This window comes from Paraburkholderia sp. AV2 (assembly GCF_054968425.1).
Genome location: NZ_JBANLK010000013.1, coordinates 56,602 through 113,000 on the forward strand (window position 1 = coordinate 56,602; position 56,399 = coordinate 113,000).

52 protein-coding genes and 2 pseudogenes (2 of these 54 only partly in view) are annotated in these 56,399 nt (G+C 65.0%); 22 read left to right on the plus strand and 32 right to left on the minus strand.

What is annotated here, in order from left to right; genetic code table 11:
- Window positions 1–4,909 carry the 5' portion of a two-partner secretion domain-containing protein gene (locus tag V8683_RS12085; protein WP_462880634.1) on the minus strand. The gene continues 2,867 nt to the left of window position 1, outside the view, so 4,909 of the gene's 7,776 nt are visible here — the first part of the coding sequence; it begins with the start codon at window positions 4,907–4,909; its stop codon lies off the left edge, out of view.
- 355 nt (window positions 4,910–5,264) lie between these two features.
- On the opposite strand from V8683_RS12085, the gene V8683_RS12090 reads away from it, so the two are divergent.
- Window positions 5,265–5,756, plus strand: coding sequence for a hypothetical protein (locus V8683_RS12090; RefSeq protein ID WP_411191228.1), 492 nt, complete (start codon window positions 5,265–5,267; stop codon window positions 5,754–5,756).
- Window positions 5,757–6,082: 326 nt separating this feature from the next.
- Here V8683_RS12090 and V8683_RS12095 read toward each other — a convergent pair whose 3' ends face one another.
- The 6 genes and pseudogenes from V8683_RS12095 to V8683_RS12120 all read right to left on the minus strand — a co-directional run.
- Window positions 6,083–6,838 carry a LamG domain-containing protein gene (locus V8683_RS12095; protein ID WP_411191229.1) on the minus strand — a complete coding sequence of 252 codons (756 nt, stop codon included), beginning with the start codon at window positions 6,836–6,838 and terminating at the stop codon, window positions 6,083–6,085.
- Window positions 6,839–6,862: 24 nt separating this feature from the next.
- On the minus strand, window positions 6,863–7,795 hold the full coding sequence (locus V8683_RS12100; protein ID WP_462880635.1) for a hypothetical protein: 933 nt from the start codon (window positions 7,793–7,795) through the stop codon (window positions 6,863–6,865).
- Window positions 7,785–7,991: a hypothetical protein gene (locus V8683_RS12105; RefSeq protein WP_411191231.1), complete on the minus strand. Its 207-nt coding sequence runs from the start codon at window positions 7,989–7,991 to the stop codon at window positions 7,785–7,787. Before V8683_RS12105 ends, V8683_RS12100 begins: the two co-directional genes overlap by 11 nt.
- A complete protein-coding gene (locus V8683_RS12110) occupies window positions 7,988–8,446 on the minus strand; it encodes an MCP four helix bundle domain-containing protein (protein WP_411191232.1) in 459 nt (152 codons plus the stop codon). The genes V8683_RS12105 and V8683_RS12110 overlap by 4 nt, the downstream gene beginning before the upstream one ends.
- A gap of 228 nt (window positions 8,447–8,674) precedes the next feature.
- Complete coding sequence (locus V8683_RS12115) at window positions 8,675–9,142, minus strand: hypothetical protein (protein ID WP_411192556.1); 468 nt, start codon at window positions 9,140–9,142, stop codon at window positions 8,675–8,677.
- A pseudogene (locus V8683_RS12120) lies at window positions 9,109–9,612 on the minus strand (fatty acid desaturase); the annotation flags it as partial. The gene V8683_RS12115 and the pseudogene V8683_RS12120, both read right to left, overlap by 34 nt.
- Before the next feature lie 210 nt (window positions 9,613–9,822).
- On the opposite strand from V8683_RS12120, the gene V8683_RS12125 reads away from it, so the two are divergent.
- From V8683_RS12125 to V8683_RS12145, 5 genes are all read left to right on the plus strand, one after another.
- On the plus strand, window positions 9,823–10,650 hold the full coding sequence (locus tag V8683_RS12125; RefSeq protein ID WP_411191234.1) for a phosphate/phosphite/phosphonate ABC transporter substrate-binding protein: 828 nt from the start codon (window positions 9,823–9,825) through the stop codon (window positions 10,648–10,650).
- 118 nt (window positions 10,651–10,768) lie between these two features.
- On the plus strand, window positions 10,769–10,978 hold the full coding sequence (locus V8683_RS12130) for a hypothetical protein (protein WP_411191235.1): 210 nt from the start codon (window positions 10,769–10,771) through the stop codon (window positions 10,976–10,978).
- Window positions 10,979–11,232: 254 nt separating this feature from the next.
- Window positions 11,233–11,658 carry an organic hydroperoxide resistance protein gene (locus V8683_RS12135; RefSeq protein ID WP_411191236.1) on the plus strand — a complete coding sequence of 142 codons (426 nt, stop codon included), beginning with the start codon at window positions 11,233–11,235 and terminating at the stop codon, window positions 11,656–11,658.
- Between the two features lie 30 nt (window positions 11,659–11,688).
- The gene (locus V8683_RS12140) at window positions 11,689–12,717 is read left to right on the plus strand and encodes an alpha/beta hydrolase (protein WP_411191237.1); all 1,029 of its coding nucleotides are present in this window, start codon (window positions 11,689–11,691) and stop codon (window positions 12,715–12,717) included.
- A 113-nt stretch (window positions 12,718–12,830) separates the two neighbouring features.
- The gene (locus tag V8683_RS12145; RefSeq protein ID WP_411191238.1) at window positions 12,831–12,974 is read left to right on the plus strand and encodes a hypothetical protein; all 144 of its coding nucleotides are present in this window, start codon (window positions 12,831–12,833) and stop codon (window positions 12,972–12,974) included.
- Here V8683_RS12145 and V8683_RS12150 read toward each other — a convergent pair.
- The 6 genes from V8683_RS12150 to V8683_RS12175 all read right to left on the minus strand — a co-directional run bounded on the left by V8683_RS12150 (window position 12,968) and on the right by V8683_RS12175 (window position 19,334).
- Window positions 12,968–13,579: a thioredoxin fold domain-containing protein gene (locus V8683_RS12150; RefSeq protein WP_411191239.1), complete on the minus strand. Its 612-nt coding sequence runs from the start codon at window positions 13,577–13,579 to the stop codon at window positions 12,968–12,970. The genes V8683_RS12145 and V8683_RS12150 overlap by 7 nt on opposite strands.
- Before the next feature lie 188 nt (window positions 13,580–13,767).
- The gene (locus V8683_RS12155) at window positions 13,768–14,508 is read right to left on the minus strand and encodes an acetoacetate decarboxylase (protein ID WP_411191240.1); all 741 of its coding nucleotides are present in this window, start codon (window positions 14,506–14,508) and stop codon (window positions 13,768–13,770) included.
- 166 nt (window positions 14,509–14,674) lie between these two features.
- Window positions 14,675–15,607 (minus strand): ribokinase, encoded by a 933-nt coding sequence (rbsK, locus tag V8683_RS12160; RefSeq protein ID WP_411191241.1) that lies wholly within the window; start codon window positions 15,605–15,607, stop codon window positions 14,675–14,677.
- A gap of 51 nt (window positions 15,608–15,658) precedes the next feature.
- Window positions 15,659–16,660: an ABC transporter permease gene (locus V8683_RS12165; protein WP_411191242.1), complete on the minus strand. Its 1,002-nt coding sequence runs from the start codon at window positions 16,658–16,660 to the stop codon at window positions 15,659–15,661.
- A gap of 2 nt (window positions 16,661–16,662) precedes the next feature.
- Entirely contained in the window at window positions 16,663–18,282 is a 1,620-nt protein-coding gene (locus V8683_RS12170; RefSeq protein ID WP_411191243.1) for a sugar ABC transporter ATP-binding protein, read from the minus strand.
- 86 nt (window positions 18,283–18,368) lie between these two features.
- Entirely contained in the window at window positions 18,369–19,334 is a 966-nt protein-coding gene (locus tag V8683_RS12175; protein WP_411191244.1) for a sugar ABC transporter substrate-binding protein, read from the minus strand.
- Window positions 19,335–19,565: 231 nt separating this feature from the next.
- On the opposite strand from V8683_RS12175, the gene V8683_RS12180 reads away from it, so the two are divergent.
- Window positions 19,566–20,438: a LysR family transcriptional regulator gene (locus V8683_RS12180; protein ID WP_411191245.1), complete on the plus strand. Its 873-nt coding sequence runs from the start codon at window positions 19,566–19,568 to the stop codon at window positions 20,436–20,438.
- Window positions 20,439–20,475: 37 nt separating this feature from the next.
- On the opposite strand, the gene V8683_RS12185 is transcribed toward V8683_RS12180, so the two are convergent.
- The 3 genes from V8683_RS12185 to V8683_RS12195 all read right to left on the minus strand — a co-directional run bounded on the left by V8683_RS12185 (window position 20,476) and on the right by V8683_RS12195 (window position 23,735).
- On the minus strand, window positions 20,476–21,858 hold the full coding sequence (locus V8683_RS12185; RefSeq protein ID WP_411191246.1) for a tripartite tricarboxylate transporter permease: 1,383 nt from the start codon (window positions 21,856–21,858) through the stop codon (window positions 20,476–20,478).
- Entirely contained in the window at window positions 21,855–22,373 is a 519-nt protein-coding gene (locus V8683_RS12190) for a hypothetical protein (RefSeq protein WP_411191247.1), read from the minus strand. The genes V8683_RS12185 and V8683_RS12190 overlap by 4 nt, the downstream gene beginning before the upstream one ends.
- Before the next feature lie 75 nt (window positions 22,374–22,448).
- Window positions 22,449–23,735, minus strand: a complete 1,287-nt coding sequence (locus V8683_RS12195; protein WP_411191248.1) for a hydroxymethylglutaryl-CoA reductase, degradative — start codon at window positions 23,733–23,735, stop codon at window positions 22,449–22,451.
- 181 nt (window positions 23,736–23,916) lie between these two features.
- Between V8683_RS12195 and V8683_RS12200 the strand changes: the two genes are divergently transcribed.
- Together V8683_RS12200 and V8683_RS12205 are read left to right on the plus strand one after the other, a co-directional pair.
- Window positions 23,917–25,305, plus strand: a complete 1,389-nt coding sequence (locus V8683_RS12200) for an aminotransferase-like domain-containing protein (protein WP_411191250.1) — start codon at window positions 23,917–23,919, stop codon at window positions 25,303–25,305.
- Window positions 25,306–25,544: 239 nt separating this feature from the next.
- Window positions 25,545–26,756: a hypothetical protein gene (locus V8683_RS12205; RefSeq protein ID WP_411191251.1), complete on the plus strand. Its 1,212-nt coding sequence runs from the start codon at window positions 25,545–25,547 to the stop codon at window positions 26,754–26,756.
- 216 nt (window positions 26,757–26,972) lie between these two features.
- Here the strand turns inward: V8683_RS12205 and dld are convergent, their stop codons facing one another.
- On the minus strand, window positions 26,973–28,736 hold the full coding sequence (gene dld, locus V8683_RS12210) for a D-lactate dehydrogenase (RefSeq protein ID WP_411191252.1): 1,764 nt from the start codon (window positions 28,734–28,736) through the stop codon (window positions 26,973–26,975).
- A gap of 153 nt (window positions 28,737–28,889) precedes the next feature.
- Here dld and V8683_RS12215 point away from each other — a divergent pair.
- Window positions 28,890–29,788 (plus strand): annotated as a pseudogene (locus tag V8683_RS12215) (LysR family transcriptional regulator).
- A gap of 271 nt (window positions 29,789–30,059) precedes the next feature.
- Here V8683_RS12215 and V8683_RS12220 read toward each other — a convergent pair.
- Window positions 30,060–31,196: a DUF1176 domain-containing protein gene (locus tag V8683_RS12220; RefSeq protein ID WP_411191253.1), complete on the minus strand. Its 1,137-nt coding sequence runs from the start codon at window positions 31,194–31,196 to the stop codon at window positions 30,060–30,062.
- A gap of 13 nt (window positions 31,197–31,209) precedes the next feature.
- On the minus strand, window positions 31,210–31,986 hold the full coding sequence (locus tag V8683_RS12225) for a substrate-binding domain-containing protein (RefSeq protein WP_411191254.1): 777 nt from the start codon (window positions 31,984–31,986) through the stop codon (window positions 31,210–31,212).
- Window positions 31,987–32,353: 367 nt separating this feature from the next.
- Between V8683_RS12225 and V8683_RS12230 the strand changes: the two genes are divergently transcribed.
- Genes V8683_RS12230 through V8683_RS12250 form a run of 5 tightly spaced genes read left to right on the plus strand, consistent with a single transcriptional unit; the run spans window position 32,354 to window position 37,368 of the window.
- Complete coding sequence (locus tag V8683_RS12230) at window positions 32,354–33,262, plus strand: NAD(P)-dependent oxidoreductase (RefSeq protein ID WP_411191255.1); 909 nt, start codon at window positions 32,354–32,356, stop codon at window positions 33,260–33,262.
- Window positions 33,259–34,626, plus strand: coding sequence for an MmgE/PrpD family protein (locus V8683_RS12235; protein WP_411191256.1), 1,368 nt, complete (start codon window positions 33,259–33,261; stop codon window positions 34,624–34,626). The genes V8683_RS12230 and V8683_RS12235 overlap by 4 nt, the downstream gene beginning before the upstream one ends.
- 49 nt (window positions 34,627–34,675) lie before the next feature.
- A complete protein-coding gene (locus V8683_RS12240; protein ID WP_411191257.1) occupies window positions 34,676–36,067 on the plus strand; it encodes an MFS transporter in 1,392 nt (463 codons plus the stop codon).
- Window positions 36,068–36,122: 55 nt separating this feature from the next.
- Entirely contained in the window at window positions 36,123–36,539 is a 417-nt protein-coding gene (locus V8683_RS12245; protein ID WP_411191258.1) for a carboxymuconolactone decarboxylase family protein, read from the plus strand.
- A gap of 31 nt (window positions 36,540–36,570) precedes the next feature.
- On the plus strand, window positions 36,571–37,368 hold the full coding sequence (locus V8683_RS12250) for an N-acyl homoserine lactonase family protein (RefSeq protein ID WP_411191259.1): 798 nt from the start codon (window positions 36,571–36,573) through the stop codon (window positions 37,366–37,368).
- Between the two features lie 2 nt (window positions 37,369–37,370).
- Here the strand turns inward: V8683_RS12250 and V8683_RS12255 are convergent, their stop codons facing one another.
- The 5 genes from V8683_RS12255 to V8683_RS12275 form a co-directional block, all read right to left on the minus strand.
- Window positions 37,371–38,297 carry a LysR family transcriptional regulator gene (locus tag V8683_RS12255; RefSeq protein ID WP_411191260.1) on the minus strand — a complete coding sequence of 309 codons (927 nt, stop codon included), beginning with the start codon at window positions 38,295–38,297 and terminating at the stop codon, window positions 37,371–37,373.
- A 49-nt stretch (window positions 38,298–38,346) separates the two neighbouring features.
- Window positions 38,347–38,748 carry a RidA family protein gene (locus tag V8683_RS12260; RefSeq protein WP_411191261.1) on the minus strand — a complete coding sequence of 134 codons (402 nt, stop codon included), beginning with the start codon at window positions 38,746–38,748 and terminating at the stop codon, window positions 38,347–38,349.
- Window positions 38,738–39,880: a DSD1 family PLP-dependent enzyme gene (locus V8683_RS12265; protein WP_411191262.1), complete on the minus strand. Its 1,143-nt coding sequence runs from the start codon at window positions 39,878–39,880 to the stop codon at window positions 38,738–38,740. Before V8683_RS12265 ends, V8683_RS12260 begins: the two co-directional genes overlap by 11 nt.
- A gap of 14 nt (window positions 39,881–39,894) precedes the next feature.
- Entirely contained in the window at window positions 39,895–40,566 is a 672-nt protein-coding gene (locus V8683_RS12270) for an HAD-IA family hydrolase (protein WP_411191264.1), read from the minus strand.
- A 168-nt stretch (window positions 40,567–40,734) separates the two neighbouring features.
- Window positions 40,735–41,640: a LysR family transcriptional regulator gene (locus V8683_RS12275; protein ID WP_411191265.1), complete on the minus strand. Its 906-nt coding sequence runs from the start codon at window positions 41,638–41,640 to the stop codon at window positions 40,735–40,737.
- Between the two features lie 326 nt (window positions 41,641–41,966).
- Here V8683_RS12275 and V8683_RS12280 point away from each other — a divergent pair, with 326 nt between their 5' ends.
- The gene (locus tag V8683_RS12280) at window positions 41,967–42,137 is read left to right on the plus strand and encodes a hypothetical protein (RefSeq protein ID WP_411191266.1); all 171 of its coding nucleotides are present in this window, start codon (window positions 41,967–41,969) and stop codon (window positions 42,135–42,137) included.
- Between the two features lie 73 nt (window positions 42,138–42,210).
- On the opposite strand, the gene V8683_RS12285 is transcribed toward V8683_RS12280, so the two are convergent.
- From V8683_RS12285 to V8683_RS12320, 8 genes are read right to left on the minus strand one after another with little or no spacing between them, the layout of a single operon-like run.
- Window positions 42,211–43,092 (minus strand): Pnap_2097 family protein, encoded by an 882-nt coding sequence (locus tag V8683_RS12285; RefSeq protein WP_411191267.1) that lies wholly within the window; start codon window positions 43,090–43,092, stop codon window positions 42,211–42,213.
- Window positions 43,076–44,344: an MSMEG_0569 family flavin-dependent oxidoreductase gene (locus V8683_RS12290; protein WP_411191268.1), complete on the minus strand. Its 1,269-nt coding sequence runs from the start codon at window positions 44,342–44,344 to the stop codon at window positions 43,076–43,078. The genes V8683_RS12285 and V8683_RS12290 overlap by 17 nt, the downstream gene beginning before the upstream one ends.
- Before the next feature lie 53 nt (window positions 44,345–44,397).
- Entirely contained in the window at window positions 44,398–44,679 is a 282-nt protein-coding gene (locus V8683_RS12295) for an MSMEG_0570 family nitrogen starvation response protein (protein WP_411191269.1), read from the minus strand.
- Window positions 44,680–44,695: 16 nt separating this feature from the next.
- The gene (locus V8683_RS12300) at window positions 44,696–45,706 is read right to left on the minus strand and encodes a sll0787 family AIR synthase-like protein (RefSeq protein WP_411191270.1); all 1,011 of its coding nucleotides are present in this window, start codon (window positions 45,704–45,706) and stop codon (window positions 44,696–44,698) included.
- Complete coding sequence (locus tag V8683_RS12305; protein WP_411191271.1) at window positions 45,703–46,251, minus strand: MSMEG_0567/Sll0786 family nitrogen starvation N-acetyltransferase; 549 nt, start codon at window positions 46,249–46,251, stop codon at window positions 45,703–45,705. Before V8683_RS12305 ends, V8683_RS12300 begins: the two co-directional genes overlap by 4 nt.
- Window positions 46,248–47,369: an MSMEG_0568 family radical SAM protein gene (locus V8683_RS12310; protein WP_411191272.1), complete on the minus strand. Its 1,122-nt coding sequence runs from the start codon at window positions 47,367–47,369 to the stop codon at window positions 46,248–46,250. Before V8683_RS12310 ends, V8683_RS12305 begins: the two co-directional genes overlap by 4 nt.
- Entirely contained in the window at window positions 47,320–48,345 is a 1,026-nt protein-coding gene (locus V8683_RS12315) for a Nit6803 family nitrilase (protein WP_411191273.1), read from the minus strand. Before V8683_RS12315 ends, V8683_RS12310 begins: the two co-directional genes overlap by 50 nt.
- A gap of 17 nt (window positions 48,346–48,362) precedes the next feature.
- Entirely contained in the window at window positions 48,363–48,845 is a 483-nt protein-coding gene (locus V8683_RS12320) for an MSMEG_0572/Sll0783 family nitrogen starvation response protein (RefSeq protein ID WP_322013731.1), read from the minus strand.
- A gap of 357 nt (window positions 48,846–49,202) precedes the next feature.
- On the opposite strand from V8683_RS12320, the gene V8683_RS12325 reads away from it, so the two are divergent.
- The 6 genes from V8683_RS12325 to V8683_RS12350 all read left to right on the plus strand — a co-directional run.
- Entirely contained in the window at window positions 49,203–50,594 is a 1,392-nt protein-coding gene (locus V8683_RS12325) for an aminotransferase-like domain-containing protein (RefSeq protein WP_411191274.1), read from the plus strand.
- Window positions 50,595–50,864: 270 nt separating this feature from the next.
- Window positions 50,865–53,009, plus strand: coding sequence for a hydantoinase/oxoprolinase family protein (locus V8683_RS12330; protein WP_411191275.1), 2,145 nt, complete (start codon window positions 50,865–50,867; stop codon window positions 53,007–53,009).
- A gap of 11 nt (window positions 53,010–53,020) precedes the next feature.
- Complete coding sequence (locus V8683_RS12335) at window positions 53,021–55,345, plus strand: hydantoinase B/oxoprolinase family protein (protein WP_411191276.1); 2,325 nt, start codon at window positions 53,021–53,023, stop codon at window positions 55,343–55,345.
- A 47-nt stretch (window positions 55,346–55,392) separates the two neighbouring features.
- A complete protein-coding gene (locus V8683_RS12340; protein WP_411191277.1) occupies window positions 55,393–55,899 on the plus strand; it encodes an acetone carboxylase subunit gamma in 507 nt (168 codons plus the stop codon).
- Between the two features lie 4 nt (window positions 55,900–55,903).
- The gene (locus V8683_RS12345; protein WP_411191278.1) at window positions 55,904–56,173 is read left to right on the plus strand and encodes a hypothetical protein; all 270 of its coding nucleotides are present in this window, start codon (window positions 55,904–55,906) and stop codon (window positions 56,171–56,173) included.
- A 108-nt stretch (window positions 56,174–56,281) separates the two neighbouring features.
- Window positions 56,282–56,399 carry the beginning of a sigma-54-dependent Fis family transcriptional regulator gene (locus tag V8683_RS12350; protein ID WP_411191279.1) on the plus strand. 1,916 nt of this gene lie beyond the right edge of the window, so the window shows 118 of its 2,034 coding nt (coding positions 1–118); it begins with the start codon at window positions 56,282–56,284; the stop codon falls past the right edge of the window.

Here is a 56,399-nt window from a genome sequence, read left to right on the forward strand (position 1 = left end):
CCGTATTCGCGGCAATGACAATGTCGTTGCCAGCGGTGACGTTCGCGTTGATCTGCTGGTAGCTGTAGGTCTGCGAGTTCGGATTCGTGGTATTGAGCGACGAGCAGCCCGCGCTGAAGCCCGCCGCGCAACCCGCGGTGGTCGTCATCGTCCCGGTGTTGGTGCCCTGGTTCGTGAAGCTGCTCGCGGTGATGTTGACGTCGTTGGCGGCGGCAATCGTACCCGCGTTCGTCAGGTTACCGCCCGAGAGGTTCACGTTGTGACCGGCCACGATCTGCCCGGCCTGCCCCTGCACGGTCACTGACGAGCTGACCGACGGCGCCGTCACCGTACCGGGCGCATCGACGGTCAGCGTTTCGGCCGGCGTATAGCCGCTGGACCATCCGTTGCTGGGAACAATGCTTCCCATGACCGATACGGCTCCCCCGAGCTTGAAGGAGGTCGCGCTGAATGCGGACAGGAAGGCATTGAGCGAAGCCGCATCCACCGTGTCCGTCACGGTGGAGCTGTACGTCGAGCCGCCGTTGGCGAGCGACTGCACGTTGATGTTCGCGTCGTTGCCGGCGCTAATCGTACTCCCCGTGTTGTCGAGGCTCGTGGCCTGCAGCGACAGGTTGTTACCCGCGGCAATGACGGAGGGCACCGTGCTGCCCCCGGTCGTTGTGGTCGTCTCGGTGACGCTCGGCAGCGCCACCGTCATGGTCGCGTACGCACCGGTACTGCCTGACGTCGGAACCGCCCCGTCCTGCACGTACCAGTCATTCTGCGTCACGGGAATGCCCATGGCGTTCCAGGACGTGACCGTCGGAACGTCGACGAACTCCACGGTACCCGAGGTGGCGACCGGTGCCGTCTGGCTGTCAACAGGAACCTCCAGCTGGGCGGGCTGGAAGCGTTGTGGCCAGCTGGTATCCGGAACACCATCGTCATACCAGACCGTACCCGCGTCCGGTACAGTGCCGCTTGCGGAGAGCAGGCCGCCAAGCGTCAATGGAACGGTTGCGTTGACCCCGCTCCCGAGAACCCCCGTGGGGCCGTCATAATTCGCATAGACCGCTTCGGTGCCGATTACCATCGACATCAGCAACGCGCTGTTATCGACCGTGGTCGTCGTAGTCGTCGTGGTGCCCGCGGCGCTTGCACCCGTATTGACGACACTGTTTGCCGTGATCGAGAGATCGTTAGTGGCAGTGATCGTGCCGCCGGCATTGGTAAGGTCTCCCGACAGGTTGATCGCCATGTTGCCGGCACCGGTCGTGGCGTTGCCCGCCTGGGTGACACCATTCGAGTTGTCGTAGCTCGATCCTGAAATGTTCAGCGCGTTCTGTGCCTCCACCGTCCCCGCGTTCGTACCGGAGCCATTCAGTGTGAAGGCGTCGTTGGCCTGCACGGTCGCGCCCGCCTGGTTGGCGAGGCTGCCGTTGATCGTCAGATCCTGCGCGGCCACGGTGCCCGAGTTGGTCACATCGCCATTGAGCGCGAGCGAGCCCGACGCCTGGCTGATCGTGCCAGCGTTGCTGATGCCCTGGCTGGCCGTCACGTTCACGGTCGTGTCCGGCAGCACCCATGCGCCGGTATTGTTGATCGACTGCACCGACAGGTTGAACGCGTTGCCGCCATTGAGCGTGCCCATCGTGGCGCTGGAGGGATCGATCGCCTGGTTCGGCAGGTTCAGCGTCAGGCTGTTCTGCCCGAGGATCTGACCGCTGGTGTTGTTGAACGAACCGTTGCCGCCGGTGACGTTCACCGTCACGTCGCCCGTCGCCGCGTTCGGGTTGTTCACGTCGCCCGCAAAGATCAACCCATTGGTGTTGTTAAGGCTGCTGGCCGAAATCGTGAGCGCGTTCGTCGCGAGCAGCGCCCCGGAGTTCGTGAGGCTGTCTGCGACGTTGATGTTCGCCGTCGAACCGTAGATCGAGCCGCTGTTGCCCAGGTCCGTGGCGTTGACGCTGGCCGTCTGCAGCGACGAGAGCAGCCCCTGGTTGCTGATCTCGCCCCCTGACACGTTCAGGTTGCCGGCGGCCATCTGCGTGCCGACGTTGGTCATTGAAGCGCCGCTGAGCGAGGCATCGCCCATGTACGCAGCGGTGCCGCCCGTGGTGAGCGTCTGCGAGGCCGTCGCGGTGTACGTGCCGCCGATCACCGCATTGGCGGTCGTGACATTCGCGCCCGAGAGCGTCGCGTTGCCGTTCACGCTCAGCGTCGGCGCGTTGGCATCGTAAGCGGCGTTCAGCTGTCCGGCCGAGGTGTCGAGGCTGTTCGTCGCGGTGGCCGCGAGGTTGCCGCCGACCGCGAGACCCTGCGTAGTGATGTTCGTGCCAGTCAGCACCGCATCCTGCGCGACCGTCGTCTGGCCGTTCAGCGTCAGGTTCTGGCCAGCATTCAGCGTCGCGTTGCCCGCGCTCGAAACCGGGCCTGACGCCGTGACGCTGCCACCCTGCGCATTGACATTCAGGTTGCCCAGCGTCTGCACGCTGCCCTGCGCGTTAATGTCGGTACCAGCGGTGATGCTCATGTCGCCGCCCGAGAGCGCGCTGTCGGTCAGCGTGACACTGCCGCCCGTGGCGGCAAGCGTTTCGCTGCCCACCGCCGTGGTCGCCGCGACCGACAGGTTCTGCGCGGCGGTTGCATCGAGATTGTTGCCGGTCTGGATCGCGCCCGAAACCGCGAGATTGCGCCCGGCGACCAGGCTCGTGTCGCTAGCGACGTTAAGGGTGCCCACGCCGTTGAGATCACGCCCGGCGTTCACATTCAGGTTGCCCGAACCATCCACCTCCACGCCGCCATCCAGACTGACGTCCCGGCCGGCGCTCACGCTCGTGTCGCCACCGGTGTGCACCGTGCCCGTGATGATCGCGTCCTGACCTGCGCTCACGCTTGCCGCCCCCGGGCCCGACAACGTGCCGGCCACCGTCACGCTACCTGCGGACGAACTGATCGCGGCGTTGCCCTGGCTGTAAACGCTGCCGCCCAGGCTGACACCCTGCGCCCCGCCCGCAGTCAATGCGCCGAGGCTCACGACGTCTCCGGTCGCGGACAGCACACCCGCCGTTGCCGTCAGCACCATGTCGCCGACCGAGCTCGCCGTCCCGTTGATGGACGCGTTGCCGCCTGCCTGGACCGTCAGCGTCGAACCGGCTGTCGCCGCGCCGTCGAGCGTCGCGTCCTGACCGGCCGTGATGGCCACCGCGCCCGGCGCGGTCACGGTACCGCCCAGCGTCGCGTTGCGGCCCGCGCTGGCCGTCACCGTGGTACCGCCCTGCAGGTTGCCGGTGGTCGCGATATCCTGCCCGGCCTGCAGGGTCACGGCGCCGTTCGACGAGGCGACATCGCCCTGGCTGCTGACCGAGCCGTTCGTCGCGGTAATCGAGACGGCCCCCTGCGCCTGGGTCGTGCCGCCCAGCGTGGCGTTCTGCGCGGCCGTAACGGTGAGCGCCCCGTTGGTTTGCACGTCGCCCGCGACCGACACCGAACCGGTCTGCGCCGTGATGCCCGTGTCCCCGACGCTGCTGACGGTGCCGTTCACCGTCGCATTGCGCGCACCGGTCAGCGTCACCGTGCTGCCCCCCTGCACCGCCCCGTTGATCGTCAGGTCACGACCGGCTGCCGCCGTCACCGTACCCGGCGCGGTGAGCGCCGAATTGATCGTCAGGTCGCCCGCCGTCGTCTGCAGCGCGATGTTCTGCGCGCTGAGCGAACCGAGCGTCATCGCGTTGCCCGCGACGAGGCTTGCCGTACCATTGGCCGCGACCGACGCGGCGTTCAGGTTGCCGCCAGCGGTCAACGAGACGTCCTGTCCGGCCGATACGGCCCCTGACGCATCGATGTCGCCTGCCGCGCTGACCGTGTAGTTCTGGTTCGCCAGGCCCGCGTCCGTCATCGAGGTATTGCCGGCGCTGGTGAGGTTGACGTTCTGGCTCGCGAAGGTCTGCCCGACGGTGATGTCGCCACTGGAATTCACGACGGCGTTGCCCGCCGTCGCCGAGAGTGCGCCGAGCTGGTTCACCCCCATGCCGGCGGCGGTCGAGACGATATACACCTGCCCCGAGGTCACCGAGCCGAACTGGCTCGCGTCGATGGCAATGCCGCCGTTACCGATGGCGGCGGCCGTGTTGGCCGTACCGTTGGATGAAGTCCCGTACGTGGTCCCCGCGGCGCCGGCGGCGGTGGGCGTGACGAGCTGGTTGCCCGAGATGAGGTTGACGCGGCTGTCGGCCTGGATGGGCGCGTCGACCGTGAGGGTCTGGCCGATGAGATCGATGTTGCCTACGGTCCCGGCGATGCCAGGGCCTGGCGTGCCATCGTTACCCGGCGCTCCGTTAATGGCAATGTTGCCGGAGCTCACGCTGTACGCGAGCGCGCTGGCATTGGCATAGCTGGTCGCCGTCCCACCCGCTGCCGTGATGAACTGCGGCGTGCCGGTCGTGAGCGTGAGGTTCGAGATATTGGTGAGCGACGTGCCGCCCGGGATAGAAATGCCGTTCGGGTTGGCAATGATGAGCGCGGCGGTATTGCCAAAAACCTCAAGCGGCCCGGCAATCACGGACGCGTACTGGCTGCCCGTGGAGCTCACCTGCGCCAGGATCGTCGATGCCGTGCGCCCGGCAAGATTCGGGTTGGCGCCGACCTGGCCACCGGTGAGCGAGGTGCCTGCGACCAGGCTGTTGTCGAAGATCAGGCCTTCAGCACCCACCGACAGGCTCTGGAACTGCGAGACGGACAGACCGTTCGCGTTCGGCGCGGGAATGTTGACCACCGGCGTGCCGGCCGAACCCTGCGTCATCGTCGGCTGGAACGGGACAGGCGCACGCGGATCGACGATCGGCGCGGCGTGGGCGGTCTGGTCGGCAAGCAGCACGGCGGGCGCGAAGTACATCACGACCGTCATAAATGCGGCGGTGAGCCGCATCCACAGCGGCCGAACGCGCGGCACATAAACACGCGCGCAAGCGAAGCGCTGTCTCTCAAGCGCAACGTTTCGTTCTGCCAACTGCCTGATCGACCGCTGATCCATCATGCTCCTCGTTGCCATTATTGTTCTTGCGCGGAGCGTGGCGCCTGGATGCATCACGACCCGGGAGCGGATTCTAGGAGCGGATCACCGGGACAACTGTCAAATATCGTCATGGATTGCGCCGTGCACGCCGGTCACGTGATGGCGATCAATTTCTCAATGAAATTGATGTTGCATTCACATCCATTCCGATCTGTCCGTCGTGCGGGATGACATGCTATCCGCATACCTTTTAACAAGGAGGGAGACGATGCGGGTACTGGTGTGGGGGAAGAGTACGTACCGGAATGCGGTGATGGTGTTTCATGCGCTCGACGCCTTCCGGGCGCGTCGCGGTATCTCAACGGTGGTACATCGCGGATCGGGAAGAATCGGACAGGATGCCGAAGCGTGGGCGAACGTGGCGGAGGTGGACAGTGAGGCGTGGCTGGCTGGACCGGGCACGGGTGGGCGCCGGCAGCGTGACCTGTCGGTCATCGAAACGGGACGCCTCGATGCAGTGCTGGTGTTCGGCGAGACGGGACAGAAGACACCCCTGCTGAAACACGCGCACCGGCAGGAGATCAGTCTGGTGAAGGTGGAGGGCGAACGGCCCGCGATGATGAAACTGGTGCCGTTCGTACCGGTTGAAGCGCCGTCGGCGACAGGAACGTCGGGTGGCGCACGAAAGCTCCGGGCTGATCGTGCGAGGAAAACGGCCCGTTGGCCGGGGCGCGCGAAAACGCAAAGCCTGGCGGGATGACGGGATTCGCGATGAAGTCGAGCGCGAGCGTCGGCGCCGGGATCGCAGGCGCGCCCTGGCACCGCCGCGCCGACGCCAGCCACAGTCCGCTCATCCGTGCACCCCGCAATCAGTGCGCCCCGCGCAGGCGCTGGAGGGGTCCGGCTGGAGCGGATGCCGGTGCAGGCTGTGCCTGCGGCAGCGTGATGCCACCGCCGTGACCACCGGTATCGGACACCGAGTTGTGGTCGCCCTCGACATAGACAAACGTCCAGGCGCCGAGGACAAGCACAATCCCGCCGGCCAGGCGCGCGGCGTATCGCAGGCAGTAGGGCATGATGGAAAAGTCAGTCGTGCTGGTTCGCGGGCGTCGCACCCATGCCCGCGTTGTAGTGCCTGAGGATCTGACCGGCAGTCAGTGCGTAGTCATAGACCGCGAATTCGCCGATGAGGCCGTCGAGTGTGCCAGCCCCGAGTGCCGCAGCACCGATATACAGGCCGGCTTCAATCAGCGGCGGCAGTGCATCGCCGCCGTACTGCGTTCCGGTGAACTGTCCGTCCAGATACGCCGACAGCGTCTGGTTTTCGCCCGTATAAACGGCGGCAAAGTGCGCGAGCGTGAGCGGCAGCGTGCAGTGCACGCCGAGATTGACGAGATTGGCCGTGTAGTAGGTCATCACACCGCGCGGACTTTCCGATGCGCTGATCGTCCAGCCCGTCGTTCCGCCTGGCGCGGTCTGTGAAGACATGAGCGCACAGCCGTAGTTGTCGGGCAGGACGAGGAATGCGAGAACGTTGATCCAGCATTCGAGGCTCCAGTCGGTGCCGGCGCAAAACTGGTTAGCAGCGCTTACGTCAACATAGCCGCTCCCAGGACCCGACATGCTGACATAGCGCGCGGCGGGTAACGCGGGTAACAAGGTGTGTTCTGCGAGCGAGACCGGCGCAACATACGCGCCGTGGCGACGGTTGCCGCCCGAATCGGCCGCCACGGCGCCCGATACTTCGTCGAGCCGCCAGTACGCATACGGGCCATCGGCGAGCACGACCGGCCCATAGGCGTCACCCGATATCCCCAACAGGCGTCTGGCAAGCCGGCTCATTGATTGAGTCCCGCGACAAAGCCCTCATACGTCACACCACCGTCCTGGGTGTACAGAACGAACGTATCGAGTTTCCCCTCGATAGCCGTGAGCGTGGGCGCGGCGCCCTGCGGCCAGCGGGTCGACGAAGGCCACGTCATGGAGGAACTGACGGCGTTCGTTACGATCAGCACAAATTCCGCCAGCACCCCGGCCGGGGGGCGGGTTCGTAATGCTCAGAGCCGCATCGACGCTCGCCGCGGCGAGATTGAAAACGATTTCTGGCGCACCCTGCGCGAGCGGCGTCAGGTCGAGCACTACGTTCGCCGAGCCCGCGAGATTGACAATCGCGGACCCCTGCACGCCCAGCGTGCCATCGTCGGCAATGGTCGTACCGGCCCCCGCGATGATGCCGCCCAGCGTCGTCGGGGTGGCCGGCGGCAATGTATAGCCAGGCGGTATCGGCGGCGTGTCTTTCAGGTCGTTATAGCTGCCGCTCGTGGCGACTTTCGCGAGATCCGGGCGGTTGAGGATCGCACCGGGACCGCTTGCCGCATTCCAGTCGGGGCTCATTGACGCCCACCCCTGCGCGCTGCCGTCCGTCGCGTCGGGGTCGGTGACGTTGTTCTCGACGGTGCTGATCCAGAAGCCGGTGAGCGCCGCGTTGACGAGCACCGCCCCCTGCGGATAACCGCCGACATTCGGGTCGTTCGCGAATGCGGCGTCATACGCGAACGAGCCACCGGCCTGCACCCAGAGCAGTGTCTGCGCAAAGAGGAACAGCACGCCGTTCATATCCTTGCCGAATGGCGGAGTGCCACCCTGCAGCGGGTTCGTCATCGTTGCGGGCGGAAAGCCGTCGTTCAGCGACGCAGCTCCCGGCGTCACGTCAATCTGCGATGCTTCCAGGATAACGTTGCGCAACCCGTTCGTTGCGAACGGCAACGGCACCAGCGTCGGGGGCTGGTCAGCCTGCATTCAGGACCTCGCTGGAAAACACGCCCTGGTTGAACGGCTGGAAATCCTCCTGCGGGTTGGAGAACCCGAATACATCATCTGTTGCGACGACGAGATTGCACAGGACGCCCGTCGGTCGCGGCAGTACGCCCGATTGCGTGAGGAACGCGACTTCGAGGATTGTCAGGTCGAACTCGAAGGTGTACTGCATTGTCATGGCGCCGGTATCGAGTACATAGCAGCGCCCGCGTCCTGATCGTTCGCGAGCGCCCAGTTCACCGCTTCTTTTTCGACGAGCGGCAAGGTATCGGCCTCTTCCTGGCGTAGTGCGGCGTAAAGCCGCCGCTCCTCGTCGGTCGTGAGCGGCGAGTCGTCGAAGAGGCGGCCCAGCTCGCGATAGTTCCCGGCATAGGCCGCTTCCTGCGCGCCGATCGTCGCCTTTTCGGCGCTCACGTCGCCGTCGTTGGTCATCACCGCCATGTTGCGGATCGCGATGGCAATGCCGCTCACGGCGTCGCGCAGATTGGTGGCGCGCATCGTTTCGGCGTTGTGGACGTTGACGATTTCGTCGAGCTTGTCGCGAATCCGGGTCATGCCGCTCATGCCCACCACGGAGAGCGCCACGAGCATCGCGAGCACGATGCCGAAGCCTAGCGCGAGCCGGGTCGTCACGCGGGTTTGCGTTCTGGTGGTCTTCGGTGTCGCGAATGGCCTGCTTGCTGCGCCGGTTCTCATCATTGCCCCGAGGTCGAAGGCGGCACGTCCTGGCGATGCCGCACCTGTGATTGTGCGGGCTATGCTAGAGCAGGCACGACAGTGAAAACTACTGTTTTTTTCAAGTTTTCAGTCATTAAATCGGGTTTCCCAGTTTCCTTTAGTAGTCGAAAGGAACCGATGAGGTCAGCGGCGCGCGAGCATGGCCAGCGCGCGGCGCGTGGCGAGTTCGGTCTCGTAGCCGCGAAGCACGCCGTCGAGGCGGCGAGTGACGGCGGGCGTCGCGACCTCGCCGGAAACCGCTTGCGACTGTGCGGGCGCAGGGTTTGACCCGGCGAGGCAGTAGCCCGGCAGCTTGCGCGAATTCAAACACTCGCGCAGCACTCCCTTGCCGACGAGTTCCGCCAGCGCGTGCGCCACGGCGTCGGCCTCGACACGATGGATGCGCGTGAGATTCGCGCTCGTATAGACGCGTCCTCGACGCATGTTGGCCAGCAGTCGGGTAGATAAAGGAGTCATGGTTCGTCGGTAAGCGGGTGGAACGAAAGGATGCCCGGGCGCATCGGTCGGCCGCCACGCGTAACGCCGGAGCAGCGCGCCGTAGCCGCCGATCACGAAGCCGCCGCACTTGCGCCGGTAGGCTTCGCGGCGCATCCGATAAGCGTGCGTCCGATGAAGCTCTTGCGCGCATACCACAATGCACGCTGCCAGCCCGGCAAATCCTCCCACTGCCGAGGCAGGACATAGTTGGTCTCGGGATCGACGCCCGGCACGGTCAGGTCTTCGTCGCGGTGATGTTCGAGATGACTCTCGCGGTACAGCGTATAGGGATACCAGACGGCCAGCGGCGGCCAGCCCAGCAGTGTGTTCAGCCACGCGTGACGCGTGGGATGGCCGTGCAGCAGTTCGTGCTGCAGCGACATGTGCCATGCGCACAGCAAGACGAGGAGCGGCGTGGCGAGCGCAAGCGGCAGACGGCCCTTCCCTACCAGCGAAAGCACGGCGACCCATCCGCCATAGATCGCGACGATCACGAGCCAGGTCGGCCATTCGGTACGCGCGGTGAAACGCGCCGCTAGCGAGGCGATTTCGCGGACATGATCGACGTCGAAATACTCAGCCATGTTCCTGTTGGTGGATGGACGGACGGGCGCATAAAACGGAGGACCGGGAAAACGCAGGAATACTGCGGATCTACCACGCGCAACCTGGGCCACTCACCATAACCAAAACAGGCCACCCGGCCAAACAATGGATTTGCATTTGCTTATCGTGCTGATCGAACTGATTGCGCCCCCTTCCGACCCGCTTTCCCGCCGTCGTAGAATGGCCGCATGAGCCCATGGATCGCTGCCTTGCCGATGTACAACGTGACGCCGCGACACGCGCAGTCGTGGCGCGCGCTGCTGCGCGATGCGCTCGACGCGTTCGCGCGCACCGGCGGCGATGCGGCGAACGCGACGATCCTCGACGAACCTTTCGGTGACCTGATGGTGCTCTGGCGTCGCGACAACCTGCTGCTCTCGCAGACCTGCGGCTTTCCGTATCGCGTGCTCGGCCTCGCCGATGCGGTCCATCTGATCGCGACCCCCATGTTCGACGCAAAAGGCTGCGAAGGGCCGCGCTATTGCAGCGCCATCGTGGTCGCCGCCACGGCGCGGGCGCGCGGCGCGACGAGCCTCGCCGCCTGCCGTGGGCTGCGCGCCGCCTGCAATGGCGAGGACTCGCAGAGCGGCATGAATGCACTGCGTCACGCCGTGGCGCCGCACGCGCGCGAAGGCCGCTTCTTCGCTTCGGTTGCGTGGACCGGCTCGCACCTCGCTTCGCTGCGGGCAATCGCCAGCGGCCAGGCGGACGTCGCCGCCATCGACTGCGTCACGCTCGCACTGCTGCGCGATGCAAGCCCCGACTTGCTCGCCGAGGTCGAGGTCATCGGCATGACGACATCCGCTCCCGGCCTGCCGTTCATTGCATCGCGCACGCTCGACGAACGGCAGGCCGCTCTGCTGCGCGACGCGCTCGACGCGGCCCACGCGGCCGACCCCGAGCGCGCCCGCCTCCTGCGCTTGCGCGGCTTCGCGCGGCTCGCGCGCAACGACTACGACGACATCGAAGCAATGGCGAAGGCGGCCCTATCGCTCGGTTATCCCAGGTTAAATTAATGGGTCGCTCTAACGCCCCGCTGGCACGCCTGGCCCACGCTATAATCGCGTCCGCCGCAGAGCACCGGCCCCTGGCTGGACTGAATGATCAACGCTCCTGACCGAAGAGCCGAATTCGATGGATTCACACAAGCAGGCCTTTATCGCCGCCTATGAAGCCTGGATGCTCGCAGGAGAAAAGCTGAACCGCGAGGTGCAGCCGTTGCTTTTCGACATGCCGGACGACGGTCGGATCATGGCGTTGATCCGCGAGCACAACGACGCCCACCGCTGCTACATGGCGGCGCTGGCGCGATATCGCGTGCAAGGTGGCGAGGTGCTGAGCTAAGCGTTCGCTTCGTGCCGGCCGGGTCGGGTGGCGGTTCGGCGATCCTTCAAAAAAGTGCTTGACATTCTATCTACCGATAGATAAAGTTCGAGCCATGGAAACGAGCACCGAAGGCAAGTTTCCGGATCACAATCTATCTATTGATAGATAAATAAACCAAAGCCGGGCGAAAGCCCGTTTTTTAGGCCCGCAAATCTATCACTTAGTAGATAGATTTGCGTAACCAACCCAGTCACCGAAGAAGGAGCCTCATCATGTCGATCGAAAACGTTCTCTACCGCGCTCATGCCCGTGCCACCGGCGGTCGCGACGGCCGCGCCGTCGTGCCCGAGAGCAACCTGGACGTCAAGCTGACCACCCCGCGCGAGCTGGGCGGTGCGGGCGGCGCCGGCGCCAATCCCGAGCAGTTGTTTGCTGCCGGCTACAGCGCCTGCTTCATCGGCGCGATGAAGTTCGTCGCTGCGCGCGACAAGATCGCGCTTCCCGCCGACGTGTCGATCGACGGCAGCGTGGGAATCGGCGCGATTCCGAACGGCTTCGGCATCGAAGTCGAGCTGAAGATCGCGCTGCCCGGCATGGCGCGCGACGCCGCGCAGGCCTTGATCGACAAGGCGCATGTCGTCTGCCCGTACTCGAACGCTACGCGCGGCAACATCGATGTGACGCTCACGCTCGCCTGACACTACGGACTACTTATCGAGGAACCGATCATGAAATCGCTCAAGCCCTTCACCCTCGCCGCATTGCTCGCCGTGCACACCGCGTTCGCCACGGCCGCTGCGCCCGCCGCCCCCGCTACCCCCGACAAGGTCACCTCGGCCTTCCTGCACGCGCTGAACAGCGGCACCGGACCCGCAATCAATACGCTGCCGCCCGTCAAGGCGCGCCAGGTGCTGACCGACGCGCAGAACGGCGTCAAGGTCGATCTCTCGGGTATCGACGTCTCGAACCGCACCATCGAGCAGGACGGCATCAGTGTGCCGATCACCATCGTTCGCCCGCAGGGCGCGAGCGGCACGCTGCCCGTGTTCATGTTCTTCCATGGCGGCGGCTGGATACTCGGCGACTTCCCGACCCACGAGCGTCTCGTGCGCGACCTCGTCGTGCAATCGGGTGCTGTCGCCGTGTTCGTGAACTACACGCCCTCGCCCGAGGCGCATTATCCGGTGGCCATCAACCAGGCCTACGCCGCGACGAAATGGGTCGCGCAGCATGGTGGAGAAATTGGCGTGGACGGCAGCCGGCTCGCCGTGGTCGGCAACAGCGTGGGCGGCAACATGGCGGCCGTCGTCAGCCTGATGGCGAAGGACAAGCAAGGGCCGGACATCCGCTTCCAGGGCCTGATGTGGCCCGTCACGGACGCGAACTTCAACGACGGCTCCTACCTCGCCTACCAGAACGGCCACTTCCTCACGCGCGACATGATGAAGTGGTTCTGGGACGCCTATACGAAGGATCCGGCGCAGCGCAGCCAGATTTATGCATCGCCGCTGCGCGCGTCGCAGGAAGAGCTCAAAGGCTTGCCGCCCGCGTTGATCCAGGTCGCCGACTTCGACGTGCTGCGCGACGAGGGCGAAGCCTACGGCAGAAAGCTCGATGCAGCCGGCGACGAGGTCACGACGACGCGCTACAACGGCACGATCCACGACTTCGGCCTGCTCAACGCGCTGGCCGACGACGCACCGACGAAGACCGCAATCAAGCAGCTCGCCGACCAGTTGAAGGCGCGCCTGCAGTAAGTCCCGGCGGACACTACCTGCCGTGCGGTGCAGCGACAAGCATCACACGGCAGGAGTCCGCTTTGCAATCCTTATTTTTTTGCCAGCCCCTGGCAACCGACGGAGCTCCAATCATGAAATCGAGAGCCTTGCCCCCGCTGCTCATCCTCGGCGCCAACCTGTTTGCCGTGGCGCTGGTGGCGGCCACGGCCGCGCTCAGTGCACCGGCCGTCGCAAGCAGCAACGGTCCGGCCGCCTCATACCGCGCGCATCACTGATACTGCTTCAGCTCCGGGTCCGTAACGGGCTGAGCCGGCAGGTTCAGCATGCCGGGCAGCGTGGCGAGCTTGGGCATGCCGCCATAGTCCGCCCAGCGGCCGCCCGAGCCCTGATAGATGATCGTCGGCGTGCCCTGGAACCCGAGGTCCTGGAAGAGTTTGGCGTTGCCGTCGAGCTTCGCCTGGGTCGCGCCGGGAACGGTCGGCAGCGGGGCAATGCCGCCGGACTCGTCCTTCTCGTTGTAGCCGAGTTCGAGCTTCTTGAGCAGTGCGGCGCTGTCCGGCGCCTGCAGCAGCGCGGCGGCCTTGCCCGCCGAGTCGGGCTTGAGAAATGCCAGCGGAATCCAGTGCACCTGAAGTCCCGCCGCCTCGTACGGCCGCAGGGCTTTCCAGACGAGATGGCAATAAATGCAGTTCGGGTCCATGAAGACGTAAATCGTCGACTTGACGTCGTTGCCCTGCGCACCCTCGACGATCGCCGGGGCGCTCTCGAACCCGGTTGCCGCCGTGGCCGGCAGCCATGCCGGTTCGGGGTTATCTCCGCGGCTCGATGCCGAAAACGCAATCAGGCCCGCCGCAAGCAGGGCACCTGCAATCTTGTTCATGCTCCACCTTGAATTCATTCCGTTGTCGCGCGCCTGGCCGGTCCACCCACATGGCAGACTGCGGCGGCAAGCGGATTATCCTACGAGGGTCCGCCGGACGGACAAATGGCGCGAAACTGGCAGGATCGACAGGGGCTGCGGCCAACCCCCGCCCGCACGAAGCGAGCGGGGCGCGTGCCCGCCAACCGTTATTGGGCGAGGTAATCGTGAACCACTTCGCCGAGGCCAAGCGTGAGGTCGGCCATCAGGTGGCGCGCCTCCACGATCTCGAGCACCGGCAGATCGGCGACGGGAGCGAGCGCATGCGGCGCAAGCTGAAGCGAGGCCGGTCCGGTCCAGGCCCCCTTCATCGTGATGTCTTCGAGGTAGTAGCGCACGAGTTCGCAAACGCGCGCGGTGCCATCGACGTGCGGAATGATCTTCAGCAGAAAATTCGCGCCGGCCAGGCGCCTGGCCTGGTCGACGATGTCGAGTTCCTTGTGCTTGTAGCCCATCGTTCCCGTCGCAACGCGCACGGGACCGTAGTCGAGCGTGCCGAGCAGCGTGTCGATATGCGTTTCGAGCGTAGGCGTCGCGAGCTTCTTGGGGAAGCCCCACAGCTCGCGGCCGCCCGCGATAGGCGGGTGATCGTTCAGATACATGGCGAGCGTGTAGCCGCCCTTCTCGCCGTTGAATTCCACCGGGATCACCTGGCCGCTCTCGGTATAGTCGCCGAAGCCGGTCGAGTCCGGCATGCGGATGAACTCGTAATGCACGTAAGGATCGGTCACCTTGAGCGGCTCGGGCACGATCTCGCGCAACCGGTCGATATCGGTGCGATACGTGATGATGAGGAATTCGCGATTGACGAAGCGGTAGGGTCCCATGGGGAACGCCGGGCTCGTCAACGGCATGGCAAACGCTTTCGATCTGACTTCACTGGACTTCATCCGTATTCCCCTTTTGCCTGGGTTGCATGCGACGCGGTTACAAGGATCGCCGTGCCGGCATAACCGGTACGGCGATCTGCGTTGACTTTACCTCATCGATAAAGTTGCATGCCCGCAGCACGGCAATTGACGGATGCCAGGAACGAGGGGCATATCGCCAGCCCGCTCAGGAGAAGCTGTCGACCTCGTCGCGCGTTGGAATGGACGGCTGGGCACCCGCGCGCGTGACCGAAATCGCCGCCGCCCGTTGCGCGAGCCCGATCGCCGCGTCGAGCGGCTGACGCGCCGCCAGTTGCGAAGCAAACACGCCGATGAAGGTATCGCCCGCGGCCGTCGTGTCGACGGCGCGCACTTCCGGCGCGGCGAAGTGCGCGCCCTCGCCGCCCTCGCGCAGCAGATACGCGCCCTGCGCTCCGAGTGTGACGATTACGTTACGCGCGCCGGCGCGCTGCAGTTCCGCCGCCGCGCGCCGCGCCCCGCTTTCGGACTCCACCGGTAAGCCGGCCAGAATCGCGGCCTCCACCTCGTTCGGCACGAGATAGTCGATGAGCGGCATCCACTCGGCCGGCAAGGGTTCGGTCGCCGGCGCCGGGTTCAGCACCGTGGTCTTGCCCAGACGCCGCGCGAGCGCAAGCGTTGCGTACACGGCATCCCACGGCGATTCGAGCTGACACACCACCACGTCGGCCGCGCGCAGCATCGCCTCATGGCGCTGCACCTGCGCGGGCGTGAGCTCGCCATTGCTGCCCGCCACGACGACGATCGTGTTCTGCCCTTCGTCGGAAACCGTGATCAGCGCAACGCCGGTGGGCTGCGTCTGGCTCACCTCGACGCCGGCGCAGTCGATGCCTTCGACCTCCAGGTCGTGCAGCCGCTGGCCGCCGTTCGCGTCGCTGCCGATACACCCCACCATCGAAACCTGCGCGCCGATGCGCGCGGCCGCGACCGCCTGGTTGGCGCCCTTGCCGCCCGCCACTTGCGAAAATTCATGCCCGCCGATGGTCTCGCCGGGGCGCGGCAGATGCGGCGCGCGCGCGACGAGATCGGTGTTGATGCTGCCGACGACTACGACCCGGCCCGCTTTTTCTGCTTTAGACACAATGAGGCTCCTGTCGATCCGGAGTTAGCGCCTTCGCGCCACACGATCCGATTATGCGGCACGACGCCGGCTGCGATAGGTATCCACCACCACCGCGATCACGATCACGGCGCCGGTGATGATGCGCTTGGTCGGCTCGCTCGCACCGATCTGCGCGAGACCCGCGGCCAGCACGGAAATGATCAGCACGCCGAAGAAGGTGCTCGTGACCGAACCGCGTCCACCCATCAGGCTGGTGCCGCCGATCACCACGGCGGCGATCACCTGCAGTTCGAGACCGTCGCCCGCGTTCGGGTCGGCGGCTTCGAGGCGCGAGATCTGGAACAGCGCGGCCAGCCCCGAAAGGAGGCCCATCAGCGCGAACACCGCGATCTTGTACGGACGCGTATCGACACCCGCCAGCCGCACCGCTTCTTCGTTGGTGCCGATGCCCACGAGATAGCGGCCGAACACGGTGCGCGTGAGCACCCACTGCGCGACGAGCATCACGGCGATGGCGATCAGGAAAGCCGGCGAAATGCCGAACGCGATCGGGTTCGAGAGAAAGTCGAGCGAATCGCCGATATAGGCCGTGCGCGAGTTCGTCAACTGGTACGCAAGCCCGCGCGCCGCTTCGAGCACGCCGAGCGAGACGATGAACGACGGAATGCGCCAGCCCACCGTGATCGTGCCCGTCACGCAGCCCGTGAGCGTCGCGCCCGCCATGCCGAACAGCGCGGCCGGAATCGCGGGCCAATGCCACTGCAGGGAAGCGACGCTCGTCACGGCAGCGCCAAGCGCGAGCACCGAGCCGACCGAGAGATCGATGCCCGCGATGATCAGCACGAACGTCATGCCCACCGACATCACGACGAGGTCGGGAATCTGGTTCGCAATCGTGCTGAACGTGTCGTAGGTGAGGAAGTGCGAGCTCAGCAGCGAGAACAGGATGATCATGCCCACCAGCGCGCCGATCAGGCCGAGGTAGTTCGAAAAACCGCTGCGCTCGCGCGCCGGCTTCGTTTTGCCGGGGGGCTCCGGCTGCGCGGTCGGCAGGCTCGTTTGCGTTGTCATGCTCAATGCTCCGTCAGGTTCTCGTCGGACGCCGCCGCGTTGGCCGCGCCCGCTTGCGTCGGGGATTCGTTGCTCGCGTAGCCCGCGAAAGCCGCGGCGAGCAGCGAGTCCTGGGTCCAGCCGCCGCGCTCGAAGATGCCGGTCAATCGTCCCGCCGACATCACGCCGATGCGGTCGCAGATCGCCATCAGCTCCCGCAGGTCGCTCGACACGACCACGAGCGCGCGGCCCTCGCGCGCAAGCGCGCCCAGCAGCGTATAGATGTCGAAACGCGCGCCGACGTCGATGCCGCGCGTGGGCTCGTCGAACAGCAGCACCGTGCAGTCGCGCGCGAGCCAGCGGCCGATCACGACCTTCTGCTGGTTGCCGCCCGACAGTTCCGCCACGGTTTGCGCGGGGCCCGACGTGCGGATGCGCATGGCGTCGATCATCTTTTGCGCGAGCGCCGCCTCGCGGCCGCTGTCGATCACACCGCGCTTCGCCACGGCGCCCACGTTGCCGAGCGACACGTTGGCCGCAATCGACTGCGGCAGCAGCAGCCCTTCGCCCTTGCGGTCCTCGGTGATCAACGCGATGCCGTGCTTCACCGCATCGACCGGCGAATTCAGCGTGACCGGCGCGAGCGGCGCACCGCCGTGCGCGATCGACACGGTGCCTGCGTCCGCGCGGTCCGCGCCGAAGATAAGACGCAGGAGTTCGGTACGACCGGCGCCGATCAGGCCGCTGATGCCGAAAATCTCGCCGGCCCGCACCTCGAACGACACGTCGCGCACCGCGTGGCCGCGCGTCATGTGCTCGACCTTGAGCGCGGCGCCGCCGAGGCGCCGCTCGCCCAGGTCGATCTCTTCGCCCACGTCGCGCCCCACCATCAGCGTGACGAGACGCTCGCTCGTAAGATCGCGCATCGCGCCCACATGCACGAGCCGCCCGTCGCGCAGCACCGCCGCACGCTCCGCAATGCGCTGCAGTTCTTCGAGACGGTGCGAGATATAGACCATCGCCACGCCGCGCGCCTTCAACTGCGCGATCTGCGCGAACAGCAGGTCGACCTCGCGCGCGGTCAGCATGGCCGTGGGCTCGTCGAGGATCAGCACGCGGCAGTCGCCGATCAGGTTGCGCGCGATCTCGACCATCTGCTGATGGCCAATGCCGAGCTCGCCGACGAGCGTGTCCGGATGGATCGCATCGAGCCCGACCTGCGCCATCGCGCGGCGCGCGTCCTCGCGCAGCTTCACGCGGTCGATGCGGCCGCCGAGGGAGCCCAGCAGGCCGCGGCGCGGCAGGCGGTTCAGAAACAGGTTTTCGGCAATCGTCAGCGTGGGCAGCAGGTTCAGCTCCTGCATCACCATGCGCACGCCGAGCGCCTCCGCTTCGCTGCGGCTGGCCGGCGCGTAGGCCTCACCGCCCAGCGTCATGGCGCCTTCGGTGGGCGTCACGAGGCCGCCGACGATCTTCGAAAGCGTGCTCTTGCCGGCGCCGTTCTCGCCGGTCAGCGCGAGCACTTCGCCCGCATGGAGTTGCAGCGATACGCCGGCCAGCACCGGCGCGGCATAGGTCTTGCCGACACCCTGCACGTTCAGCACGGGCACGGCATCCTGGGAAGGCTGGAGAGGAAGGGACATCGCGTAACCGCCGCGCAAGCATCGCGCTCAGACAGGGTCCGGACGGCGGCCACGGCGTGGCGGCGCGGCCCGGACCCAGGGGGATCTTACTTCGTCACGAGATCGACCGGCGTTTCCACCACGCCGGCGAGCTCCGACTGCTTCTTGTGATCGGCCAGCGCCTTGAGCGCCGTATCGATGCCGAACACGGCCTGCTTCGCCGCGTACTGGTCGGCCGTGGCGAGCACGCGGCCGTCCTTGAGCATGGGCTTGATGGCGTCGATGTCGTCATAGCCCACCACGTACACCTTGCCCTGCTTGCCTGCCGCGCGCACCGCCGACACGGCGCCGATCGCCATGTTGTCGTTGCCGCACAGGAGCGCCTTGATGTTCGGATACTCGTTGAGCATGGCGGACGCCACCGCATTGCCCTTGTCGATTTCCCACTCGCCCGACTGCACCGAGTCGATCTTCGCGCCTACCTTCTGCATGGCCGCCTTGAAGCCGGCCGTGCGCTGCTGCGCGTTGGTGGTGGTCGACACGCCTTCGACGATGCCCACTTCGTCGCCGGCCTTGAGCTTCTGCGCCAGGTAGTCGCCCACCTTCTCGGCGCCCTTGGCGTTGTCCGGGCCCACGAACGGCACGTTCAGGTCCTTCGACTTGAGCACGTCGGGATCGAGCCGGTTGTCGATGTTCACGACGATGATGCCGGCGTCCACCGCCTTCTTCACCACCGGCACGAGCGCCTTCGAATCCGCCGGCGCCAGCACGATCGCGTCCACCTTCGAGACGATCATCTGCTCGACGATCTGGATCTGCGCGGCCGTATCGGTCTCGTTCTTGATGCCGTTCGTCACGAGGTCGAACTTGCCGCTGTTGTGCGCCTGGTAGTCCTTCGCGCCGGTTTCCATCGTCAGGAAGAACTCGTTGGCGAGCGACTTCATGACGAGCGCGACTTTGGGCTTGTGGGGCGTCTGTGCGAGAGCCGGGGCCGCCGGCAGGACCGCGCAGGCGACGAGCGTTGCGGTGGCCACGATGGCGCGGCGGCGTGAGGCTTTGAAGGGTTGAGTCATGGTTGTCTCCGTGTCGCCCGTACGTCTCTACCCGAGGGTAGCCGACGAGTCGTCTGGCGGTTTTCGGTTTGTTGGCATCTGTTTCCGTTCACGGGCTTATCGCCTGCTGCCGGTGCGCCAACCCGCTCGAAAGCACGTGCGGCGGCAACGGCAAGAGGGCGCCCCGGACTGAATCCTATCGCCGCGGATCGGGTTATGCTATGCCAAATTTCAAAACTTGCCGTTACAAAAATGGAACACATCGACTGGGACGATCTGCGGCTGCTGGTGGCAATCGCCCGCGAAGGCACGATGCGCGCCGCCGCCCAGGCCTGCGACCTGAGCGCGCCCACCCTCTCGCGCCGCCTCACCGAACTCGAGCGGCGCCTGGGGGAACCCCTGATCGACCGCGTGCCCTCAGGGTGTACCCCTACGGCCTTCGGCGCGAAGGTGCTGGCCGCGGCCGAGCAGATGGAAGACCTCGCGAACCAGATTGCGCGCGCGGGCGACGTGACGGGCCACGCCGGGCCGCGCGGGACGGTGCGCATCAACGCGTCCGAATGGCCGTCGTACATGCTGCTCAAGCTGCTGGGCTCATTCCAGGACCGCCTGCCCGGCCTCGCGATCGAGGTGCTGACCTCGCGCCGTCGCTACAGCCTCGCGCGGCGCGAAGCGGACATCGCGCTGTGGACGGAATGCCCCGACGAAGGCGACCTCTACGTGCGGCGCATCGGCCGGATCCGTTTCGGGCTCTATGCGTCGCGCGACTACTACCTGCGGCACAAGCAGGCGATCGCGCGGCGGGAATGGGACAAGCTCTCGTTCGTCGGGCCCGACGACCGCCAGTCCGACCACCCGGTCGCGCAATGGCTGGGCAGCCTGCCGGGGGCGAGCGCGCCGTCGCTGCGCACGAGCTACGGGATGGGCGTGCTGGACGGCGTGCTGGGCGGCTCCGGGCTCGGCGTGCTCGCGCAACTCGCGGGCAGCACGACGAACGATCTCGTCTGCGTGGAGAAGCACATCCGGACGCTCGACCAGGACGTGTGGCTCGTGCAGCACCCGGCGCTGCGCGACAGCGACCGGATGCGCACGGTGGCGAACCTGCTCGCGGAGATTTTCCGCTAGCGGCGGGAAACGCACCGCCGGGCCGTGGCGCCCAGGCTCAGGTAAAGAGCTTTGTGAGAGCCGGCACGCTCAGCACGGCCGTGTAATAGCCCATGAACTGCACGCCCGTATTGAGCCCGAAGGCCCGCGACAGCAGGCCGCCCACGAGCCCGACCGTCACCACGACGAGCAGCCCGGCCAGTTGACCCTCCCAGAAGCCGATCACGACGATCAGACCGACGAAGGTCGCGATGATGGCCTCGTGGCTCAGGCGCCGCGCGACGAACGAAGCGGCCCGATGCGCGAAGTTCATCGAGAGCGGATAGGCGATCACCGCCGCCAGCACGATCGCCAGCAGGCCATAGCCGAGGAACGCGCCCGGCGTGAGCAGCGTGTGGAGGTTGTGGATCTGCCCGTCCGCGCCGCTCACGGTGAAGCGCGGCGGCGCATTGAACAGCGGCGCCGCCGGGCCCGCCGCCACCGGGCTCAGCGGCAGACCGAAGGCAATGAGCGGAATCAGCGCTTCGGCGATATAGGTGGCTTCGGTCACGCCATTGCGCACCGCGATGACCGTCGTGAGCCGGTGGTAGGCCTGGTGAATGCGCGAGGCCACCGCTTCGCCCAGCACGACCGTCATGGCGACGGGACTGAAGACGAAGGTCGCGCTCGAAACCGCGGCGGCGCCTACGGTCAAGCGAGCCTGGCGCGGGTCGAGCACCTTCAGCGGATTCGGGAAGTACCCGCTCCAGCCTTTGATGTCCGGCGCGAGCGAGAACGTGCGCGGCCCGTCGCGCCGCATCGCCGGGCGGCTCATGGGCGAGAGCAGTGCGAACAGGTCGGCGACGAGCGGCCCCACCGCGATGCCGAGGAAGTAGCTCACGCCAAGCTTCACGTGATAGTGCGCCGTGACGGCCTGCAGCCCCATGATGACGAACACGAACGGCACGAGCGCCGCCACCGCGGCCCAGCGCCCCGCCGAGAGATATGCGATAGCGACGGCGGCGATCAGGAACACCCACGGCACGATGGGCGTGATCTTCGCGCCGAACGGCGCGAGCAGCCACGCGAACGCGACGGCGAGCGGCACGGCGACGAAGGCCGCGACGATCGCGCCCGAGACCATCTTGCGCAGCGCGATATGCGGCACGCCGAGATTGCGCAAGGCGATGGCCTCGTCCATCAGCGGCACGGCCATCGTGTCGCCGGGAATGCCGAGCAGCGCGGTCGGAATGGCATGGGTCATGTGCTTCGACACGGCGCCCGCCATGAAGAACGTGAAAACGCCGGCGGGCGGCACGCCCAGCAGCGCGACGAGCAGCGTGAGCGGCGCGATCGTGGTGGTCTCGTCCGTGCCGGAAACGAGGCCGATCGCCGCGAACACGATGGCGCCGGTCACGCCCATCGCCACGGCGACCCAGATGTCCTGAATGAGCGGCGTCATCGTGCCACCTCGCCGGCGCGATTGGGTGCGGCTTCACGGGAAACCTGCGGGGACGCCTGCGGCCAGGCCGCCGCGCGGCGCGCCTCGACGCCGGCAAAGAGATCGTAGAGGCCCACTTCCTTCATCTCGGCCACCACGTAGGACGGCAAGGTCTCGATGGCGCCCTGCGGGCCCGATTCGGCGACGAGCCTCTCGATCAGCTCCGCGCGCCGGCCTTCGTCCGAGACCTGCTCGACCACGATGCGCTTCGGCTTGAAGAGCTTCGCGCAGACCGCTCCGGCCACGAGGCAGCCGCCGAGACCCGCGAGCATCGCATACGCCCGCGCCATCGCCGCCTCGGCGACCACCGGCTGCAGCAGCCGCAGCGCCAGCTCGAAGGCCCCGAAGCTGATGACGATGCCCAGCACCACCGACCAGCCGAGCTGCGCCGCATCGACCGTATCGCCCCATACCTCCACATAGCGCGGGCGCGCGCCCGCGGCGGCCTCGTGGCCGCGATCCCTTGCTGCTGTCATGTCTCCTCCATCGAGGGCGTTATTGTCTTCCCGGCGCGGGCCGGGGGTACTTCCTGTGCTGCCTGTCTTTCCTTTTTACGCGTCGCGCTGCTCCGCGAGCAGCCGTGCCGCAAAGTCGACGCGCACGTCTTTCGCCTCGACCATCCGGCGCACGATCCAGTCGACATCGGCACCCGTGGCGCCCACGGCAAGCGCGATATTGCGCGCATGCAGCGCCATGTGGCCGCGCTGGATGCCCTCGGTCGCCAGTGCGCGCAAGGCGCCGAGATTCTGTGCGAGCCCGACCGCGACGGCGATTTCGGCGAGGTCCTGGGCCGACTTCACGTCCATGATCTTCAACGCCAGCCGCGCGAGCGGATGCGTCTTCGTCGCGCCGCCGACGAGCCCCACGGGCATTGGCATCTCGATGGTGCCGACGAGGTCGCCGTTGGCCGCCGTCTCCCACGTGGTCAGCGACGTATAGCGGCCGCCGCGGCTCGCATAGGCATGAGCGCCCGCTTCCACGGCGCGCCAGTCGTTGCCGGTCGCCACGATGATCGGATCGATGCCGTTCATGATGCCCTTGTTATGGGTCGCGGCCCGGTACGGATCGATCGCCGCGAGGAGGTACGCGTCCATCACCCCGGCAATCACCTCTGCGCCGGAGTACTCGGCCGTGGCCAGGGTCGCGGGCGCGTAGCGCACCTGCGCGCGGGCGAGGCGCAGATCGGCGAGATTCGACAGGATGCGCAGGCGAACCTTGCCGCGCGTGATCTGTTCGATGCGTCCCGCGAGGGATTCGGCCATCGTGTTGACGGTGTTCGCGCCCATCGCGTCGCGCACGTCGACGATCAGATGCGCGATCACCATCGCGCCGCGCGGCGTGTCCGGAAACACATGCACCTCGATGTCCCGGCAGCCGCCGCCCAGATCGATCAGCACCTTGTCGCGGCTGTTCGCGAGCTCGATCAGCTCCTGCCGGTGGGCGAGAATGGACAGGCGCACGCCGTAGGGGTCGCTCACGTCGACGATCTGGATCTGCGCGCGCATCAACGGCCCGGTGCTCGACGTGCGGAAGCCGCCGCTCACGCGGGCGAGCTTCGCCATGAACGATGCGGCCGCAACGATCGACGGCTCTTCCACGGCCATCGGCACCAGCACGTCGCGGCCGTTGACCTGGAAATAGCCCGCCACGGCAAGCGGCAGTTCGAACGTGCCGATCACGTTCTCGATCATGCCGTCCGCCGTCTCGGACGGCAGCGCACCGGGGCGGGACAAAAGCAACCGGTCCGCTTCGGACAAGCCGGAGATGCCGGCAATGTGCTGCAGTCGCTGCGCGGGGGTGAGCTTGCGGAAATTGGGTAGCTTCGAATCGATGCCCATCGGGATCCTCTGACTGGATTGGCCGTCACCCTCGCGGCAGCGCTGCCAAAGGCCGCTTGCGGATGACATTGGAATGGGCGAATAATAGGCCGACTGTACCCATACGAAAGGTACACTTTCGACAAACAGTCGGGCAGGTGTACCCAGGACACCTGCCCCTTTGCGTAGCGAGGACACAGACATGGCACGCTCGGGACCGAGCCTCGTGCATTCGATCGCGGACAATCTGGCCAGACAGATCGAAGACGGACTTCTGAAGCCCGGCGACAAGCTGCCCTCAATCAGGGAATACGCTGAGGGAAACGGTTGCTCGAAGAACACGGTCATCAGCGCGTTCGACCTGCTGACGGCGAACGGCCTGATCGAGCCGCGGCGCGGCGCCGGCTTCTTCGTCGCCCGCGCGGCGCGCCCGCAGGCCGAGGACGTCGAATCGTCGACGCTCGATCACGCCATGGACATCGTGTGGCTCATGCGCGAGCAGTTGCAGAGCAAGACCGAGTACCTGAATCTCGGCGAAGGCTTTCCGCCCATCAAGTGGCTGGAGGAAACGCGGCTGGACCAGTTCCACCAGCGCGTGGTGCGGACCGGCGTGGGGTCGCTGTTCCGCTACGGCAGCCGCTACGGCTACCTGCCGCTGCGCCAGCATCTGCAGCACAAGCTGGCGGGCTACGAAATCCACGCCACGCCGCAGCAGATCGTCCTCACGCACGGCGCGAACCAGGCGATGGACCTCGTGCTGCGCTACTTCGTGCGGCCCGGCGATACCGTGCTGGTGGACGATCCCGGTTATTACCCGCTGTTCGGCAAGCTGAAGCTGAGCGGCGCCGTCATGCTGGGCGTACCGCGCATGATGGACGGCCCCGACATCGACACGCTCGCGGCGCTCGTCAGGCAACATCGGCCGAAGCTCTTTTTCACGCAGTCGGTGGGACACAACCCCACCGCGACCGACACGAGCGCTGCCAAAGCCCACCGCATCCTGCAACTGGCCGAGGCGCACGACCTCATCATCGTCGAGAACGACGCGCTCGCCGACTTCAAGCCGCGCCCCATGACGCGCATCGCCACGCTGGACCAGTTGCGCCGCACGATCTACATCGGGAGCTTTTCGAAGTCCGTCTCCGCCGCGCTCAGGGTGGGCTTTCTCGCCTGCGACGCGGAACTGGCCAGCGACCTGGCCGACGTGAAGATGCTCACGCACGTCAGCAGTTCGGAGTACTGCGAACGCACGCTGGAGGTGATTCTCAGCGAAGGGCATTTCCTGCGGCACACCAACCGCATGCAGGAGAAGCTGCGCCGCGCCACGGCGGCCGGCATCAAGGCGCTAGAAGACGTGGGCGCGGCCATCTATCGGCCGACCGAGCAAAGCCTGTATCTATGGGCGCGGCTGCCGGGGCACGACGATTCGATCGAACTCGCGCGCGCGATGCTCGACCGCAGCGTCATCCTCGCGCCGGGCACCGTGTTCTCCCCGCAGAGCGATCACCCCTCGCCGTGGTTTCGATTCAACGTCGCGTATCTGAACGACCCGCGCTTTGCCGCTGCGCTGAGAGCGATCGAATCGGCTTGAGCGTGCCGGATGCATGCCATTGCCGCGCCCGGGCAGGCAAAAATTTCCGGACCGACAACGTCGGGACTGCCAGGGTTGTTGGGCCTGGCCTCTTTCGCCTGGGTTATACCCGGAAATACTATGCCAAGCCCTTCAGGACGTGCTAGAAATAGTCGATATCGCGGAAGCACGACTGAAAGTCCGATCCGGCGATTGGAGAATCCTGGGCGAACGGTCGCACGGAATCCCGAGGTGAAAGTATGGAAAAGAAAAGGCTCGTCGCGGTAATCGCCGTGCTGATGTCTTCTTTCGGCGCCCTGCATCTCGAATCCGTCCGTGCCGCCGATGCTGGAGACTCAGCCTATGAGGACTCGAGCGTGGACGCGTCTCTCGATCCCGGCGAAGAACGCATCTCCGCCGATGTCGACAATCAGGCGCGCCTGAAAGAGCTGCGCTACGCGTATTTCATCGGCTACAACGCCCGCGCCAGAGAAGACTCGAAGTCCTATGCAAACCTGGCTGACGAGGTGAAGCATCCGCAGAAGCAGCTTGCCGCGGCGCCCTTGCCGGTATCGCCAAAGCCGGTTGCCGCGCGGGCTGCGCCGGCAAAGCGGGTCGCCGTGCAAGCGGCTGCGCCGAGACAAGTTTCCGCGCCGGTCGCACCGCCGAAGCGGGTTGCCGCGGCGCGGGCCACGCCGTCGAGGCAAGTCCTGGCACGGGCCGAACCTGTGCCGCTGAAGCGCGTTTCCATGCAAGTCGAAGCTGTGCCACCGAAACACGTCCTGGCGCCGGTTGCGTCGTCGAAGCCGGCTTCACCGCCTAAGCGGGCCGAGGTGCAACCTGTGCCTCTGAAGCAGGCTTCGACGCGGGCCAGGCCGTCGAAGCTGTTTGCCCCCGAATCCGAGCCGCCGATACTGGTTCCGACACAAGCCGTGGCGGCATTGCCGGAGTCCAGATCCGACCAGGACGATGCGCAGGTGACGCAGAACCACGATTTGCAGAATGCTCAGCGGGAGGTGCCGCAGTATCGGCAGGCCGATGAGGCACCGCAATATGGAGCGGAGCAGGAAACTCAACCGGCTCCAGCGGCGCAGAGCGGGCAACTTCGGCAATATCAGAATCGGCAGCCCCAGCAATATGTGGGGGCGCCCGCCTACAACCCGACGTCGGCAGAGTCCCGGGAGTCGGCGGAGGAGTCGGGGCAGGAATACGCGCCGCCGCCTCGAACCGTTCAGGCCAACCAGGACGTACCTGCGCAGTATCCGCCCGCCCGGTACCAACCGGCTTACGCGCAGCCCGCCTACATACCCAGGCCGCCCACACAAGCCGTAGCTCAGCGGGTTGTCGTCGTGGGCCCTCCGCCTGCCTGGCAGGAATATAACCAGATGTACACGCCGCCTGAACTGCGGCGGCCGTACCCCGCCGGTTACGGTAATTCGGCGCCGCCGGCCGGGTATCAGGAATGGGAGTAGGTGTGCGATGACCATGCCGTGGATCCGGGATGGTTGACGGGATGATGTGGTCGGCCGTAGACCGTAGACGACCCACAGGAGACTCGTGACCCATTTCAAGGTGTGTCCCTTAACCGACCAGGAGCAGCCCCTGACAGCATGTGTGCATGTACCTTGTCAACACGTTACTGTTTTCGTTGCGGTGGACCACAGGACAGACGTGGGTCGCGGGGAACTCTACCCGCCGGCAATGGACGTCACCTGGACTACGGTTTCCCGATACTTCGCGAACTTCGACGTCTGTCCAATCCCCGGATTGAAGCAGTTGCAAGGATCGAGCTGCTGATAGAACGCTGCGAGCTGGGGCTTCGCATGGTACAGATGGCCGACGTTGTGTTCCGCCGGATATTCGGCGCCGCGGCGGTCCAGCAACTTCCACATCTTATGTTCGACTTCAAGACAGTCGTTACCCTTCTTGACGATGTAATCCTGGTGGAACACGTGGCATAGGAAGTGGCCGTAGTACAACGTGATAGCGATGGTTTCTCCGATGTCGGGCGGCAGCGTCTCGATCCAGTCGCGGTCGTTGCGTCGCAATGCGATGTCCAGCGCGACGATATTCTCCACTTCCCGAGTATGTACCGCGCGATAGCGAACGGCCGCGCCGGCGGCAGCGAAACGATGCAGGAATGCTTTCCTGCCTTCTTCGTCCGTACATTCAAAATAACCACCGGTCGCATGGTCGAAATAGCGTGAAAGGAAGGCACGCGTTTCTTCCACACTTTCGGCCGAGACCTTCAGCATCAGATGGTGCTCGTACTTATCACGGTACTGTTTCATTCGGGCCGGCAGATGGCTCGGGAACAGTCGGCTCGCAGCTTGCATGACACGGTCGGTAAGATGCGAGGGGAGAAAACCGAAACGGTCGAACAGCGCATCGAAACGGCTCTTTAGTCCGAACAGCGCGGGCAGCCGGGAGGTGCCAAGATAATTGATTGCAAGGAAAGTGTCCTTGCCGTACTCCTCAGCAATGTCGAAAGCGTCGCGATGCAGATATTCGCCGGAGATCGGCAGATGTTTGAAGTCATGCAGCGCGTGACGGCGGATTTCAGTAAGCTCGTCGGGGCGATTCGTGCCGATATAGAACACCTTTGCATTCTGCTCGATCGGAAACGTATCGAGCCGTACCGCGAACACCATTACCTTGCCAGCCGAACCTGACGCTTCATGCAAGCGCTGCGGGTCTGCGTTGAAACGCGCGGGCGTATCGGCATCGATCTCACGAACATGCGTCGCGTAGCCGTGATCGGATCCGGCACCCGCATTGAGGCGAATATCGGTATCGCTGAACTGCCGGCGCTCCAGCCGGCCGAGGATATCCTCAGGCGAGTCGCCGAGTTCGATTCCCAGATGGTTGACGAGGTTGAGTTTTCCCGCTGCATCCACCTGCCCGAATACCGCCATTTCCGTATAGGCCGGGCCGCGCTGCACCAGCGCACCGCCCGAGTTATTGCACACCCCGCCGAATACCGACGCGCCGATGCAACTCGAGCCGATCACCGAATGCGGCTCGCGGCCAAGCGGCTTCAACGTCTTTTCCAGTTGATCGAGTGTTGCGCCCGGAAGGCAAACGACCTGCTTGCCACCGTCGATCACGTAGACCTTCCTCATGCGGCTCGTGCTGACGATCACAATGTCGCGATCGTAGTCGTTACCGTCCGGCGTCGATCCGCCGGTGAGGCCGGTGTTCGATGCCTGCGTGATGACAATCACATTCGCTGCAATGCACGCCTGCAGCACTTTCCATTGTTCGACGATCGTGCCGGGGCAAACCACCGCGAGCGCCTTGCCGGCACCAAACCGGAAGCCGGTGCGATAGCGGCGGGTCGCGCCATCGTCAGTCATGGTGTACTTGTTGCCCACGATGTTGCGTAGTTCCGCAATCAACGCGGAGGCCTTGCTGTCCAGCCCTTCTGCCGACGGTGCGCGCGTCACTGACATCGAATTCTCCTGAAGAAACGTTGAGTTTGACGCGCATCGGCTTCAACCAACCGGTGGGGTGTGATCGTTGGGCGCGTCGGGTTGACACAAGGTTAAAATCAGGCCACCCATTAGTCCAATATCTCGAAGTCACTTTTTGGAGACGAAAAAGATATGGAATTTCGTCAGTTACGCTACTTCCTCGCGGTGGCCGAGCATCTGCATTTCACGGACGCTGCGACGCACCTGGGCATCGCCCAGCCGCCCTTAAGCCAGCAGATCCTCAAGCTCGAGCGGGAAATCGGCACGCCCTTGTTCGTCCGGCATCCGCGCCGCGTCGAATTGACCGAAGCAGGACGGCTCTTTCGCGAGAGCGCGCGACGCATCGTCGAGGACGCGCAACAGGCTTTCGTCGAAGTACGGAACGCGGGACGTGGGGAGACAGGCCGGCTTTCGCTGGGTTTTGCAGGTTCGACGGTGTTTCATCCGATGGTGGCGACGACGATGCAGCAGTACCGGCATGCGTATGAGCGCGTGTCGATCAGTTGCGAGGAGAGCAACAGTTCGGCGCTGCTGGACAAGGTCGCGGAGCGCCAGCTCGATGCGGCGCTGGTGCGCATGCCGCTAAATTGCAGGGATCTGATCGTCGAGCCGCTCGTCGACGAAAGCATGTTGGCGGTGCTGCCGGCAAACCATCGCCTGAGCCGGCGACGACGAATCGATCTGGCAGATCTTGAGGACGATCCGTTCATCCTCTTTCCGCGGCCGATCGGCCCGGATCTGCATGATTCGATCATCGCCGCGTGCCGCGAGGCCGGCTTCGCACCCTCGATCGGCATGAATCGCCGCAGATCTCGTCGGCGGCGAACCTCGTAGCGGCCGGATTCGGCGTCGCGATGGTTCCGGCATCGATCCGGCAGGTTCAGGTCGAAAGCGTGTCTTATCACGAACTGAAGGGTAGCCCACTTTCGACAGGCATCGCGCTAGTCCATCGGCAACGCGAAAAATCGCCTACTGTGCTGAATTTTGTACGGATTTTGCGGCTGCAGCGAGGCGCCGCCCGTTCGGCATGATGTTTCGTGAGTTAGCCATGACGAAGTGGGTCCAGGCGTCGGCTGTCAACACGGACCTGTGATTTTTTGGCCTGGCACTGCCCTGCGGGATCGAAGATCGCCAGTTGGCTATGGCGTGTCTGGATCCCGTTGCGACCGTGGTCTGTCGCAAACGAACGGCAGCAATAGACCGGGTACCAGCCGTTCTGCGCAACCATATGGACGTCTGCAATTGGCTAAACTCCGCCCACGCATTCAAACTGCATGCGAACGCAAGCAGCAATCGGCAGCCTCACTGCCTCTTTGTGCGATACACCCACGGCCAGTCATCCATCAGAAGACCAACACACGCGCCCTCGAAGCGGTCTCCCGCCAGCACGAAATTCGCGCCGTCGAAAACCCATGTCATCGAATCGCCGCAATCGCCCACGCTGCGAGCCCGATCGAAGCTGATGAGGCCGCCCTCGTCCGTGTTGTAGAACGCGCCCGTCAACTGGTTTCGCGGCACGGAATCGCCGTCGTCGCCGGTCCCTGTGTTGCCGGGCAAGGCCAGCGGCTTCACGGCAAACGGCGCCGTGCGGTGCACGCGGTACCAGAGGCTCGCATTGTTATAGGCCGAGCCGTCCCCGCAGGCGAGCGAGACCAGGGCTTCGTTCGCCGAAAGGGCGACGGCACGGCTGCCATCATGGGGGCCCTTCGTGTCGTCCGTTGCGCCGTTGTCCGCGTCGCACTGCTCGACCTCGGCATGCACGCTCGCGAACGTGACATCGATCAGCCGGCGTTGCTCGGCCGCGGAGAGATCCGGCACGGGCGGCGCCCCCTTGACGACGGGCAGCGGCTTCGCGGCCGGCACCGACGAAGCGGGCGCAGCACCCGCGCGACGCCACGCGGTCACGGTCCCCACACGGCCTTGCATGTCATCGACGGCCAGCAGCGCCGCGCTCAAGCCGGCCAGCGAAATGCCCGGCGTGACCGACGCAGCCGGATCGCCAAAGCTCATCGTGTGCGCGTCGCGAGCCGCCTCGATCCAGGCCGAGACGGTGGCAGTGTCTTCCGTGGCGAACCGGTAGGCATACGTCTGAGCCGTCTTGTCCTGCCATGCCTTCGTTTTCGACGCGTCGATACGGAATGCGCGACCGTCGAAGCGCAGTTGATCCGCACGCAGCGGCTTGTCGGCCGCGAGCTGCAGTTTCATCGCCCCATCCGGGCCCGCATCGCGCCACAGCCACACGACAAGACTGGGGTTGTCCTCATCGGCCCCCACGGCCGCACAGCGTTTCACGTTGTCGCAAACAACCTCCCAGCCCTTGAAATCGCGGACGGATGCAGTGCTTTTAGCGGTGGTGGCGGCAGCCGCCGCCGTTGTCGCCAAGGCACACGATGCCCCTGCCAACACGATAAGAACGAGCCACCGGCGAAAGACGCTCATGTCGGCGCCCCGGTTAATGGACGACAGGGTCGAGGCCCGTCGACTTGACCACGGTCTGGGCGTCAGCCGAAGAAAGAAAGTCGAGCAGCTTTTTGGCCTCGGCCGGATGCGGCGCGTTGACGGGAATGCCCGCCGCGAAGCGCGTCACCGACTGTACCGACTCGGGAATCCGTCCGACGAAGGTCACGCCGGGAATGGGCAGCAACTCGCTCACCTGTTGCAGACCCAACTGATACTCTCCTTTCGCAACCACGCTGGCGACGGGAATCCGCGGGATCATCGTGGCCTTCCCTTTCATCTGGTCTGCAATGCCGAGCTTGCTGAAAAGCTGCTGCTGGACGTAGACGCCGCTCGCGCTGTCCGAATACGCAACGGATTGCGCGTCGAGCAACACCTTCTTGAGGCCCTCGACCGTACTGATGTCGGGCACGGGCGCCCCGCTCTTGACCACCATTCCGATGCGCGAATCCGCCAGTTCCACGCGCGACGACGGAACGACCTTGCCGCGCTTGACGAGATCGTCGAGCGCATAGCCCACCATGATCACCACGTCGGCCGACTCGCCCCGGTCGAGCCGGTTCGGAATGGCCTGGGGCGTCTTGCCCATCGAGGGACCGCGGATCGTATCGAGCGTGTCGCCGGTGGCCGCCGTGAATTTCGGACCCAGCAGTTCGTAAGCCGCCGTGAAGCCGCCGGACGTCATGACGCGCAATTCCTCCGCATGAGCGGCATGAGACAGCAAAGCGGCAGCGTAGAGCAGCGCGGCAAAACTCTTTAGCAAAGTTTTCATGTTCGAGGCAAATGAAGAAATGGAAAGGCGGTTCCTGCAAGACGCTCCGCAAAGCCAACCGGATCACGTCTGTTTCGCGGCAATTCTAGCGCCAAGCCGGATCGACGGGTGCGGCATCCGCCCGGCCCGAGCTATGCCCTAACTGGCGAGTCTGATATGCCGAAAATGATCATCCTCGCGATGAGGGCGAAGACTATGATTGTTTCCGAACACCAGCTCGATGACCGTCGGGCCGATGCCCCCAGGAGACCGCGAGGTGCAACTCACGGAGTGCCGTCGCGACGGGCCGGTCATGGAGCGGTGAAGTGCGGAATCTGGAACCTCCGCTGTTTTTATGAAGCAATGCTAAGTAAAAAGGGATTACTCCATGAATGAGCAGACCCGGCCGTTGATCGGATTCATCGGACTCGGCGCCATGGGCTGGCCCATGGCCTCGTGCCTGATCAAAGCAGGCTACCAGGTGGTGCCGTACGACGTGCGCGCCCCGCATCGCGCGAAATTTCTCGACGAAGTCGGCGGCGTGGAGCTCGCGTCGCTCGCGCAGATCGGCGAACGTTGCGACGTCGTGATCGATATTCTGCCGAACAGCTCGGTCGTCGAGCAGGTGCTGTTCGCCGACGATGGCGTGGCCGCGACGATGCGGCCCGGCACGACGGTCATCGACATGACCTCGGGCCGTCCCGACGCGACGATCGCGTTCGCCAGGCGCCTTGCGGAAAACGACATCCGCCTTTTCGACGCGCCGGTGTCCGGCGGCGTGCCGCGCGCAACGAGCGGCGAGCTGACGATCATGGCCGGCGGCGAGCGCGCGGTGATCGACGACATGATGCCCATTCTCGGTGCGATGGGATCGGTGATGCGCACCGGGCCGATCGGCTCGGGCCATGCGATGAAGTCGCTGAACAATCTCGTTTCGGCGGGCGGCTTCCTGATCGGCATCGAGGCGCTGCTGATCGGCACGAAGTTCGGCATCGACCCGGAAAATATGGTCGATATCCTCAATGCCTCCACCGGCGTCAATAACAGCACGCAGAAGAAGTTCAAGCAGTACGTGATCTCGCGCGGCTTCAACTCCGGCTTCTCTATCGAGCTGATGGTGAAGGATCTCGTGATCGCGCTCGATATCGCGCAGCAGCGCGGCATCAACGTTCCGTTCGCTTCGCTGTGCCGCGAGCTGTGGGGCGGCGCGTCGTCGCTGCTGGGACCGCAGACCGATCATACGGCCGTTGCGTTGATGAGCGAGCGCCTGGGCGGCGTGGAGATCCGTCGATCATGAACGCGAGAACCCAACCTGCCGTCGCCAGCGACGTCACCGCGCAACTGGCGGCCTGCGTGGCGGAAAGTACGCCTGACGCGATTCCTGCTGCCACCGTCGCGGAAGCGAAGCGCGCCCTGCTCAACATCACCGGCTGCGCGCTGGGCGGCTGCACGCATCCGGCCATGGACATCGCCATCGGCGCTCTGGGCGCCTACGCGGGGGCCCCCACGGCCAGCGTGCTCGGCCGCACCGAACGCTTCGATCCGCTGTTCGCCTCCTTGCTGAACGGCATCAGCACGCATGTGCACGACTACGACGATACGACGCCGCGCAACTACATTCACAACAGCTCGCCGGTGGCGTCCGCGCTGTTCGCCTATGCGAGCGTCAACCCGGTGAGCGGGCGCGACTTTCTGCACGCGTTCATTCTCGGCTTCGAAGTCAGCTCGCGAATCGGCAACGCGACGTATCCGGCGCATTACGAGGCCGGCTGGCATAGCACAGGCTCGATCGGCGTGTTCGGCGCGGCAGTGGCGATCGGGCGTCTGCTCGGTCTATCGAAACAGCAGATGATCCATGCGATCGGCCTCGCGGCAACGCAATCCTCAGGACTGCGCGAGATGTTCGGCTCCATGGCGAAATCGTTTCATCCCGGGCGTGCGGCGCAGAGCGGCTATATGGCGGCGCTGCTCGCGCAGCGCGACTTCACGGCAGGCCTGCACGGGCTGGAAGGGCCGCGCGGTTTCGCGGCGGTCGAGGCCAGCGCGTACGATCTTGCCAAAGTGACAGACGGCTTCGGTACGGAGTTCGACCTGTCGTACAACGCATACAAGCCGTTTCCGTGCGGCATCGTGATCCATCCGACCATCGACGCGTGCATTCAGCTACATCGCGAGCATGCGCTGAAAGCAGACGACGTCGCCGCGATCCGGTTGCGCGTCGCCCCGCTCGTGAAGGATCTGTGCAACAAGCAGCACATCACCTGCGGGCTCGAAGGGAAGTTCTCGATCTATCACGCGGCCGCCATCGGTCTTGCGCGCGGCAAAGCGGGGCTCGACGAATTCACCGACGACGTCGCGACCGACCCGGTGCTCACGCGGCTGCGCAATCTGACCGAAGCCACCGCCGACGCGCGCGTGAGCGAGGACGCTGTGGAAGTCGAAGTGCAATTGACGGATGGCCGCGTGCTGCACAAGACGCTGGAGCAGTCGATCGGCAATCTGGCGCGCCCGATGAGCAACGCCGATCTCGAAGCCAAGTTCTACGACCAGACCCGCGTGATTCCTCGCGACGTCGCCAGCCGCGTGATCGAGCACTGCTGGCAGATCGACCGGCTGGCCGACGTGCGCGAGTTGATCCGGTTGACCGTGCCGCCGCATTGAATGCGCCGCCCGCCGGCGCCCGCATAACTATTCATATCAAGGAGACATCATGTACACGAGGCAACCTGGCGTCGGGCAGCGGCTGGACGCGCTCGCGATCGGACCTTTCCACCGGCATCTGCTGGCGCTGATCGCGGGCGGCATGTTCTTCGACGCATTCGACAACTATCTGTCCGGTGGCGTCCTGGGGGCGCTCGTCAACGCCGGCGTCTCGGACATCCATCTCAACGCGCTGTTCATTTCGATGGGCTTCGTCGGCCTGACGATCGGCGCATGGATGGCGGGCATACTCGGCGACCGCTTCGGCCGCCGGTTTTCCTACCAGTTCAACCTGATGGTGTTCGGCATCGGCTCGATTGCGGCGGCCCTTTCCCCTTCGATGGGCTGGCTCGTGTTCTTCCGCTTCGTGATGGGCCTCGGGCTGGGCGCCGAAATCGTGGTGGGCTACAGCACCCTGATCGAATTCATTCCCGCCCATTCGCGCGGGCGCTATGCGGCAATCCTGAATCTGATCACGAACCTCTCGCTGTTCCTCTCGGCCATGGCGAGCTACGTCGTGATCCCGCACTTCGGCTGGCGCTGGATGTTCGTGATCCCAGGCGTTGGCGCCCTCGTCGTCTGGTATCTGCGCAAGGCGCTGCCGGAGTCGCCGCGCTGGCTGGCGTCGGTCGGGCGCACCGAAGAGGCCGACGCGATCGTGCGCGACATCGAAAGCCGCAGCGCTCGCGCCGGCGACCCGGAGCTGATCGCGCAGGCCAGTCCCGACCGCGGCCAGCTCGGCGAGCTGTTCGCACGCGGCCAGTTGAGCCGCACGATCGTCGGCATTGCGGTCGTCGTGATCGGCTTTTCGGTGATGTACGCGTTCGTCTCGTGGGTGCCCACGCTGCTCGTGAAGCGCGGCTTCGACATCGCGCATTCGCTGCTGATGACGTCCGTGATGTTCGCCGGCGGTCCGGTCGGTTCGCTCATTTCGTTCGCCATCGCCGACCGGCTGGGCCGCAAATGGGGCCTCGTGCTGTTCTCCGTGCTCGGCGCGGTGTTCGGCATCGTGTATCCGTTCGCGACCAGCATGGCAACCATCGCTGCATTCGGCTTCGCCGTCACGGTCTGCATCTACGTGCTCTCGGCGCTCGGCCTCGCGACCTACACGCCCGAACTGTTTCCCACCCGGTTGCGCCTGCGCGGCATGGGGTTGTGCAACGCGCTCGGGCGGCTCGCCAACGTCGGCGTTCCGTATGCGGTGGTAACGGTCTTCTCGATAGCGGGCCTGTTCGGCGTGGTGTGCTTCATGGCCGGTATGTTCGTACTGCTGGCCGTCGTGCTGCTCGCGCTTGGCGTGGAAACGCGGCTGCGCTCGCTCGAAGAGGTGCATGCCGAAATGCCGGTATCCGGCGACGTGCCCGCGGAATCGATTCCTCCGGCGGTTCGGGCTACCCGCTAGTTCCGCCATCCCTGGTTTTACGAAACATTCACTCACTGTCCTGGAGCACACCAGCATGAACGCACGCAATACCCGCACCGAATTTTCCGGCGACGACGCCCTGTTCGAACGCGGCATGGAAATCCGCAAGGCGATTCTGGGCAACGCCTACGTCGAGAAGGCGATGAATTCCGCCGACGACTTCAACATGCCGATGCAGCGGCTGACCACGGAGTACTGCTGGGGCGGCGTATGGGGTCGCGACGACATTCCGCGCAAGGTACGCAGCCTGCTCAATCTCGCGATGATCAGCGCGCTGAACCGGCCGCACGAGCTGAAGATGCACATTGCGGGCGCGCTGCGCAACGGCGTCACGCGCGAAGAGATCCGCGAGGTGTTCCTGCAGGTGGCGATCTACTGCGGCGTGCCGGCCGGCGTCGATTCGTTCCGGCTTGCGCGCGAAGTGTTCGCGGAACAGGCGGCCAGCGCCTGAACCGGCTCGACCGCCACCGATGGAGCGCACGATGCCCCCTTCCCCTTATCGCGTCTATGCGATCCGGTATGCGTCGCTCGCGCGGCGCTCGCCGGACAACTTCATCGGCGGCGACGAGCACGACACCAATATGCCGCTCGCCTACTACGTGTGGGCGATCGTCGGCGGCGGGCGCACGATCGTCGTCGATACCGGGTTCGACCGCGAAGTCGGCGCGCGGCGAGGACGCGAGATGCTGCATCCGGTCGAAGCGGGACTGCTCGCGCTCGACATCGCGCCGGATACCGTGCGCGACGTGATCATCACGCACATGCACTACGACCACGCGGGCAATCACGCCCTGCTGCCGCAAGCGCGCTTCCATCTTCAGGATAGCGAAATGGCGTTCGCGACCGGGCGGTGCATGTGCCACCGCATGCTGCGCGGCGCGTACGAAGCCGACGACGTCGCCCGGATGGTCCAGCGCGTGTTTGCGGATCGCGTGCAGTTCCACGACGGAGCGGGCGAAGTCGCGCCCGGCGTCGAAGTGCATCATATCGGCGGGCATACGCGCGGGCTGCAGGTCGTGCGCGTCTTCACAGAACGCGGCTGGGTCGTGCTCGCCTCCGACGCGAGCCATTTCTACACGCACATGGACGAAGGGCGCGTGTTTCCGATCGTCTACCAGGTCGACGCATTGCTCGATGGCTACGCGACGCTACGCCGCCTCGCCAGTTCGCCGGCCCATATCGTGCCGGGCCACGATCCGCTGGTGCTTCAGCGCTACCCGGCCGCCCGGCCGGGCACCGAAGGCTGGATCGTGCGGCTCGACGTCGATCCGGCGAGCTGAATTCAGATTCCCGCCGGCGACCAATGACCGTCGTCGATCAGCCGCTCGATCTGCCGGTGCGCCATGCGCATCAGCATGCGCGCCACGCGCGTCACCGGCCGCTGCGTCGAAGTCGCCATCACGAGCGAGCGCGTCATCGTCGGCTGCACGATCCGCCAGCAGCGAATGCGCCCGTCCACCACGAGCTGATGCACGCACGAATACGAGAGAATCGTATAGCCAAACCCTGCCTCGACCAGATGCAGCGTGGAAGGCATCGCGTTGATTTCGAGCCTGGGGTTGGCCGCGAGGTCGGCTTTCGCGAGTACGCGGTCGAGCATCACGCGCAAACTATGCGGGCGGCTCGGCAGGATCATCGGCAGGTCGGCAAGACGCTTCGCGGCCACCGCGCCCTCGCCGACCCCGGCGGGATCCGACGCCGGGCCCAGCAGGAAGATTTCGTCGGTAAGCAGCGGATCGGTGGCTAGCGCGCGCAAGCGGGGTGCGTTGTACAGGATGGCCACATCGATCGCGCCGGTCATCAGCCAGTCGAGCACATGGCCGCTGAAGCCCTCGACGATGCCGAGCGCGGCGTCCGGCAGTTCGTGGCGGAACTGCTGGACGAGCGGCGTGGTCAGCACGGCCGCCACCGAAGGCGGCATGCCGATCACCACGCGCCCGGCAGGCGACACGCGCAGCATCCTGATCTCGACTTCCGTGTCGTGAAGCGTGTCGACGACACGGCGCGCCTGCTGCTCCAGAATGCGCCCGGCTTCGGTGAGCGTGACGCCGCGCCCGGTGCGATGAAGCAGTGGCGTCCCCATCTCCTCTTCGAGCGCCTTGATCTGCCGGGTCAGAACCGGCTGGCCGATCGCCAGCAGGATCGCCGCCCGCGACAGCGTGCCGGCTTCCGCGATCTTGAGGAAATACTGCAACTGCCGAAGCTCCATCGAAAAGGCTCCTGGGATGGGTGGGTCGTCGGGCATTGACGTACCGCATTTACAGAACCGCTACCGCCTCTACCTCGACCTTCAAACCGAAATGCAGCGGACCAGAAGGAACAACGGCTCGGGAAGGACGCGACTCACCGGCCCAACCTGTATAGATACGGTTGAATTCAGGCCAGTTGGCGATGTCGTCGACATAGACGCGAACCTGCACCAGACGGTCGATGGCGCTGCCCGCGGCCAGCAGCGCCTGTTCCACGTTGTCGAGTACCTGTTGAGCCTGCTCGGCGAAGGAACGGTCGGTCAGCCTGGTTCCGGTGGCGGTAACCGGCAGTTGGCCCGAAACGAAAACGAAGCCGTTTGCGACCGTCACATGGCTGTAGTGACCGCCAGGTGTTGCCAGACCCGGCGTAGCGGGATGAACGGGTTCCTGCGGACGATTTTCACCAGCCATGAAAGCGCCTCCATACGGTAAGTTCCCCGGTCGGTTCCAGGGCATGGTATTCGGGGAACTGCGCACCTGTGGCGCAAGCGTGATTCGGCAGGATGCGCAGTCGGGTGCCAACCGGAAAGCAGGCTTCGAGATCGCCTTCGTCAGGTGCATGATCGGCATGCACTCGCGCCAGAATACCGTGTTCCTGGTTGGCGCCAATCAGCAGGTAGCCGTCGAGCGGGGCGCCGTCCAGCGTGCAGGCCAACCCGTAGCCGAAATCGCGGGATTGTTTCGACGTGCCGCGATCACGACTCATGGCCATCCAGCCCGCGTCCACGATGATCCATCCCTTGTCCAGTTGATGGCCGATGACGGTGGTGACCACGCTGAGCGCGATGTCGTCGATCGCACATACGCCGACGTTGTGCATCACGAGATCGAAAAATGCGTAAACGCCGGCACGGACTTCGGTGACGCCATCCAGGCGGCTTGCGGCCAGCGCGGTCGGCGTCGAGCCGACGCTAACGGTCGCGCAAGGCATGCCGGCGGCGCGCAGGCGTTCTGCGGCGCGCACGCAGCCGGCGCGCTCCTGCTCGGCGAGCGCCGCCAGGGCCTCCTGCGTGTTCAGTTCGTAGCTCGAGCCGGCATGCGTCATGACGCCGCCGACCTCGACGCCGCCCGCCTGCAGAATGCGGCCGGTTTCCAGCAGCGCATCGTCTTCGGGCGCGATGCCGGAGCGATGCCCGTCGGTATCGACTTCGATCCACACTTCGAGCGGTGCATCCGTGTCGCGGTAGAACGCGACGATACCCGCGGCGGCGCTGGCATTGTCGACGATGATCTTCAGATCGCAGCCCTGTTTCCTGAGCGTCATGACTCGGGAAAGTTTGGAGGGAACGATGCTGACGGCGTAGAGAATGTCCACAATACCCGCCGCGAAGAAGATTTCCGCCTCCTTCAGGGTGGAAACCGTAATGCCTTGTGCGCCGGCGGATAGCTGCGCCTGGACGACGTCGAGGCATTTCGACGTCTTCACGTGCGGCCGGAACTTCACGCCCAGGGCGTTCGTTCGCGCCTGCATCGAGGCGATGTTCTTGCTCATCCGGCGGACGTCGATGACGGCCGCGGGGGTATCGAGTGAATCGAGCGTCATGATGTGATCGGGTGTCAGGGTTGAGTCGCCGGCCCAAAGTGGCTGGCCCACGGGACGAGTGCATCGAGTGCCGGCGACTCGATCTCCGGCGCCCGCGCGCCGGGTACGAGCGGCAAGCCAATCCGGTTGTGCCAGTACGTCCGCAGTCCGACGACAGCCGTACCGAACATGTCGTAACTGGAGCCGGCGACGAACGCCGCTTCGTGGGGCGCGACGTTGAGCTTGTCGAGCGCAAGCCGATAAGGACGGGGATCGGGTTTGTAGGTGCCGGCTTCTTCCGCCGTCACCACCGCATCCCATCGCACGGGCAGAATCGCCGCGGCTCGCCGACCGAGCCGATAGGAGCAATTCGTCACGACGGCAAGCTTGCAGCGAGGCCGCAGTTGCTGCAACGCCGCCACGGCCCCCTGCCATGGAGCCAGTTCGAGCCAGTTATCCTCGAGCGCTTGCGGCGCGGATGCGGAAAGGCCCACGTGTTGCGCCGCCTGTCTGACCAGCGCTTCATATTCGACGTATTGCCCGCAGCCGTAGGTGAGGCGCAGGTACTCGGCACGCCAGGCCCGGCCCGCCTGTTCCGATCCGGCGGAACGATTCCAGAGTGTCCAGGAATCGAGCAATGCGGTTAGAAGGTCGAACAGGACGGCTTTCGGATAGCGGGGATGAAGCGAGGCGTCTTCCACGGACATAGCCCTTGATAATCGGAATCCCGAAGTGAGTCCAATTATAGGTTTCGACGTCCCGTTGAGAGTTAAGTTGAATTAACTCAATGGTTCATATGTATTGAATGGCCAGCAGGTCGTCCAGAGGCAAATCGCCCGCGGCCGAAGCGGGATCCGCGGCAAGGAGTGGCGTTTTCAAACCCGCCATGGCGGCAGCGGCCTGAAGCGTGCCTGCAGATATTGCATGAAATCCCGGGTTCTTCTCGGCAAGCCGGACCGGTTGTGTGTCAGGGCAGTGACGTTGGCATCCGGCGCCTTCCACGCGGGCAGCAGCCTCACCAGCCTTCCTTGCCGGATATCGTCCGCGACGTCCCATTCGGACCGCAGGATGATGCCTCGCCCCTCGCAGGCCCAGCGGCGAATCACGTCGCCATCGTTACAGCTCAGTTTCGATGCGACCCTGACGCTGCGGCTGGTTTTGCCTTTGCTGAAATGCCATAGCGAGACGTCCTCGTTGTTCTCGCGAAGGACGATGCACAGCAATCGCGCGAGATCGTCAGGCGCGTCCGGATTGCCAAACCGTTTGAGGAAGGCAGCGGAGGCGCAAACCCATCTCGCGTTGGGCGCAATGGCATGGCCAACAAGATTGGAGGCGCGCAGTTCGCCGATGTGCACCACGACATCGAAACGGTCGGCCGCTTCGGTCAATGGCTGGTCGGATAGCGTCAATGCCACGTCGACGTCGGGATTGGCTTGCTGGAAGTCGGCGATGACGGGAGCGAGATACCGGCGGCCGAAGCCGAGCGGTGCGTTGACCTTCAATGTTCCGACCAATCCCCCCTGGCGAATGCGCAGATCTTCCAGCAGCGTATCGAATTGCTGGATCAATTCCGATCCGCGCTGGCACAGCAGCGCGCCCTCCTCGGTGAAGATCAGCTTGCGCGCGGTTCTGTCGATCAGCCTCGCGCCGAGTTTCTTTTCGAGTTGCTGCAGGCGCTGAGTAACCGCGGAAGGCGTGAGCCCAAGCTTTCGCGCAGTAGCAATCAGGCTCCCGTTCTGCTGGATCGCAAGGAGGAAACGGATATCGGCAGAATCGGTCATGTGAGTGCCGCCAGGTTCACGAATTGAGGAATTGAACGGCCCCGTTGGTGCAACCAGGGACCTTCGCGACATCCTGGAGACTATACAGACATTCGCCCGTTTTTCTCGCTTACACAGTCTTTCAATGCACGGCATCCCCCCGGTGGCCGCGCACCGCCGTGAGTTGTATCGGCGGTCACAACACGTTACACGTGTAATCGTGTGCGAAACCCAATACCGGTGTTCGCACACTAAACTTCAGTCGTCTTGTTGAATAGCGGTCCGGTGTCTTTCGTGTGACAACCACGGCCGTCTTCTCCTACCCCACGCCACGCGGACACCAGTCGATGACCCGAACGCTCCTCATCCTCACCCTGATCAGCGGCCTGAGCGGTTGCATCGTCGCGCCGCCTTATGGCTACGCCCCCGCGCCGGGCTACTACTATGGGTATGCGCCGGGATACTATGCGGCACCGCCGGTTAGCGTGGGGATTGGCGGAGTCTTTCACATACATTGAGCAGCCGTCGCCGCTATCACGTCACCGGCGTTGTCGTCCGGCTCATTAAGACATGCGTGCCGCGCACGAGGCATCATTCGTGCGACCACCGTTTGTGCGTGACGACATCGGCAATACGCACGCCATCGGCGGCGCGCGTGATCGAACACCAATGCGAAAGGCCGTCGTGGCCCGCATGCCGCGCGCCGAACGACAGGATCAGGCGATCGCCCACGTTGGCGTTGCCGTAGAAGGCCATATCGCGTTCGACGAGACACGGCGGCGCGGAATGCGGCGCCGAGCGCCAGTGCCATTCGGCGCGCTCGACCATCGACTGAAAGCTCGCGAAGTAAAGCAGATGCGCGCCGTTGAAATCGAGCGACGGGCACGGCAGGTACTCCACGACGTGCCGTACCGCATGCGCAGTCCGATCGAGACGGCCGTGGCGCGTCCAGTCGTCGGCGCGCAGGCGCCTTGCCTGCGCGGCCAGTTCGACGGCCGCGGCGGGCATCGCACGAAGCGGCGCGCCGCCAAACATCGCGCGGCACACGGACCGGTTATCGCCGCTGCGCTCGCGGCGCACGAACGTCGACATCATCTCGACACCGGCAACGGCGCTCTCGGGCGTGAAAACGCGAAACCGGCCGAAGTGTCGTGCGCCCGCAATGCGCTGCACCTGAGCCTCGATCGCGAAGCGCTGGTGCTCGCCGACGTCCTCTAGCCTCGCCTCGCGCACGCGCACCGCCATAAATGCCGCATACGACTTCTGCCCTTCGTCGTCGTAGAAGTCCGGCGATGCGAGGCCCCTCTGTTCCGCGAGCGCGTTCCGGTGCAATTGCCCGCACGTGCGCAACAACCATTGCTCCGAGAGTCCCGCGAACGCCAGCTCGGGCATACCGGCAACGTATTGCGTGCGCGACGCAGTCTGCGCACGCGCTTTACCCTGGGCGGCCGATGCGTCACGCCGCGCGCGCATCGGGGCGTGCCTGCGCGACGATCCGGTCGGCAAGATACGCGGCATCGCGCGCAATGCCCGAAAAGCGCCCCGAGCCCCAGGTGTGCAGCCACGGCAGCCCCAGAAAATAGAGGCCTGCGTGGTTCGTGACGCCGCGCACGTGTCCCGGATATCCACGGCCGTTGAATACCGGCAGGTCGATCCAACTGAAATCCGGCCGAAATCCGATGCACCAGACAATGCTGCCGATCCCGCTCGCCGCAAGATCGAGCGCCGTGCGCTCTTCGGACGGCTCCCACACGGAACGATAGGGCCCGCCCGCGGGCGCCTCGATGCCTTTCTGCGCGATGAACCGGTCGATCGACGCGTTGATGCGGTTGTACGTTTCATCGGCGCTGTCGAGATTGGCGCGCAGGCTGCCCGCAAATCGCAGGGCGCCGTCCACGTAGTCTTCGAGCGCGCCGTAAAGCTCCATGCCTTCGCGCGCGAAACGGCGCAGGTCGATGTCGCGCCCGCCGTCGCGTCCCGTCACGTAGTGATTGGTGTTGTCGCGCACGCCCTCGCGCAACGGATGCTCCTCGACGGGCATGTCGTAGTACTTCATATCGGCAAGCCAGTCGACCACGTCGCGACCGCGATAGAACCGCGCGCAGCGCGGCGCCTCGCCGACGGCCAGAATCACCTTGCGGCCCGCCAGATGCAGATCCTCGGCAATCTGCGCGCCCGATTGTCCGGAGCCGACCACGAGCACGGCACCCTCAGGCAAAGCGGACGGATTGCGATACGCGGACGACTGAAGCTGCACGATATGCGCGGGCAGGCGCTCCGCCATGCGCGGCACGATCGGCGTGTGATAGCCACCCGAGGCAACCACGACCTGATCGGCGCTTAGCGCGCCGGCCGAAGTCTCGACAAGATAGCCGCCTTGCGGCCGGCGTGCAACGCGCGTTACGGACACGCCCTCGCGCACGGGCGCATCGACGTGACGCACGAAGCCATCGAGCCATTCGACGATCTCGTCTTTCTTCATGAAGCCATGCGGATCGTCGCCGCGATACGGATAGTCGGGCAGCGCGCATTGCCAGTTCGGCGTGACGAGACAGAACGCGTCCCAGCGCTGCTCGCGCCACGTGTGCGTGACGGTACGCTTCTCCAGCACGACGTGATCGATGCCGGATAGCTTGAGATACCAGCTCATCGAAAGACCCGCCTGGCCGCCGCCGATGACGACGACGCCGAAATGATCTTCTGGACTGCTTGCTTGTGTAGACATGGGAATCTCCTTATGCGACGCTCGCGGCGCCTCTACCGCCGCGACGCCATGATTCAATCGACGCTCACGACGGTCACGCGTGCCGTCGGCTGCGAATGGTATTGCCGGGCGGTACGCTCGATGACGTCCCACTGGTCGAGCGCCGACGAGCACGCATAGCCGAATTTTTCGCGCACGCGCTCGGACGCGGCGCGAAGCGCGTCATGGGCGGCGTCGAGAAAGTCGTCCAGCGGATAGTCGCCGGGGTGCAGATAGTCGCGCACGACAGTCGAAGGCGAATAGCAGCGTGCTTCGGTGCCATCCGGCCAGCGCACCACGAAATGGGTGACGGGCATGTCTTCTCTCCTTCGCTCAATCGGTATGACAAAGGGCGCCACGAGGCGCGAACGGGCGCGTCGCGCGGCGATCCGAAGGTACGATGAAAGCCTGTTCGTCGAGCCGCCAGACGCTGCGCGCTTCGCCTTGCCAGCGCAGGTCGATCGACGGCTCGCCCTGCATTTCACCGATCGCCGCGCAGGCGATGTCGCGTGCCTTGAAACGCGCAATCGCTTCGTCGACATGCTCTTCGCGCACGCTCAGCAGATAGCCGAAACTCGGGAATATCTGCAGCCAGCGCGCAAGCGGCACGTCGGCGGGCTTCGGCACGCATTCGAGATCGATCGCCACGCCCACGCGCGAGCATTCGGCGAGCATCATCGCAGTGCCGACGATGCCCGCCATGCTGATATCCTTCGCCGCCGCGCACAGGCCATCGTCGGCGAGTTGCGATAGCAATGCGAGGTCGCCGCGCAGGCGTTCGGCGGGCGCCTCGGTGGCCGCGTTCCAGTAGGGATAGGGCTCGACGAACGCACCGCGCAAATCGACCGCCATGAGCAGCTTGTCGCCGGCCTTCGCCTCGAAGCTCGACAACAGGCGCTTTGCGCGGCCGAGTATGGCCACCGCGAGCTGCGTGCGATCGCTGCGCGCATTGCTGTGGCCGCCGACCACGGGCACGCCCAGTTGACGCGACGCCGCCGCCATGCCTTCGAGCACCTGTGCCGCGGGCTCGACGCCCTGGCTCCAGATCACGTCGACCACGGCAATGGGACGTCCGCCCATCGCGCAGACGTCGCTCACGTTCACGAGGACCGAGCAATACCCTGCGAACCACGGCATCGCTTCGATCAGATCGCTCACCATCCCTTCGGCAGCGAAGAGCAGATAGCCGTCGCCATCGGGAATCGCGGCGCAATCGTCGCCGGCGGCCATCACCGCCGAGACCTCGTGCCCCGCGTCGAGCGCCGCAAGCATCGGCGCGATATCGGTCTTGTGCGCGACGCCGCGGCTCGCGCGCACCGCCGCGACGATTTCGTCGAGCGTCATGCCGCCCTCCGCTGATCGACGACGAAGCCGACATAAGGTGTCGCGCACGGCGGATAGTGGGCGAGATCGGCCCGCATGACGTGATGCAACCGGCCAAAGGTCATCACTTCGTCGAGCGTGTGCCAGTGCAGACGCTGAAACAGCGGCGCATTCTGCGCCTGCACCTGCGCAAGGAACGTCGAACAGCCGAGCGCATGGGCGCTGCTCACGGCCAGACGGATCAGTGTCGCGCCGATGTGGCGGTGGTGCCGGAATGCCTCGCTGACGGCGAGCCGCGAGCCGTACCACGTCGAAGCCTTCGCCGGGTCGCGATGAATACGCACGGTGCCGACCACGCACGGCTGCGCGCCGCCCGCGCCTTGCACCGCGACGAGCAGTTGCGCATGGCTGTCGATGTCATCGCGGTCGTCGCCTTCGAAAATACCCTGCTCTTCGCAGAACACCGCACGACGAATCGCAAAAGCCGCATCGCGCTCCCAGGGCTCGCTGGCCCAGCGCACGACGATTTCCTCGTCGTTGGCGCGTGGCAAACCGGTCGTGCTCATGCCGCCTCCTTTTCATATGAGGACAACGAAGAACATGCGCCGCACTTCCCGCAGCCCGCCTTGATGTCGGCGGCGCGCAGGCCTGCTTCGCGGACCATCGCACCGAGCGGCGCGAGTATCGCCTGCATGAATTCGGGCGCGGGCGGCGCGAGGTCTTCGAGCGGTGTGCCCGAGATCGGCACGAACGGCACGACGAACGGATAGACGCCGATCGCAAGCAGCCGCTGCGCCATGTCGAGGATCGTCTGCGGCGTATCGCCGAGGCCCGCGAGGATATACGTGCTCACCTGGCCGCGCCCGAACACGCGCACCGCCGCTTCGAACGCCTCCATGTAGCGGCTCACGGGCACCGTTGCCTTGCCCGGCATGATGCGCGCCCGCTCGCTTTCGCCCACCACTTCCAGATGCATGCCGAGCGTATCGATGCCGGCCTCGCGCATGCGCGCGAACCAGCCATCGTCGTCGGGCGGTTCGCACTGGGCCTGGATCGGCAGGTCGACGGCGCGGCGAATCGCACGCGCGCTGTCGCAGAGGATGGCGGCACCGCGGTCGGGCGTGGCCGGCGTGCCCGTGGTGAGCACCATGTGCTTCACCTTGTCCAGCAGGACCGCTGCGCGTGCTACTTCCGCGAGTTGCTCCGGCGTCTTGCGCGCAATCGTGCGTCCCGCCGCGAGCGACTGTCCGATCGCGCAGAACTTGCATGCCTTCTTGCGGCTTTCGTAGCGTATGCAGGTTTGCAGCACCGTCGTCGCGAGAACGTCGGTCCCGTGCAAGGTCGCGATATGCGAATACGGCACGCCATCGAGCGTCTGCAATGCATAGAAGCGCGGCGTTTTCGCAAACGCGATCTGCGCGACGGGAATGGTGCCGCGCTTGAGCGTGCTGACACCCGACCCATCCGGTGTCCCCGCAACAAACGCCGACCGATGCGCGCCGTGCGTGTGGACCGGCACCATCAGCGTGACGCCGTCGATCACCACGGCCTGGTGGTCCGAAGGCCCCGCACCGCCGCGACGCGACAGGCCCGGCAACTGGGGCTCGGCGAGCCGCAAACCGCTCGACTGAAGCTCAGTCAAGAGTTGCAGATTCGATTCCGGCAGGTTGAGGCTGGCATTCATCGTGAGCACTCCAGGTGGGAACGACGGGGGCGTCGTCGAGGGAAAACACGGGCGTGGCCGGCCGCTCGTTGATCGCGAGGCTCAGCAATTCGGGGCGCGCGTAATGGCCGACCGAATCCATCATGCGCTTGCGTTTGGTAATGAGCGCCATGTCGAGGTCGGCGATCACCATGCCCTCGCCTTCGCGCAGCGGCTCGGCGAGATGCTGGCCTTCGGGCGAAACGATCGCGGCGTTGCAGCCGCCGCGCAGCGCCTTCTGCAGCTTCGGATCGCTCGTGACCGAGGCGATCTGCGCCTCGCTGAGCCAGCCCGTTGCATTGACAACGAAGCAGCCCGATTCGAGCGCGTGATGGCGGATCGTCACTTCGATCTGCTCGGCGAAGATGGGGCCCACGAGCGAGCCCGGAAACTGGCTGCAATGGATCTCTTCGTGCTGCGTCATGAGCGCGTAGCGGGCAAGCGGGTTGTAGTGCTCCCAGCATGCGAGCGCGCCCACGCGCCCCGCCGCCGTTTCTACGACCTTCAGGCCGGCCGCGTCGCCTTGCCCCCAGATCATGCGTTCGTGGAACGTCGGCGTGATCTTGCGGCGCTTCAGCTTCATCGCGCCGTCCGCGTCGAAAATCAGTTGCGTGTTGTAAAGGCTGCCGTGATCGCGCTCGTTCACGCCGAGCACGACGACCATGCCGTGCTGGCGCGCGAGCGATGCGATCGTGTCCGTGACGGGACCGGGTATCGCCACCGCTTCTTCGTAGAGCCGCAGATGTTCCGCACCCGATTGCACCGGCGGCAGCACGAACGAGAAGTACGGGTAATACGGCAGGAAGGTTTCGGGAAACACGGCAAGCTGCACGCCTTCGCGCGCGGCGGCGACCATGGCGTCGGCCACGCGCGCAAGCGTCGCCGCGCACGATTCGAGATCCGGTGCGATCTGCACGGCCGCGGCGCGCACGACACGCTTTGTGGAGGAAGTTGACATAGCGATGCCCGCTCCGCTCAGACCGTCCAGGTGTCGATGACGAGCGCGTTCGACTTGCGATGCAGCAGCTTGAGATCGAGCACGTCGAGCGGATTGATCGGCCGCACGCCTTCGATCAGCGACGCCTCGCCGTGACCATAGAGTGCCTGCAGCGCGAAGCGGCACGCGTAGACCTTGCCGCCTTCGGCCATGAACTTCATGAGCTGGTTGTTGAAGTTCAAATGGCCCGGGAACGCTTCGGCGCCGAGCGTGGGAAAGCCGCGCTGCACGCCGAGCATTACGCCAGGACCATAGAGGAGGATCGATGTCTCGAAGCCCTTGCGCTGCAGGCGCGTAGCCTGCAGCATGTTGACGAAACCGATCGACCCTTCGAAGGCGACGGTATGGAACGTGACGAGCGCTTTCTCGCCCGGTTCCGCTTTGACGTCCTCGAACACCTTCTCTTCGTAGTCGACGAGGAAGTCGCCGGTCTTGTGGGCGGGCGTGGTAATGGCGGGCATTGCATGACTCCGTTCATGGATTGAGAACCGTGGCCGACCGGTAGCCGGCACCTCTCTTTTTGCAACGGCCATGCCATCAAGCGGCACAGGTCATGCGATCAAGTTCCAATCAAACTTCCGTGACGGGAATGATCACCCCCAAAATTTCTTGATCGCGGCGCGCGAGCATGGGCTGAGCGCCGGCATACGCCGACAATGCGAGTTGCGTCGCGCCCCTGCATAGGGCAAGCCGCAATCGCTTCGGTGCGCACATGCATCAATACGGATCATTCGGCGCAATCACACACGATCAATTGTTTATTTTCCAGCGGTCGCCCGCACTAGAATGAACTTCATCGCCTTCTGCCCGGTACGCCCATGTCGAACGTCGCCGCCCACTGGCTGAAGCGGCTCGCCGAGAGCGGCAAGCCCGTCTACCAGACCATTCCCGACCTGATCGAAGAGGACGTCGCGAGCGGACGCCTCAGGCCGCACGATCGCCTCCCCGCGCTGCGGGACCTGTCCGAGGCGCTCAAGGTGAACTACACCACGCTCGCGCGCGGCTATGCCGAAGCGCGCAAGCGCGGACTCATCGATTCGCGCGCGGGCAGCGGCTCGTATGTGCGCGGGCGTCCGCCTGCCGTGCCGCTACGTGCGGGCACCGCGCTCGAAATGACGATGAACATGCCGCCCGAGCCGCCGCAGATGCGCGAACGCATTGCGGAGTCGGCCGCGCGGATCGTCGGTGCGGCCGATCCGTGGTCGCTGCTGCGCTATCAGGACTTCGGCGGCACGCAGTTCGAGCGCACGATGGCGAGCCAATGGCTGCGCCACACCGTACCCGACCATCGCGCCGACGCGCTTCTCGTGTGTCCCGGCATTCACAATGCGCTCGTTGCGCTGCTGCTGCGGCTCGTGAAACCGGGCGAGGCGATCTGCGTCGACGCGCTTGCCTATCCGGGGCTGAAGGTCATCGCGAACCAGCTCGGCATGCCGCTAGCGCCGTTGCCGTACGATGACGATGGGCTCAACGCGACCGCGTTCGAAGCGCTCTGCAAGACCCGCAAGCCCGGCGTGCTCTACTGCAACGCAACGCTGCAGAATCCGACCACGCGCACGCTTTCGCTGAACCGGCGCGAGCACATCGCCGATATCGCACTGCGCTACGACGTGCCGATCATCGAAGACGACGCCTACGGCATGCTGAGCGAAAAACCGCCGGTCGCACTGGCCACGCTCGCGCCCGAGCTCACCTACTATGTGACGGGGATGTCGAAGTGCTTCGGCGCGGGGCTGCGCGTGGCCTTCGTGATTGCGCCGGGCACGCGCCACGCGCAGCGGCTGGCCGGCGCCATGCGTGCGACGACGGTCATGGCGAGTCCCTACATGTCGCATCTGGCCGCACGCTGGATCGAAAGCGGGGCCGCTCAGGAGATGCTCGAAGCGATTCGCGCCGAATGTGCGGTCCGCCAGCATATTGCTGCCCAGGTGTTCAGGGGACGCGAATTCGAGGCGTCGGAGGAATGCTTTCATCTGTGGCTCACCGTGCCGGCCAGTACTGGCTGGAGCGCGTCCGAACTCGCGTCGCATCTGCGGAGCAAACAGATCGGCGTGGTCTCGGGCGCGGCATTCAGCACCGACGGCAATCCGCCCAACGCGGTGCGCATCTGCCTCGGCGGCCCTTGCAGTCCGCTCGAAATGGAAGAGTCGTTTCAGCTCGTCGCCGACATGCTCGATCATCCCGACCATCTGCACTCGCCGATGCTCTGAGCGAGCCCCGGCGACGACCGACCGTCCGGCGATCGAACGCCGCGGCAGTCTGAAATCCGGCCGCAGCGCACCCACTTAGATCCGCCACTTCGTTCGCACATTCTTCGCGCCTGCCGCGCCAGCCAAGGCTGCGCGGGCAGGCGCCCGTTTTCTCCCGCCAATGGCATGACAGTTGCAATTTAGAAGGCGAGCCGCGGTTTCTGGCGCGGCGCGTTCGGACAAGTGCGCGCCTCGCGGCTCATGACTACTTCAACCATTGGAGACGAAACCATGGAAGGACTTTCGCAAGTCCAGGTGTTGGGCATCGATGCCGGCGGCACGATGACCGATACGTTCTTCGTGCGTGCCGACGGGCGATTCGTCGTGGGCAAGGCGCAGAGCAATCCCGACGACGAGTCGCTCGCGATCTTCAACTCGTCGCAGGACGCGCTCTCGCATTGGCAGCGGGGCGTCGACGACGTCTATCCCGAACTCGTGACCTGCGTGTATTCGGGCACGGCCATGCTCAACCGCGTCGTGCAGCGCAAGGGGCTCGACGTCGGGCTGCTCGTCAACAAGGGCTTCGAGCACGTGCACTCGATGGGCCGCGCGATTCAGAGCTACCTCGGCTACGCACTGGAAGAGCGGATCCACCTGAACACCCACCGTTACGATGAACCGCTCGTGCCGCTGTCGCGCACCCGAGGCGTCACCGAGCGCACCGACGTGCAGGGCGAAATCGTCATTCCGCTGCGCGAGAACGAAGTCCGGCAGGCAACGCGCGAACTGGCGGCGGCAGGCGCGAAGGCCATCGTGATCTGTTTCCTGCAGTCGCACAAGAACGCAACGAGCGAACGGCAGGCGCGCGACATCGTGCGCGATGAACTGAAGAAGACCGGCATGGACATCCCTGTGTTCGCCTCGGTCGACTACTATCCGCAGCGCAAGGAAAGCCACCGGATGAACACCACGGTGCTCGAAGCCTACGCGGCAGAACCGTCCCGCCAGACACTCAAGAAAGTCAGCGACCGCTTCCGCAAGCACGGGGCGAAGTTCGATCTGCGCGTGATGGCCACGCACGGAGGCACGATTAGCTGGAAAGCGAAGGAACTCGCGCGCACGATCGTTTCGGGGCCGATAGGCGGCGTGATCGGCTCGAAGCTTCTGGGCGAGACGCTCGGCTACGACAACATCGCGTGCTCCGACATCGGCGGCACGTCGTTCGACATGGCGCTCATCACGAAAGGCAACTTCGCGATCGCGTCGGACCCGAACATGGCGCGCCTCGTGCTGTCGCTGCCGCTCGTCACGATGGATTCGGTGGGCGCCGGCGCAGGTAGCTTCGTGCGCCTCGACCCCTATAGCGGCTCCATCAAGCTCGGGCCGGACAGCGCCGGCTATCGCGTGGGCACCTGCTGGCCGGACAGCGGGCTCACCACCGTCTCCGTGTCCGACTGCCACGTGGTGCTGGGCTACCTGAACCCCGACAACTTCCTGGGCGGCCAGATCAAGCTCGACGTGAACCGCGCGCGCGAGCACATCAAGGCGCAGATCGCCGACCCGCTCGGGCTTTCCGTCGAAGACGCGGCCGCCGGCGTGATCGAACTGCTCGACCTCCAGTTGCGCGAGTACCTGCGCTCGAACGTCAGCGCGAAAGGCTACAACCCCACCGAGTTCGTCTGCTTCTCGTATGGCGGCGCGGGGCCGGTCCACACCTATGGCTACACCGAAGGACTCGGCTTCAAGGACGTCGTCGTGCCCGCGTGGGCCGCCGGCTTCTCGGCATTCGGCTGCGCGTGCGCGGATTTCGAGTATCGCTACGACAAGAGCGTCGATCTGGCGCTCCCCCAACTCGCCACTGACGACGAAAAAGCACTTGCCGCACAAACCATCCAGAAAGCGTGGTCGGAGCTCGCCGCCAAGGTGGTCGAGGAATTCCGCATCAACGGCTTCGGCGAACGCGACGTGATCCTGCGCCCGGGTTTCCGCATGCAGTACATGGGACAACTCAACGATCTGGAGATCGAATCGCCGATCACGAGCGCTTCGGAAGCCGAAGACTGGAACCGCATCGTCACGGCATTCGAGGACACCTATGGCCGCGTCTACGCGAGTTCGGCGCGTTCGCCCGAACTCGGCTTCTCGGTGACGGGCGCCATCATGCGCGGCATGGTGATCACGCAAAAGCCCGTGCTTCCGGAAGATCCCGAAGGCGGCCCGACACCGCCGGACACGGCGCGCATCGGCGTTCGCAGGCTCTATCGCCACAAGCAATGGCACGACGCGGTCCTGTGGAGGATGGAGGCGCTCAAGCCCGGCAACGTAATTGCCGGACCGGCGATCATCGAGTCCGACGCGACCACCTTCGTGGTCCCGAAGGGCTTCGCCACCACGCTCGACAAGCACCGCCTCTTCCATCTCAGAGAAGTCAAGTAAGGAGACATGCGATGAACATGATATCCAGCCGCGAAGTCGGCTTTGCCGATCTGCTCAAGAACGGCCAGACCCTGAAGCAGTTCCGCGACGGCATCCTCGCGCGCACCGCGGAAAACGGCCACTACAACGGCCTCGAACGGCTCGACCTGCGAGAGAGCGATCCGATCCGTTACGAGAAGATGTTCTCGAAGCTGCGCGGCGGTCTCGTGCATGCGCGCGAGACCGCAAAAAAGATCGCCGCGAGCCCGATCGTCGAGCAGGAAGGCGAACTGTGCTTCACGCTCTACAACGCCGCGGGCGACTGCGTGCTCACTTCCACCGGCATCATCATCCACGTCGGCACGATGGGCGCGGCGATCAAGTACATGATCGAAAATAACTGGGAAGCCAACCCCGGCATCCATCCCGGCGACATGTTCACCAACAACGACTGCTCGATCGGCAACGTCCATCCTTGCGACATCGCGACGATCGTGCCGATCTTCTCGCAGGGCAAACTCGTGGGCTGGGTGGGCGGCGTCACGCACGTGATCGACACGGGGGCGGTGACGCCGGGCTCGATGTCGACGGGCCAGGTGCAGCGCTTCGGCGACGGCTACATGATCACGTGCCGCAAGACCGGCGTGAACGACACGCCGCTGCGCGACTGGCTGCACGAGAGCCAGCGCTCTGTTCGCACGCCGAAATACTGGATTCTCGACGAGCGCACGCGCATTGCCGGCTGCCACATGATTCGCAACCTGATCGAGGAGGTGATCGAAGAAGAAGGGCTCGACGCCTACGAGAAGTTCGCCTACGAGGTGATCGAGGAAGGACGCCGCGGCCTGCAGACCCGCATCAAGGCGATGACGCTGCCGGGCAAGTATCGCAAGGTCGCCTTCGTGGACGTGCCGTACAACCATCCCGACGTGCAGACCTCCTCTGCATTCGCGAAGCTCGACTCGATCATGCACTCGCCCGTGGAAATGGAGATCCGCAAGGACGGCACGTGGCGGCTCGATTTCGAAGGCGCGAGCCGCTGGGGCTGGCACTCGTACAACGCGCACCAGGTGGCGTTCACGAGCGGCATCTGGGTGATGATGACGCAAACGCTCGTGCCGACCCAGCGGATCAACGACGGTGCGTATTTCGGCACGGAATTCCACCTGCCCAAAGGCGCCTGGATGAATCCGGACGACCGCCGCACAGGGCACGCCTACGCATGGCACTTCCTCGTTTCGGGCTGGAGCGCGCTGTGGCGCGGTCTGTCGCAAGCCTACTTCAGCCGGGGCTATCTCGAGGAAGTCAACTCGGGTAACGCCAATACGTCGAACTGGCTGCAGGGTGGCGGCATCAACCAGGACGGCGACATCCACGCCGTCAACAGCTTCGAGGCATCGTCGTGCGGCACGGGCGCCTGCGCGATCAAGGACGGCCTCAGTCATGCCGCCGCCATCTGGAACCCCGAAGGCGACATGGGCGACATCGAGATCTGGGAGATGGCGGAGCCCCTGCTCTACCTCGGCCGCAACGTCAAGACGAACTCCGGCGGCTACGGCAAGTACCGCGGCGGTTGCGGCTTCGAAACGCTGCGGATGGTCTGGAAAGCACAGGACTGGACCATGTTCTTCATGGGCAACGGCTACATGAACAGCGACTGGGGGCTCATGGGCGGGTATCCGAGCGCGACGGGATACCGGTTCGAAGCGCACCGCACCGGCCTGAAGGAGCGCATCGCGCTGAGCGAAAGCCTGCCGCTCGGCGGCGACGCCAACCCGGATGTCCCCGACTACGAAAATCACCTGAACGCCGGGGCCGTCGTCAAACGCGACCACCAATGCATGACCACGGAGGACTGCTACAGCAACTATGACCTCTACCTCAACTATCTGCGCGGCGGCCCCGGCTTCGGCGATCCGCTCGATCGCGATCCCGACGCCATCGAACAGGACCTGAACAATGCCCTGCTGCTGCCCGAATACGCCCAGAAGGTGTACGGCGCCGTCGCGACAAAGAACGCCAACGGCATCTGGACGGTGGATGCGAAGGCGACCGCGCTGTCGCGCGTCGAGATCCGCAATCAGCGCCTCGCGCGTTCGCAGCCCACGCGGGAATGGATGAAGGGCGAGCGCGAGCGGATTCTGCTCAAGCACGCCGCGCCCCAGGTGCAGCACATGTTCGCGACGAGCTTCGGGCTGTCGACGAAGTTCGAGCAGCAGTTCCGCACGTTCTGGGAACTGCCGGATTCGTGGACGCTCACCGAAGACGAGCTCGACGTGCCCACCTACGGCTCGAAGTTCCGCATGGACCTCTCGAAAATGCCCGACGTCAACACCGTCGTGCTGGTCGAAGAGTAAGTCCGCCGGCATTCGCGCAACCCTCAGGAAATCAAGGAGCAAACGGAATGTCCACCTACACCAGGGAACAAATCCGCAATCTGGTCGACGGCAAGCTCGACTGGGACACGACGCTGCGCATGCTGTCGATGCCCAAGGACGGCGAGCGCTTCCAGATGTACATCGACGCGCTGCAGCAAAAGCTCGGCTGGAAGGAACGCATCGTGCTGCCGCTCGGGCCGCATCTGTACATCGTGCAGCAGCCGGCCACGAAGAAATGGGTCACGCAGTGCGACTGCGGCCACGTGTTCGGCGACTACCGGGAAAACTGGAAGCTGCACGCGAACATCTTCGTGCGCGATACGGAAGAGGCGATGGACGAGGTGTATCCGCGGCTGATGGCGCCCGACACGCAATGGCAGGTGTACCGCGAGTACTACTGTCCCACGTGCGGCACGATGCACGACGTGGAGGCCCCGACGCCGTGGTACCCCGTCGTGCACGACTTCGAGCCCGACATCGACGCGTTCTACTCGGAATGGGTCAAGCTGCCGGTGCCGGAACGGGTCGATTAGTCCGATGTTTGAAGCCGCCGGCGCGCTTCGCCGCCGGCAGCCGACTTTCGTAAAACGCGAAGCGGACCGTTCGAATTCCGGCCGTTCGATTTCCGGACGGCCGGCCTGTTTTCATGCGCGCTTTTCAGCGCTTTTCCAGGTGCTTTCCCTGATATTTCCAGGCCAGCGCTGCGGTGCAAAGCGGCGCGCTCTCTCGCGGGGCCGATTGGCGCGCGCATTGCTTGTCTTCTATCGATTTCGCACCGATGGCGGCATCGGATCGGAGTTACGATAGCCGGAAACGAGACCTGGTCGAGCCAGCCAGGCGAAACCGGACCTAAAAGAGGGGCCGCACCAGCCGGCCTCGCGGTTCACGGCAAGCGCGAGCCGACAGGAGACATGCATGCAACAGACAGGCACGCCTATGGACTGGTTTTCCAGTCCGCAACACGATGCCAGCATCATGGCGGCGTGGGAACATCTGGTGGGCGGCAGCGAATGGCACTCGGCCGAGGTGCGCG

What these genes read in the sequence shown, in the direction of transcription:
- V8683_RS12100 (WP_462880635.1), bottom strand. Translation starts at nt 7,795, where the DNA reads ATGCAGGCTGACCAGCCCCCGACGCTGGTGCCGTTGCCGTTCGCAACG.
- V8683_RS12265 (WP_411191262.1), bottom strand. Translation starts at nt 39,880, where the DNA reads ATGACGCTCGATTCACTCGATACCCCCGCGGCCGTCATCGACGTCCGC.
- V8683_RS12270 (WP_411191264.1), bottom strand. Translation starts at nt 40,566, where the DNA reads ATGTCCGTGGAAGACGCCTCGCTTCATCCCCGCTATCCGAAAGCCGTC.
- V8683_RS12330 (WP_411191275.1), top strand. Translation starts at nt 50,865, where the DNA reads ATGGAAGGACTTTCGCAAGTCCAGGTGTTGGGCATCGATGCCGGCGGC.
- V8683_RS12095 (WP_411191229.1), bottom strand. Translation starts at nt 6,838, where the DNA reads ATGAGCCGGCTTGCCAGACGCCTGTTGGGGATATCGGGTGACGCCTAT.
- V8683_RS12285 (WP_411191267.1), bottom strand. Translation starts at nt 43,092, where the DNA reads ATGCGCGCGCGGCGTGACGCATCGGCCGCCCAGGGTAAAGCGCGTGCG.
- V8683_RS12115 (WP_411192556.1), bottom strand. Translation starts at nt 9,142, where the DNA reads ATGCGCCGCGAAGCCTACCGGCGCAAGTGCGGCGGCTTCGTGATCGGC.
- V8683_RS12140 (WP_411191237.1), top strand. Translation starts at nt 11,689, where the DNA reads ATGAAATCGCTCAAGCCCTTCACCCTCGCCGCATTGCTCGCCGTGCAC.
- V8683_RS12260 (WP_411191261.1), bottom strand. Translation starts at nt 38,748, where the DNA reads ATGGCTGGTGAAAATCGTCCGCAGGAACCCGTTCATCCCGCTACGCCG.
- V8683_RS12235 (WP_411191256.1), top strand. Translation starts at nt 33,259, where the DNA reads ATGAACGCGAGAACCCAACCTGCCGTCGCCAGCGACGTCACCGCGCAA.
- V8683_RS12180 (WP_411191245.1), top strand. Translation starts at nt 19,566, where the DNA reads ATGGAACACATCGACTGGGACGATCTGCGGCTGCTGGTGGCAATCGCC.
- V8683_RS12250 (WP_411191259.1), top strand. Translation starts at nt 36,571, where the DNA reads ATGCCCCCTTCCCCTTATCGCGTCTATGCGATCCGGTATGCGTCGCTC.
- V8683_RS12335 (WP_411191276.1), top strand. Translation starts at nt 53,021, where the DNA reads ATGAACATGATATCCAGCCGCGAAGTCGGCTTTGCCGATCTGCTCAAG.
- V8683_RS12200 (WP_411191250.1), top strand. Translation starts at nt 23,917, where the DNA reads ATGGCACGCTCGGGACCGAGCCTCGTGCATTCGATCGCGGACAATCTG.
- V8683_RS12240 (WP_411191257.1), top strand. Translation starts at nt 34,676, where the DNA reads ATGTACACGAGGCAACCTGGCGTCGGGCAGCGGCTGGACGCGCTCGCG.
- V8683_RS12310 (WP_411191272.1), bottom strand. Translation starts at nt 47,369, where the DNA reads ATGAATGCCAGCCTCAACCTGCCGGAATCGAATCTGCAACTCTTGACT.
- V8683_RS12195 (WP_411191248.1), bottom strand. Translation starts at nt 23,735, where the DNA reads ATGGGCATCGATTCGAAGCTACCCAATTTCCGCAAGCTCACCCCCGCG.
- V8683_RS12340 (WP_411191277.1), top strand. Translation starts at nt 55,393, where the DNA reads ATGTCCACCTACACCAGGGAACAAATCCGCAATCTGGTCGACGGCAAG.
- dld (WP_411191252.1), bottom strand. Translation starts at nt 28,736, where the DNA reads ATGTCAGTGACGCGCGCACCGTCGGCAGAAGGGCTGGACAGCAAGGCC.
- V8683_RS12135 (WP_411191236.1), top strand. Translation starts at nt 11,233, where the DNA reads ATGTCGATCGAAAACGTTCTCTACCGCGCTCATGCCCGTGCCACCGGC.
- V8683_RS12165 (WP_411191242.1), bottom strand. Translation starts at nt 16,660, where the DNA reads ATGACAACGCAAACGAGCCTGCCGACCGCGCAGCCGGAGCCCCCCGGC.
- V8683_RS12170 (WP_411191243.1), bottom strand. Translation starts at nt 18,282, where the DNA reads ATGTCCCTTCCTCTCCAGCCTTCCCAGGATGCCGTGCCCGTGCTGAAC.
- V8683_RS12155 (WP_411191240.1), bottom strand. Translation starts at nt 14,508, where the DNA reads ATGAAGTCCAGTGAAGTCAGATCGAAAGCGTTTGCCATGCCGTTGACG.
- V8683_RS12205 (WP_411191251.1), top strand. Translation starts at nt 25,545, where the DNA reads ATGGAAAAGAAAAGGCTCGTCGCGGTAATCGCCGTGCTGATGTCTTCT.
- V8683_RS12225 (WP_411191254.1), bottom strand. Translation starts at nt 31,986, where the DNA reads ATGAAAACTTTGCTAAAGAGTTTTGCCGCGCTGCTCTACGCTGCCGCT.
- V8683_RS12280 (WP_411191266.1), top strand. Translation starts at nt 41,967, where the DNA reads ATGACCCGAACGCTCCTCATCCTCACCCTGATCAGCGGCCTGAGCGGT.
- V8683_RS12190 (WP_411191247.1), bottom strand. Translation starts at nt 22,373, where the DNA reads ATGACAGCAGCAAGGGATCGCGGCCACGAGGCCGCCGCGGGCGCGCGC.
- V8683_RS12150 (WP_411191239.1), bottom strand. Translation starts at nt 13,579, where the DNA reads ATGAACAAGATTGCAGGTGCCCTGCTTGCGGCGGGCCTGATTGCGTTT.
- V8683_RS12175 (WP_411191244.1), bottom strand. Translation starts at nt 19,334, where the DNA reads ATGACTCAACCCTTCAAAGCCTCACGCCGCCGCGCCATCGTGGCCACC.
- V8683_RS12325 (WP_411191274.1), top strand. Translation starts at nt 49,203, where the DNA reads ATGTCGAACGTCGCCGCCCACTGGCTGAAGCGGCTCGCCGAGAGCGGC.
- V8683_RS12275 (WP_411191265.1), bottom strand. Translation starts at nt 41,640, where the DNA reads ATGACCGATTCTGCCGATATCCGTTTCCTCCTTGCGATCCAGCAGAAC.
- V8683_RS12105 (WP_411191231.1), bottom strand. Translation starts at nt 7,991, where the DNA reads ATGACAATGCAGTACACCTTCGAGTTCGACCTGACAATCCTCGAAGTC.
- V8683_RS12290 (WP_411191268.1), bottom strand. Translation starts at nt 44,344, where the DNA reads ATGTCTACACAAGCAAGCAGTCCAGAAGATCATTTCGGCGTCGTCGTC.
- V8683_RS12345 (WP_411191278.1), top strand. Translation starts at nt 55,904, where the DNA reads ATGTTTGAAGCCGCCGGCGCGCTTCGCCGCCGGCAGCCGACTTTCGTA.
- V8683_RS12320 (WP_322013731.1), bottom strand. Translation starts at nt 48,845, where the DNA reads ATGCCCGCCATTACCACGCCCGCCCACAAGACCGGCGACTTCCTCGTC.
- V8683_RS12245 (WP_411191258.1), top strand. Translation starts at nt 36,123, where the DNA reads ATGAACGCACGCAATACCCGCACCGAATTTTCCGGCGACGACGCCCTG.
- V8683_RS12130 (WP_411191235.1), top strand. Translation starts at nt 10,769, where the DNA reads ATGGATTCACACAAGCAGGCCTTTATCGCCGCCTATGAAGCCTGGATG.
- V8683_RS12145 (WP_411191238.1), top strand. Translation starts at nt 12,831, where the DNA reads ATGAAATCGAGAGCCTTGCCCCCGCTGCTCATCCTCGGCGCCAACCTG.
- V8683_RS12315 (WP_411191273.1), bottom strand. Translation starts at nt 48,345, where the DNA reads ATGTCAACTTCCTCCACAAAGCGTGTCGTGCGCGCCGCGGCCGTGCAG.
- V8683_RS12295 (WP_411191269.1), bottom strand. Translation starts at nt 44,679, where the DNA reads ATGCCCGTCACCCATTTCGTGGTGCGCTGGCCGGATGGCACCGAAGCA.
- V8683_RS12185 (WP_411191246.1), bottom strand. Translation starts at nt 21,858, where the DNA reads ATGACGCCGCTCATTCAGGACATCTGGGTCGCCGTGGCGATGGGCGTG.
- V8683_RS12125 (WP_411191234.1), top strand. Translation starts at nt 9,823, where the DNA reads ATGAGCCCATGGATCGCTGCCTTGCCGATGTACAACGTGACGCCGCGA.
- V8683_RS12230 (WP_411191255.1), top strand. Translation starts at nt 32,354, where the DNA reads ATGAATGAGCAGACCCGGCCGTTGATCGGATTCATCGGACTCGGCGCC.
- V8683_RS12300 (WP_411191270.1), bottom strand. Translation starts at nt 45,706, where the DNA reads ATGACGCTCGACGAAATCGTCGCGGCGGTGCGCGCGAGCCGCGGCGTC.
- V8683_RS12305 (WP_411191271.1), bottom strand. Translation starts at nt 46,251, where the DNA reads ATGAGCACGACCGGTTTGCCACGCGCCAACGACGAGGAAATCGTCGTG.
- V8683_RS12220 (WP_411191253.1), bottom strand. Translation starts at nt 31,196, where the DNA reads ATGAGCGTCTTTCGCCGGTGGCTCGTTCTTATCGTGTTGGCAGGGGCA.
- V8683_RS12090 (WP_411191228.1), top strand. Translation starts at nt 5,265, where the DNA reads ATGCGGGTACTGGTGTGGGGGAAGAGTACGTACCGGAATGCGGTGATG.
- V8683_RS12255 (WP_411191260.1), bottom strand. Translation starts at nt 38,297, where the DNA reads ATGGAGCTTCGGCAGTTGCAGTATTTCCTCAAGATCGCGGAAGCCGGC.